The sequence below is a fragment of the Candidatus Rokuibacteriota bacterium genome, assembly GCA_016188005.1.
Lineage (GTDB): Bacteria > Methylomirabilota > Methylomirabilia > Rokubacteriales > CSP1-6 > UBA12499.
This window is the reverse complement of sequence record JACPIQ010000044.1, coordinates 1-55,876: the sequence shown is the minus strand read 5'-3', so window position 1 is coordinate 55,876 and position 55,876 is coordinate 1. Positions and strand designations below refer to the sequence as shown.

General features: G+C 71.1%; 55 protein-coding genes. 34 read left to right on the top strand and 21 right to left on the bottom strand.

Annotated features, from left to right (window positions below):
* Positions 1-457 precede the first annotated feature (457 nt).
* Positions 458-1,096: a PEP-CTERM sorting domain-containing protein gene (locus tag HYV93_09030; protein ID MBI2526111.1), complete on the top strand. Its 639-nt coding sequence runs from the start codon at positions 458-460 to the stop codon at positions 1,094-1,096.
* A gap of 90 nt (positions 1,097-1,186) precedes the next feature.
* Here HYV93_09030 and HYV93_09025 read toward each other — a convergent pair whose 3' ends face one another.
* The gene (locus HYV93_09025; GenBank protein MBI2526110.1) at positions 1,187-2,458 is read right to left on the bottom strand and encodes an anaerobic sulfatase maturase; all 1,272 of its coding nucleotides are present in this window, start codon (positions 2,456-2,458) and stop codon (positions 1,187-1,189) included.
* Between the two features lie 136 nt (positions 2,459-2,594).
* Between HYV93_09025 and HYV93_09020 the strand changes: the two genes are divergently transcribed.
* Positions 2,595-3,419, top strand: coding sequence for a DUF2236 domain-containing protein (locus HYV93_09020; GenBank protein ID MBI2526109.1), 825 nt, complete (start codon positions 2,595-2,597; stop codon positions 3,417-3,419).
* Position 3,420: 1 nt separating this feature from the next.
* On the opposite strand, the gene HYV93_09015 is transcribed toward HYV93_09020, so the two are convergent.
* Positions 3,421-4,569: a CoA transferase gene (locus tag HYV93_09015; protein MBI2526108.1), complete on the bottom strand. Its 1,149-nt coding sequence runs from the start codon at positions 4,567-4,569 to the stop codon at positions 3,421-3,423.
* A gap of 171 nt (positions 4,570-4,740) precedes the next feature.
* On the opposite strand from HYV93_09015, the gene HYV93_09010 reads away from it, so the two are divergent.
* Positions 4,741-5,364 carry a nitroreductase family protein gene (locus HYV93_09010; GenBank protein MBI2526107.1) on the top strand — a complete coding sequence of 208 codons (624 nt, stop codon included), beginning with the start codon at positions 4,741-4,743 and terminating at the stop codon, positions 5,362-5,364.
* Positions 5,365-5,391: 27 nt separating this feature from the next.
* Here the strand turns inward: HYV93_09010 and HYV93_09005 are convergent, their stop codons facing one another.
* From HYV93_09005 to amrS, 3 genes are read right to left on the bottom strand one after another with little or no spacing between them, the layout of a single operon-like run.
* Positions 5,392-6,063, bottom strand: coding sequence for a dienelactone hydrolase family protein (locus tag HYV93_09005; protein ID MBI2526106.1), 672 nt, complete (start codon positions 6,061-6,063; stop codon positions 5,392-5,394).
* A 31-nt stretch (positions 6,064-6,094) separates the two neighbouring features.
* A complete protein-coding gene (locus tag HYV93_09000; protein MBI2526105.1) occupies positions 6,095-6,385 on the bottom strand; it encodes a PilZ domain-containing protein in 291 nt (96 codons plus the stop codon).
* 31 nt (positions 6,386-6,416) lie between these two features.
* Positions 6,417-7,475, bottom strand: a complete 1,059-nt coding sequence (gene amrS, locus HYV93_08995) for an AmmeMemoRadiSam system radical SAM enzyme (protein ID MBI2526104.1) — start codon at positions 7,473-7,475, stop codon at positions 6,417-6,419.
* Positions 7,476-7,584: 109 nt separating this feature from the next.
* Here amrS and amrB point away from each other — a divergent pair, with 109 nt between their 5' ends.
* The 6 genes from amrB to HYV93_08965 all read left to right on the top strand — a co-directional run bounded on the left by amrB (position 7,585) and on the right by HYV93_08965 (position 12,350).
* Positions 7,585-8,433, top strand: a complete 849-nt coding sequence (gene amrB, locus HYV93_08990; GenBank protein ID MBI2526103.1) for an AmmeMemoRadiSam system protein B — start codon at positions 7,585-7,587, stop codon at positions 8,431-8,433.
* Positions 8,434-8,728: 295 nt separating this feature from the next.
* A complete protein-coding gene (locus HYV93_08985; GenBank protein ID MBI2526102.1) occupies positions 8,729-9,727 on the top strand; it encodes an SPFH domain-containing protein in 999 nt (332 codons plus the stop codon).
* 8 nt (positions 9,728-9,735) lie between these two features.
* Entirely contained in the window at positions 9,736-10,446 is a 711-nt protein-coding gene (locus HYV93_08980; protein ID MBI2526101.1) for a hypothetical protein, read from the top strand.
* A gap of 60 nt (positions 10,447-10,506) precedes the next feature.
* Positions 10,507-11,832, top strand: a complete 1,326-nt coding sequence (locus HYV93_08975) for an MFS transporter (GenBank protein ID MBI2526100.1) — start codon at positions 10,507-10,509, stop codon at positions 11,830-11,832.
* The gene (locus HYV93_08970) at positions 11,820-12,062 is read left to right on the top strand and encodes a carboxymuconolactone decarboxylase family protein (protein ID MBI2526099.1); all 243 of its coding nucleotides are present in this window, start codon (positions 11,820-11,822) and stop codon (positions 12,060-12,062) included. The genes HYV93_08975 and HYV93_08970 overlap by 13 nt, the downstream gene beginning before the upstream one ends.
* Before the next feature lie 129 nt (positions 12,063-12,191).
* Positions 12,192-12,350: a hypothetical protein gene (locus HYV93_08965; protein MBI2526098.1), complete on the top strand. Its 159-nt coding sequence runs from the start codon at positions 12,192-12,194 to the stop codon at positions 12,348-12,350.
* Positions 12,351-12,460: 110 nt separating this feature from the next.
* Here the strand turns inward: HYV93_08965 and HYV93_08960 are convergent, their stop codons facing one another.
* Complete coding sequence (locus tag HYV93_08960; GenBank protein MBI2526097.1) at positions 12,461-13,330, bottom strand: LLM class F420-dependent oxidoreductase; 870 nt, start codon at positions 13,328-13,330, stop codon at positions 12,461-12,463.
* Between the two features lie 126 nt (positions 13,331-13,456).
* Here HYV93_08960 and HYV93_08955 point away from each other — a divergent pair, with 126 nt between their 5' ends.
* Both HYV93_08955 and HYV93_08950 read left to right on the top strand, forming a co-directional pair.
* Entirely contained in the window at positions 13,457-13,885 is a 429-nt protein-coding gene (locus tag HYV93_08955) for a MaoC family dehydratase N-terminal domain-containing protein (protein MBI2526096.1), read from the top strand.
* A 20-nt stretch (positions 13,886-13,905) separates the two neighbouring features.
* Positions 13,906-14,346 carry a CoA transferase gene (locus tag HYV93_08950; GenBank protein ID MBI2526095.1) on the top strand — a complete coding sequence of 147 codons (441 nt, stop codon included), beginning with the start codon at positions 13,906-13,908 and terminating at the stop codon, positions 14,344-14,346.
* Positions 14,347-14,387: 41 nt separating this feature from the next.
* Here the strand turns inward: HYV93_08950 and HYV93_08945 are convergent, their stop codons facing one another.
* Both HYV93_08945 and HYV93_08940 read right to left on the bottom strand, forming a co-directional pair.
* Complete coding sequence (locus HYV93_08945; protein MBI2526094.1) at positions 14,388-15,296, bottom strand: lactate dehydrogenase; 909 nt, start codon at positions 15,294-15,296, stop codon at positions 14,388-14,390.
* 89 nt (positions 15,297-15,385) lie between these two features.
* The gene (locus tag HYV93_08940) at positions 15,386-15,814 is read right to left on the bottom strand and encodes a PaaI family thioesterase (protein ID MBI2526093.1); all 429 of its coding nucleotides are present in this window, start codon (positions 15,812-15,814) and stop codon (positions 15,386-15,388) included.
* Positions 15,815-15,905: 91 nt separating this feature from the next.
* On the opposite strand from HYV93_08940, the gene HYV93_08935 reads away from it, so the two are divergent.
* From HYV93_08935 to HYV93_08870, 14 genes are all read left to right on the top strand, one after another.
* Positions 15,906-16,961, top strand: a complete 1,056-nt coding sequence (locus HYV93_08935; GenBank protein MBI2526092.1) for a potassium channel protein — start codon at positions 15,906-15,908, stop codon at positions 16,959-16,961.
* Positions 16,958-18,145, top strand: coding sequence for an acyl-CoA/acyl-ACP dehydrogenase (locus tag HYV93_08930; GenBank protein MBI2526091.1), 1,188 nt, complete (start codon positions 16,958-16,960; stop codon positions 18,143-18,145). Before HYV93_08935 ends, HYV93_08930 begins: the two co-directional genes overlap by 4 nt.
* A 299-nt stretch (positions 18,146-18,444) precedes the next feature.
* A complete protein-coding gene (locus tag HYV93_08925; GenBank protein MBI2526090.1) occupies positions 18,445-18,804 on the top strand; it encodes a hypothetical protein in 360 nt (119 codons plus the stop codon).
* A gap of 2 nt (positions 18,805-18,806) precedes the next feature.
* The gene (locus tag HYV93_08920) at positions 18,807-19,025 is read left to right on the top strand and encodes a hypothetical protein (protein MBI2526089.1); all 219 of its coding nucleotides are present in this window, start codon (positions 18,807-18,809) and stop codon (positions 19,023-19,025) included.
* Between the two features lie 186 nt (positions 19,026-19,211).
* On the top strand, positions 19,212-19,865 hold the full coding sequence (locus tag HYV93_08915) for an MBL fold metallo-hydrolase (protein ID MBI2526088.1): 654 nt from the start codon (positions 19,212-19,214) through the stop codon (positions 19,863-19,865).
* Positions 19,866-20,137: 272 nt separating this feature from the next.
* Positions 20,138-20,905 (top strand): IclR family transcriptional regulator, encoded by a 768-nt coding sequence (locus tag HYV93_08910; GenBank protein MBI2526087.1) that lies wholly within the window; start codon positions 20,138-20,140, stop codon positions 20,903-20,905.
* 146 nt (positions 20,906-21,051) lie between these two features.
* Positions 21,052-22,035 carry a hypothetical protein gene (locus HYV93_08905; protein ID MBI2526086.1) on the top strand — a complete coding sequence of 328 codons (984 nt, stop codon included), beginning with the start codon at positions 21,052-21,054 and terminating at the stop codon, positions 22,033-22,035.
* A gap of 37 nt (positions 22,036-22,072) precedes the next feature.
* Positions 22,073-22,957 carry a branched-chain-amino-acid transaminase gene (gene ilvE, locus HYV93_08900; protein MBI2526085.1) on the top strand — a complete coding sequence of 295 codons (885 nt, stop codon included), beginning with the start codon at positions 22,073-22,075 and terminating at the stop codon, positions 22,955-22,957.
* Positions 22,958-23,029: 72 nt separating this feature from the next.
* Positions 23,030-24,691, top strand: a complete 1,662-nt coding sequence (locus HYV93_08895; protein MBI2526084.1) for a hydantoinase B/oxoprolinase family protein — start codon at positions 23,030-23,032, stop codon at positions 24,689-24,691.
* A complete protein-coding gene (locus tag HYV93_08890) occupies positions 24,688-26,817 on the top strand; it encodes a hydantoinase/oxoprolinase family protein (GenBank protein MBI2526083.1) in 2,130 nt (709 codons plus the stop codon). The genes HYV93_08895 and HYV93_08890 overlap by 4 nt, the downstream gene beginning before the upstream one ends.
* A 13-nt stretch (positions 26,818-26,830) precedes the next feature.
* On the top strand, positions 26,831-28,117 hold the full coding sequence (locus tag HYV93_08885) for an aspartate aminotransferase family protein (GenBank protein MBI2526082.1): 1,287 nt from the start codon (positions 26,831-26,833) through the stop codon (positions 28,115-28,117).
* A gap of 30 nt (positions 28,118-28,147) precedes the next feature.
* Positions 28,148-29,089 carry an ABC transporter permease gene (locus HYV93_08880; GenBank protein MBI2526081.1) on the top strand — a complete coding sequence of 314 codons (942 nt, stop codon included), beginning with the start codon at positions 28,148-28,150 and terminating at the stop codon, positions 29,087-29,089.
* Positions 29,090-29,124: 35 nt separating this feature from the next.
* Positions 29,125-29,946, top strand: coding sequence for an ABC transporter permease (locus tag HYV93_08875; GenBank protein ID MBI2526080.1), 822 nt, complete (start codon positions 29,125-29,127; stop codon positions 29,944-29,946).
* 214 nt (positions 29,947-30,160) lie between these two features.
* A complete protein-coding gene (locus tag HYV93_08870; GenBank protein ID MBI2526079.1) occupies positions 30,161-31,558 on the top strand; it encodes a polyamine ABC transporter substrate-binding protein in 1,398 nt (465 codons plus the stop codon).
* Positions 31,559-31,633: 75 nt separating this feature from the next.
* On the opposite strand, the gene HYV93_08865 is transcribed toward HYV93_08870, so the two are convergent.
* Positions 31,634-34,108, bottom strand: a complete 2,475-nt coding sequence (locus tag HYV93_08865; protein ID MBI2526078.1) for a CHAT domain-containing protein — start codon at positions 34,106-34,108, stop codon at positions 31,634-31,636.
* Positions 34,105-34,878, bottom strand: a complete 774-nt coding sequence (locus HYV93_08860; GenBank protein ID MBI2526077.1) for an enoyl-CoA hydratase — start codon at positions 34,876-34,878, stop codon at positions 34,105-34,107. Before HYV93_08860 ends, HYV93_08865 begins: the two co-directional genes overlap by 4 nt.
* Positions 34,879-35,011: 133 nt before the next feature.
* Between HYV93_08860 and HYV93_08855 the strand changes: the two genes are divergently transcribed.
* Both HYV93_08855 and HYV93_08850 read left to right on the top strand, forming a co-directional pair.
* Positions 35,012-36,985, top strand: a complete 1,974-nt coding sequence (locus HYV93_08855) for a hypothetical protein (GenBank protein ID MBI2526076.1) — start codon at positions 35,012-35,014, stop codon at positions 36,983-36,985.
* A 78-nt stretch (positions 36,986-37,063) separates the two neighbouring features.
* On the top strand, positions 37,064-38,167 hold the full coding sequence (locus tag HYV93_08850; GenBank protein ID MBI2526075.1) for a Gfo/Idh/MocA family oxidoreductase: 1,104 nt from the start codon (positions 37,064-37,066) through the stop codon (positions 38,165-38,167).
* A 24-nt stretch (positions 38,168-38,191) separates the two neighbouring features.
* Here the strand turns inward: HYV93_08850 and HYV93_08845 are convergent, their stop codons facing one another.
* The 5 genes from HYV93_08845 to HYV93_08825 all read right to left on the bottom strand — a co-directional run bounded on the left by HYV93_08845 (position 38,192) and on the right by HYV93_08825 (position 43,857).
* On the bottom strand, positions 38,192-38,995 hold the full coding sequence (locus HYV93_08845) for a crotonase/enoyl-CoA hydratase family protein (GenBank protein ID MBI2526074.1): 804 nt from the start codon (positions 38,993-38,995) through the stop codon (positions 38,192-38,194).
* Between the two features lie 27 nt (positions 38,996-39,022).
* The gene (locus HYV93_08840) at positions 39,023-39,595 is read right to left on the bottom strand and encodes a YbhB/YbcL family Raf kinase inhibitor-like protein (protein ID MBI2526073.1); all 573 of its coding nucleotides are present in this window, start codon (positions 39,593-39,595) and stop codon (positions 39,023-39,025) included.
* Between the two features lie 118 nt (positions 39,596-39,713).
* Positions 39,714-40,874 (bottom strand): MFS transporter, encoded by a 1,161-nt coding sequence (locus HYV93_08835; GenBank protein ID MBI2526072.1) that lies wholly within the window; start codon positions 40,872-40,874, stop codon positions 39,714-39,716.
* Positions 40,875-40,938: 64 nt separating this feature from the next.
* On the bottom strand, positions 40,939-42,570 hold the full coding sequence (locus tag HYV93_08830) for a thiamine pyrophosphate-binding protein (protein ID MBI2526071.1): 1,632 nt from the start codon (positions 42,568-42,570) through the stop codon (positions 40,939-40,941).
* 78 nt (positions 42,571-42,648) lie between these two features.
* Positions 42,649-43,857, bottom strand: coding sequence for a CoA transferase (locus tag HYV93_08825; GenBank protein MBI2526070.1), 1,209 nt, complete (start codon positions 43,855-43,857; stop codon positions 42,649-42,651).
* 101 nt (positions 43,858-43,958) lie between these two features.
* Here HYV93_08825 and HYV93_08820 point away from each other — a divergent pair, with 101 nt between their 5' ends.
* From HYV93_08820 to HYV93_08805, 4 genes are all read left to right on the top strand, one after another.
* Complete coding sequence (locus HYV93_08820) at positions 43,959-44,201, top strand: sulfurtransferase TusA family protein (GenBank protein ID MBI2526069.1); 243 nt, start codon at positions 43,959-43,961, stop codon at positions 44,199-44,201.
* Positions 44,202-44,230: 29 nt separating this feature from the next.
* On the top strand, positions 44,231-44,728 hold the full coding sequence (locus HYV93_08815) for a DsrE/DsrF/DrsH-like family protein (protein MBI2526068.1): 498 nt from the start codon (positions 44,231-44,233) through the stop codon (positions 44,726-44,728).
* A 329-nt stretch (positions 44,729-45,057) separates the two neighbouring features.
* Entirely contained in the window at positions 45,058-45,315 is a 258-nt protein-coding gene (locus HYV93_08810) for a hypothetical protein (protein ID MBI2526067.1), read from the top strand.
* A 156-nt stretch (positions 45,316-45,471) separates the two neighbouring features.
* Positions 45,472-46,266 (top strand): enoyl-CoA hydratase, encoded by a 795-nt coding sequence (locus tag HYV93_08805; GenBank protein MBI2526066.1) that lies wholly within the window; start codon positions 45,472-45,474, stop codon positions 46,264-46,266.
* Positions 46,267-46,357: 91 nt separating this feature from the next.
* Here HYV93_08805 and HYV93_08800 read toward each other — a convergent pair whose 3' ends face one another.
* On the bottom strand, positions 46,358-46,870 hold the full coding sequence (locus HYV93_08800) for a xanthine dehydrogenase family protein molybdopterin-binding subunit (GenBank protein MBI2526065.1): 513 nt from the start codon (positions 46,868-46,870) through the stop codon (positions 46,358-46,360).
* A 65-nt stretch (positions 46,871-46,935) separates the two neighbouring features.
* Between HYV93_08800 and HYV93_08795 the strand changes: the two genes are divergently transcribed.
* Positions 46,936-48,066, top strand: a complete 1,131-nt coding sequence (locus HYV93_08795) for an NADP-dependent oxidoreductase (GenBank protein MBI2526064.1) — start codon at positions 46,936-46,938, stop codon at positions 48,064-48,066.
* Between the two features lie 117 nt (positions 48,067-48,183).
* Here the strand turns inward: HYV93_08795 and HYV93_08790 are convergent, their stop codons facing one another.
* The 5 genes from HYV93_08790 to HYV93_08770 all read right to left on the bottom strand — a co-directional run bounded on the left by HYV93_08790 (position 48,184) and on the right by HYV93_08770 (position 52,332).
* Positions 48,184-48,513 (bottom strand): aminotransferase class III-fold pyridoxal phosphate-dependent enzyme, encoded by a 330-nt coding sequence (locus tag HYV93_08790; protein MBI2526063.1) that lies wholly within the window; start codon positions 48,511-48,513, stop codon positions 48,184-48,186.
* A 90-nt stretch (positions 48,514-48,603) separates the two neighbouring features.
* On the bottom strand, positions 48,604-49,074 hold the full coding sequence (locus HYV93_08785; GenBank protein MBI2526062.1) for a GNAT family N-acetyltransferase: 471 nt from the start codon (positions 49,072-49,074) through the stop codon (positions 48,604-48,606).
* Between the two features lie 30 nt (positions 49,075-49,104).
* Positions 49,105-49,605 carry a hypothetical protein gene (locus tag HYV93_08780; protein MBI2526061.1) on the bottom strand — a complete coding sequence of 167 codons (501 nt, stop codon included), beginning with the start codon at positions 49,603-49,605 and terminating at the stop codon, positions 49,105-49,107.
* Between the two features lie 259 nt (positions 49,606-49,864).
* Complete coding sequence (locus HYV93_08775; protein ID MBI2526060.1) at positions 49,865-50,971, bottom strand: PQQ-dependent sugar dehydrogenase; 1,107 nt, start codon at positions 50,969-50,971, stop codon at positions 49,865-49,867.
* A gap of 71 nt (positions 50,972-51,042) precedes the next feature.
* Complete coding sequence (locus tag HYV93_08770; GenBank protein MBI2526059.1) at positions 51,043-52,332, bottom strand: DEAD/DEAH box helicase; 1,290 nt, start codon at positions 52,330-52,332, stop codon at positions 51,043-51,045.
* A gap of 278 nt (positions 52,333-52,610) precedes the next feature.
* On the opposite strand from HYV93_08770, the gene pruA reads away from it, so the two are divergent.
* Together pruA and HYV93_08760 are read left to right on the top strand one after the other, a co-directional pair.
* Positions 52,611-54,284 carry an L-glutamate gamma-semialdehyde dehydrogenase gene (pruA, locus tag HYV93_08765; protein MBI2526058.1) on the top strand — a complete coding sequence of 558 codons (1,674 nt, stop codon included), beginning with the start codon at positions 52,611-52,613 and terminating at the stop codon, positions 54,282-54,284.
* Positions 54,285-54,289: 5 nt separating this feature from the next.
* Positions 54,290-55,876: AMP-binding protein (locus HYV93_08760; protein ID MBI2526057.1), on the top strand; the 1,587-nt coding region annotated here is incomplete at its 3' end.

The following is a 55,876-nucleotide window of genomic DNA, read 5'->3' as shown; positions in this document are numbered from 1 at the left end:
CCGGCTTCCCCGGATGTCGCGAGGTGTCGGGGATGCTTACGATCGAGCGCCGCGTCGAGGAGGCTGGCCATGACGATGGGCTCCTGTCGGTCCCTGACACGGCTCCCCGGGGCGCACCTCCTGGGTCCTTTGGCCTATCACCCGACCTCTCATTGGCAGGGCGCCCTCCTCGCGGGCCTCGAGAAGGTCCCCACGGCGGGCCCGAGGACATCAGCTGAGCCGCCGGCCGGCACGCTCAGCCGATCGAGGCTTCAGGCGCTTGGGAGGGGGTGTCCGGGATCTTTACGATCTTCGAATGAGGGCCCGCCGGCGAATCGACGCGACTCCCGGGGAGTTGCACTGTGACAGGGACTTGGGCGGCAGGCTCCCGGCCGGGCATCCGTCTTGCTCCACTTGACCTGGACTTGGGTGGAGCAGTTCCCAAGGTTCGAACCGCCTTTTCGATGGAGGATCGATCATGGACCGACGTCGAGCGGTGCTCGTGCTGGGGATGGCCGCGCTCCTGTTCGGCAGCGTCCCGGCGGCCAGCGCGAGCCTGATCACCAACGGGACCTTCGACACCGCTGTCCCGAGCAATGGCACCGGCGGCGGCTGGACCTCGGTGCACATCGACGGCGCCGGCGGGCATCGAACCACTGGCGGGAACCCCGATGCCATGTTCATCCTCAACGACGGCGGGGCGTCCGCGACGGACCCGACCATCAGCCAGCTGGTGTCGGGCCTCACCGTCGGCGCCGTCTATCTCGTCGCGGGGGACTACGCGAACGAGTACGGCTGCTGCGGCAGCATCACACATCTCTCCTTCGGGGTCTTGCTCGACGGAGTGGCTATCCTGGAGCTGACTGGCGCGCCGACCGACACCTTCGTGCCCTTCTCGACGACCTTCACGGCGACGAGCACGAGTCACACGATCGGCCTGGCGGCGGAGCGGAATGGCTCCGACTACGAAGCCAAGATCGACAACATCGCGCTGACGCTCCAGGCGCCCCCGCCACCACCGCCCCCCAGCGGCATCCCGGAGCCCGCCTCGGCTCTCCTCCTCGGCGCGGGCCTGCTCCTCCTCGCGGGTGCCGTCCGGAGGCGCTCCCGGAAGTAGGCCCGACTCTTCGCGGCCCCGGCCAGCCGCATGCAGCCCCGAGGCTGCTGAGCGGGGAGCTCGACGGCACGCCGGTGTCGCGCTGAGCCGTCAGCGCGCCGGCTTCCCCAGACAGCAGCGCTTGTACTTCTTCCCGCTGCCGCAGGGGCAGAGGTCGTTGCGCCCGGCTTGCTGCGCCGCGCTCCGGTCCGCCGCCCGCATCTCCTGCATCAGCCGCTCCATGGGCTGTCCGGCCCGCCAGACGGCGGCGAGGCGTTCGAGGGCCGGCCGGCTGTGGGTGAAGAAGCGCTTGAAGCCGGCGCAGAGGTAGTTGAGGCCGGGCTCGCCGTCGGGGGTGCGGATGAAGCGGTCCTTGGGGCAGCCGCCATTGCACATGGCCAGCACCGCGCACTCCCGGCAGTAGCGGGGCAGGCTCTCCCGCTTGGCCTGCCCGAACCGGCGCTGGGGCTCGCCGTCCACGAGCGCCGCCAGGGGCGTCTCCCTGATGTTGCCGAGGCGGTGGGCCGGGTCCACGAAGTGGTCGCAGGCGTAGAAGTCGCCGTTGTGCTCGACCACGGGGACGTCCCCGCACTCCTCCCGGAAGTGGCAGAGCGCGTGCGGCAGCCCGCAGGCCGGGCGCGCCGCCTCGTCGAAGATCTGCACCGTGAGGCGGCCCACGTCCTGGCGCACCCACTCGTCGAAGATCGCGCAGAGGAACTCCCCGTAGGCCAGCGGCGGCACCGAGTGCGGGGTCACCCCGCCCGAGCCGTCGCGCAGCGGCTCCACGAAGGGGAGGAACTGCAGATGGCGGGCGCCGATCTCCTTGAAGAAGCGGTACACCGCCATGGGCGAGCCCGCGTTGTCGGCATGGACCACGCAGAGGATGTCCGTGGCCACCCGGTGCTGCTGGAGCAGACGCCAGGCGCGCATGACGGCCTTGTGGGTGGGCTTCTGCCCCTTGGTCACGCGGTGCCGGTCGTGGAGCTCCTGCGGGCCGTCGAGGGAGAGCCCCACGAAGAAGCCCTCGGCGGCGAGGAAACGGCCCCACTCCTCGTCGAGCGTGGTCCCGTTGGTCTGGAGCCCGTTGGTGATCCGCCGCCCCGCCGGCTGATGCTTGCGCTGGAGCGCCACGATCTTCCGGAAGTAGTCGAGCCCGAGCAACGTGGCCTCGCCGCCATGCCACTGGAAGTTGATCAGGGGGCGTGGCGCGGCGGCGATGTGCTGGACGATGTAGGCCTCCAGCAGGTCGTCGGGCATCCGCGGCGCGGCGGTGGCGGGGTAGAGCTGCTGCTTGTCGAGGTAATAGCAGTAGTCGCAGTCCAGGTTGCAGAGGGCCCCGATGGGCTTGACCATCACCTGGAACTCCCGCGAGGCGGCCGCCATCACCTGTCTCTCCCGTCCGCGGTCACCATATGCCCCGATACCGCCAGATGGACGCCCGCCCTGTCAAGCCTCGCCGCCCGCGGGATAATGACGGTGAGGGAGGACCGGCGTGACGGAAGGACGGGGGCCTGACAGCATGTCGTGGCGGCTCCACCGCGAGGTCGTGCTGCTTGCCGGCTGGGGACGGGCGATCCTCCTCCAGATCGCCCACCCGCTGGTGGCGCGCGGCGTGGCCGAGCACAGCACCTTCCTGCGGGAGCCGCGGGAGAGGTGGCAGAGGCTCGCCCGCACCCTCCGCGCCATGCTGGCGCTCACCTTCGGCACGGAGGAGGAGCGGCAGCAGGCCGCAGCGGGCATCCGTCACATCCACGCGCGCGTGAATGGCCTTCTCCCCGAAGCGGCCGGGCGCTTCTCGCCGGGCACCGCGTACACGGCCGAGGATCCGGCGCTGCTCGGCTGGGTACATGCCACGCTGGTGGACTCCTTCCTGCTCACCTACGAGCTCTTCGTCGGCCCGCTCGGGCGCGCCGACAGGGACCGCTACTGCGTGGAGGCCGCCGGCATCGAGCCGCTGCTGGGCATCCCCCCAGGCGTCCTGCCCAGGAGCATGCCCGCGCTCCGGACGTCCATGGAGGAGATGCTCGCGAGCGGTGCCATCGCCGTGACGCCGACGGCGCGGGAACTGGCCTCGGCCATCGTGACGCCGCCCGTGCCGCTGATCGCGCGCCCGCTCCTGCCGCTGCTCCGGCTGCCCACGGTGGGGCTCCTCCCGTCGGCGATCCGCGCCGCCTACGGCTTTCCCTGGGACGCTCGCCGCGACCGGGCGCTCCGTCTCTCGGCGGCAATCGTGCGGCGACTGCTGCCGCTCTGCCCTTCGCTGATCAGGCACTGGCCGGCCGCCCGCGCGGCCTATGCTCGCGCGCGGCGCGGGCCAGCGCCCGGCGAGGCGGGCGCGGCCTGACTCAGCCGAGCGCGCCCGCCGCCCTGAGCGCCGCGATGTCGGCCGCCGAGAAGCCCCAGTCCCCGAGCGCCTCCTCCGTGTGCTCGCCGGGACGGGCGGGAGGGCGCTGGATGGCCGCCGGCGTGCGCGAGAAGCGCGGCGCCGGCGCCGGCTGCTCGATGCCGTCCACCTCCACGAAGGTGCCGCGCGCGCGGTTGTGCGGGTGCTGGAGCGCCTCGGAGTAGGAGAGCACGGGGGCGAAGCAGACGTCGCTGCCCTCCATGATGGCGCGCCACTCCTCGCGCGTCTTGCTCTTGAACGTCGCCGCCAGCCGCGCGCGCAGCTCGGGCCACTGCGTCCGGTCCCACTGCTTCGGGGGGGTGTCGGCGGCCAGCCCGGTGAGGCGCATCAGCTCACCATAGAACCGTTTCTCCAGCGAGCCGATGGCCACGTACCTGCCGTCCTTCGTCTCGTACACGTCGTACCAGGGCGCGCCCGAGTCGAGGACGTTGTCGCCGCGCTCCTCGCTCCAGATCCCCATGGCGCGGAGCCCGAAGACAGCCGTGGAGAGCGAGGCCGAGCCGTCCACCATGGAGACGTCCACCACCTGGCCGCGGCCGGACCGGGCCGCCTCCAGCAGCGCGCAGACCACGCCGAAGGCCAGGTACATGCCGCCACCGCCGAAATCGCCCACCAGGTTGAGTGGCGGCACCGGCGGCCCGCCATGGCGGCCGATGGCGTGGAGCACGCCCGACAGCGCGATGTAGTTGATGTCGTGGCCGGCGGCATGCGCCATGGGCCCGTCCTGCCCCCAGCCCGTCATCCGCCCGTAGACGAGCCGCGGATTCGCGGCCAGGCACTCGTCGGGCCCCAGCCCGAGCCGCTCCATCACGCCGGGGCGGAAGCCCTCGATCAGCGCATCCGCGCCCGCGACGAGGCGCTTGACGGCGCCGATGCCCGCCGCGCGCTTGAGATCGATGGCCACCGAGCGGCGGCCGCGATTGAGGAGGCTCTTGCGCGGATCGCCGGCGAAGCCGATGTCGGCCTCGGCGGTGCGGTCCACGCGGAGCACCTCCGCTCCCATGTCCGCCAGCATCATCGCGCAGAACGGCCCCGGCCCGATCCCGGCGATCTCGACGACCTTGATCCCTGCCAGCGGTCCCGTGCTCATCGCGCCTCCTCACTCCCGGGGTCAGGTCTTGCAATCCAGCACGCGGGCCCGGCCCCGCCGCTGCTGCGCTGCCGGCGATACAAGTTGACCAACGCCCTGACCCATATCACAGTGCAAGACCGTACCCATAGCGATGTCGGAATGCAAGACCTGACCCCAGGAGGAGGCGTCATGGACCATCACCGGCTTGCGATGCCCGTCGGCGAGGCGATGTTCACCCAGCGCTCCATCCGGCGCTTCCGGCCGGACCCGATCCCGATGGAGGACCTCCGGCTCATCCTGGAGGCGGCGGCCAAGGCGCCCAACGGCGGCAACCGCCAGATCGCGCGCTTCCTGGCCGTCACGGACCGCGCGCTCATCAGGCAGTTCGGCGCGCTCTACCGGGAGGCGTGGTGGGCCAAGCGCTGGGACGATCACCGCTGGACGAAGCCGGAGGACATTCCCGTGGAGGACCGCACTCACCGCTCCGCGATGGGGCTCGCGGACGAGATGAAGGACGTCCCCTGCGTCGTCTTCGCGCTCGCGGAGCCGCCCGGGGCGGCCAACTCGGTGATCCCCGCCTGCCAGAACCTCATGCTGGCCGCCCGCGCGCTCGGCATCGGCTCGGTCCCGACCACGCTCCACGCCAAGGTCATGGACCGTTTCCGCGCCATGTTCGGCATCCCGGAGCCGGTCGCGTTCCACTTCTGCATCCCGCTGGGCTATCCGCGCGGGTCGTTCGGCCCGAACACGCGGCGCCCGACGTCGGAGACGACGTCGCTCGACCGCTGGGGCGCGCCCGTGCCCTGGGCGTAGCCGCCGGCGCTCGCCGGGGCGCGCCCGCTACCCGACGTGGCGGCGCAGGAACTCCAGCGTGCGCGTGCGGGCCAGCGTCGCGCTGGGCGCGTGGTACGAGGCGCGCTCGTCGCAGTTGAAGCCGTGCCCCGCGGGATAGATGTGCACGGGGATGGCCGGGTGCGCGGCCATCACGCGCTGGTACTGCTCCGCGGGGATCGAGGCATCCGTCTCGCCGAAGTGGAGCAGCACGGGGCAGCGCGGCCGCTCCTCCACCGCCGCGGCGATGCCGCCGCCGTAGTAGCCCACCGCGGCGGCCACGCCCTCGATGCGCGTGGCGGCCAGCCACGCGAGCGTCCCGCCCATGCAGTAGCCCACCACGCCCACCTGGAGGCCGGCCGCCGCCAGGGCGCGCACGGCGGCGCGCACGTCCTTGACCATGTCGCCCATGTCGACCTTGCCGCGGATGCTGCGCCCGCGCTCGAGGTCGTCCTGGCTGTAGCCGAGCATGATCCCGCGCTCCACGCGGTCGAAGAGCGCTGGCGCCAGCGCGACGTAGCCGTCGGCGGCGAAGCCGTCGCAGACCTTCTGGATGTGGGGGTTGACGCCGAAGATCTCCTGGACGATGACGAGGCCGCCGCGGGGCTGGCCCGCGGGCGCCACGCGGTAGGCGGAGAGGCGGTGGCCGTCCTCGGCGGTGAGCGTCAGGGACTCGCGCATGATCGAGGCTCCTTTCCCGGACGTGACGATCTCAGACCGGCAGGCGGACCGTCATCTTCAGGCCCGCGCCCTTGCCGCTGACGTGGCGGACCTCGCCGAGCGCCACGAGCGTGTTGCCCTTGCCGGCCACGAGCTCCACCCAGTAGGAGTGGCCGACCTTGAGCGTCACCGTGGGCGCCGTGACCACGAGGATGCCGTACGCGCTCACGTCCACCGTGCGGCCGACCAGGGTCTCCTCGTCCACCTGCACGCGGACGGCCCAGGCCGCAGGGACGCGGGGGTGACGCCGGCGCTCGACTGTGGCCTGCCTCGCTGAGCCCATATGAGCGTCTAAGGAAAGCACGCCGGCGCGCTCAGCGCAAGTCAAAGCGCGCCTCCCAGACCCCGGCGATGGCGGTGGCGCAGCCCGGACACCGGCCATCCGCCAGCGCGCTGGCGACCACCGCGAAGCCGCGCCGGCGGATGAGCTCCCGCCCGCAGCCCGGGCAGCGGGTGCTCTCGAAGGGATCGCCCGGGACATTGCCCGTGTACACGTAGCGGAGGCCCGCGTCCTGGCCGATCCGCGCCGCCCGGTGGAGCGCGGCGGTGGAGGTGGGCGGCACGTCCCGCATCCTGTAGGCGGGGGAGAAGGCCGAGACGTGCCAGGGCATGTCACGGTCCACGGAGGCGAGCCAGGCGGCGAGCGCCCGCAGCTCCTCGTCCCCGTCGTTGTGCCCGGGCACCAGGAGGGTCGTCACCTCGACCCAGATGGCGCGCTCACGCAGGCCGCGGATCGTGTCGAGGACGGGCGCAAGGGTGGCGCCGCAGACCTTCCGGTAGTAGCGGTCGGAGAAGCTTTTGAGGTCCACGTTGGCGCCGTGGAGCACCGGGGCGACGAGGGCCAGCGCCTCCGCCGTCATGTAGCCATTGGTGACGAACACGTTCCCGAGGCCCGCCGCCGCGGCGAGCCGGCTCGTCGCCAGCGCCAGCTCGAGGAAGACGGTGGGCTCGGTGTAGGTGTAGGCGATGGAGGCGCAGCCGGCCGCGCGCGCGGCCCGCACCACCTCGGCCGGGGAGGTCCGCTCCCCCGGGATCCGCCCGGCATGCGCGCGGGGCCACTGGGAGATGGACCAGTTCTGGCAGAAGAGGCAGTGGAAGTTGCAGCCGACGGTGGCGATGGAATAGGCACGCGTACCGGGCAGGAAGTGGAAGAACGGCTTCTTCTCGATCGGGTCCACCTCGGCGCTGACGCTGCGATCCGCCACGAGGGTGACCAGCATGCCGTCCCGGTTCTCCCTCACGCCGCAGATCCCGCTGAGCCCCGGGCGGATGCGGCAGCGGTGTGCGCAGAGATGACACACGACGCTCCCGTCGGGCTGGCGGCTCCAGAGCAGCGCCTCCGACGGGGTGGCGGGCGGGGCTTCGAGGCTCATCGGCTCCTCTCCGCCACACTATCCCATATCCGCTCTCTCCGGGCGCGGCGGCCCCTCCCCCCGGCTGAGCGTCTTGCGCTAGAGTCGAGGTCAGAGGAGCCCCGGCACCATGGAGGTCCCGGCGGATGTCCGCCCGTCGCCCATTGCCGGCTCGTGGTACCCCGGCGACCCGCGGCGGCTCGCCCGGAGCGTGGACGACCACCTCGCGGCCGCGCGGCTGCCGGAGCTCATGGGCGCCGTGGTGGCGGTGGTGGCGCCCCATGCCGGGCACAGGTACTCCGGGCCCGTGGCCGGGTATGCCTTCGCCGCGCTGCGCGGGCTCGCGCCCGAGCTGGTGGCCGTGGTCGGCCCGCTCCACGACCTGCACCCCCACTGGCTCCTCACCTCCGGCCACACCGCCTACGAGACGCCGCTCGGCACGGTCCAGGTGGACCGGGACGCCGTCGGGCGCCTGGAGGCGCATCTCGGCCAGGACGGGGACACGGGGCTGGCGCGGATCAGGAACGATCGCGAGCACTCCCTCGAGATCGAGCTTCCCTTCCTTCAGCGCGTGCTCGCTGCGCCCTTCCGTCTCCTGCCGCTGATGGTGCGCACCCTCCGCCCCGATGCGCTGCGGGCCCTGGGACGCGCACTGGCCCGAGCCCTCGAGGGGCGGCCGACACTGCTCGTGGCGAGCACCGATCTCTCGCACTTCCACTCGCAGGCTGAGGCGACGCGGCTGGACGGGGAGATGCTCAGGCGGGTGGAGGCCCTCGATCCAGCCGCCGTGCTCAGCGCCGAGGCGGAGGGCAGGGGCGAGGCCTGCGGCGCGGGCGCCCTCGCCGCGGTGCTGTGGGCGGCGCGCGACCTCGGCGCGGACCGCGCCCGCGTGCTGCGACAGGCGACCTCGGGGGACGTGACAGGCGACCTCGACGAGGTGGTCGGCTACGGGGCCGCGGTGGTGACCCGCAGCGTGTAGGCGGAACTCCCCGGTGGCGCGCCGGCGACACCGACCGGCCGCGCACTGCGGGCGCCCGGCAGTGGCCGATCCTGGCACCCTCACGCGGCACCACGTGCCGGACGTCCCGCGGCAAGGGTTGACGCAGACCGTCAGCGCCGGTGCCCGGTCCTGAAGGGCCGCGCTCCATCGAGTCAGCGACTTGGCGGATATCTGCCCTCTGGCATCCGGGTTGCTGGGTAGGTCGTGAAGAGGAAGACGGGCGGGGTATGCCCGGTGGCCGTCGTGTCTGCCACACAGAGCGGAGGAGCCTGCCATGGGCCTGATGGACTTCGTCAAGAAGCAGTTCGTCGACATCATCCAGTGGACGGAGCCCGGCGACGATGTCCTGGCCTGGCGCTTCCCCACGGCGGACATGGAGATCCAGCAGGGCGCGCAGCTCGTCGTGCGCGAGACCCAGATGGCCCTCTTCGTCCACGAGGGGCGGGTGGCCGATCTGTTCGGGCCCGGCCAGCACGCGATCCGCACCCGGAACCTGCCGCTCCTCACCGATCTCCGGCACTGGGACAAGCTCTTCGAGTCTCCGTTCAAGAGCGAGGTCTACTTCTTCTCGACGCGCCTGCGCCTGAACCAGACCTGGGGCACCGCGCACCCGATCACGGTGCGCGACCCGGAGTTCGGCGCCGTGCGCCTGCGCGCCTACGGCATCTACAGCTACCGCATCGCCGCGCCCGGGACCTTCTACCAGCGCGTGTCGGGCACGCGGGAGAGCTATCTCTCGGCAGACCTCGAGGGGCAGCTCCGCAGCACCCTGGTCACCACCCTGGCCGATCATTTCGGGGAGAGCCATGTGCCCTTCCTCGACATGGCGGCCAACCAGGTGGAGCTGGCGGCCGCCGTGCGCGACCGGGGCGCATCGCTCTTCGCCGAGCTGGGACTGGCGCTCGAGGGTTTCCAGATCCAGAACATCTCCCTCCCCGAGGAACTGCAGGGGCGCCTCGATGAGCGCATCGGCATGGGGATCGTCGGAGATCTCGGCCGCTACACCCAGTTCCAGGTGGCGCAGTCGATTCCCCTGGCCGCCGAGCAGGGCGGAGGCGCCGCCGGCGCGGGCGTCGGCGTCGGCGCGGGCATCGCCATGGGGCAGGCCATGGCCCAGGCCATTGGCGCGACCCGGCCCGCAGAACCGGCCGTGCGGGACGCCACCGCCGCCGCCCCACCCGGCGGTGCCGCCACCCTGGTCTGCGGGCGCTGCACGGCGCGGCTCGACCGGCCAAGCAAGTTCTGCCCGGAGTGCGGGGCCCCGCTCGGCTGACGCCGTCCATGCAGTGCCCGGGCTGCAGCCACGAGATGGCCTCCGAGACCCTGGAGGGCCACTACGGCCGTCCCGCGGGGCTCGACTGGTGCGTCGGGTGCGGCGCCTTCTGGTTCGACACCCATGAGAGCATCGTGCTCACGCCCGGCTCGGTCCTGCGCCTCTTCACCATGATCCACGACAAGGGGGCGGAGCCGCGCCCGCCCTTGCCCGACACGCTGGCCTGTCCGCGGTGCCGGGTGCGCCTGGCGCAGACCGCCGATCTGCAGCGCGGCACGCGCTTCCACTACTGGCGATGCCCGGCGGAACATGGGCGCTTCATCACCTTCGCCGAGTTCCTCAGGGAGAAGGACTTCGTCCGTCCGCTCGGGCCCGCCGAGCTGGTCGAGCTCCGGCGGCACGTGCAGATGATCCGGTGCTCCAGCTGCGGGGCGCCGGTGGATCTTGCCACGGGCTCCGTCTGCGGCCACTGCCGCGCGCCCGTCTCGATGCTCGATCCCGACCAGGTCGAGGTCACGGTCCGCGCGCTCAAGCAGGCGGAGATCCGTCGGACCACCGAGGATCCGGCGCTGGCCGCGCGGCTCCTCACGGACCGGCTCGACGTCCAGCGCCTGCTCCGGGACCGAGAGGGGAACCGGCTCGACCTCTCAGGCCCTGTCGGTCTCGTCGAGGCCGGGATCAGTGCGGTGGCCAGCCTGCTCGCCACCCTCGACTGGTGAGGGGCCGCCTCCGCGCTTTCCATCGGCGCGGCGGCGTGGCAGGATACCGCGGGAACCGACATGCGCGTGCCCTTCTTCTACGGCTGGGTGGTGGTGGCCGTGGCCTTCGTCACCATGGCCATCGGCGTCAACTCCCGCACGGCCTTCTCGCTGCTCTTCCCGCCCATCCTCGACGAGTTCGGCTGGGAGCGCGGGGTCACCGCGGCGACGATCTCCGTGGGCTTCCTGCTCTCCATGCTCTTCACGCCGTTCCTGGGCCGGCTCATGGACCGGTGGGGCCCGCGCCGCGTGATCCCCCTGGGCGTGGGGTGCATCTGCGCCGGCCTCACCCTGGGCACGCTGGCCCGGGAGCCCTGGCACCTCTACCTCACGCTCGGCGTGCTGGTGGTGGGCGGCAGCGTCTGCGTGGGCTACACGGGGCACGCCCTGTTCCTGCCCCACTGGTTCATCCGGCGGCGCGGGGTGGCCATGGGACTGGCCTTCGCGGGAGTGGGGATCGGCTCCATCATCCTGTTCCCGTGGCTGCAGGCGCTCATTCTCCGTTCCGGCTGGCGCCAGGCGTGCTGGGCGATGGCCGCCCTCCTCGCCGTGACGCTCGTGCCGCTCAACGCCATCTTCCAGCGGCGCCACCCCGAGGAGCTGCACCTCGTCGCGGACGGCGATCTCGCCCCCGCCTCCATCGCGGCTGGCCGCTCGCACCCGGACAACGTGGTGGATCAGGCCTGGGCCTCGGTGGAGTGGACGCTGGGCCGGGCCCTGGGGACGGCGCGCTTCTGGTGGGTCTTCCTCGGCTTCTTCGCCGGGCTCTTCGCCTGGTACGCCGTCCAGGTGCATCAGACGAAGTACCTGATCGAGGTCGGCTTCGCACCCGCGGTGGCGGCCTACGCTCTCGGCTTCGTGGGGCTGGGTGGCATCGTGGGCCAGATCGGTCTCGGCCACCTCTCGGATCGCGTGGGCCGCGAGTGGGTGTGGACGCTGGCCAGCGCGGGCTTCATCCTCTGCTACGTCCTGCTGCTCCTGATGCGGCAGCATCCCACGCCGGCCCTGCTCTACCTCATGGTGGCCTCCCAGGGCATGCTCGGCTATGGCCTGGCCTCGGTCTTCGGCGCCATCCCGGCCGAGCTGTTCCAGGGCAAGCACTACGGCACGGTGTTCGGCACTCTCGGCCTCGGCGCGGGGGCGGGCTCAGGGACCGGCCCCTGGGTGGCGGGCGTCATCTACGACCGCACCGGCTCCTACGCCCCCGCATTCTGGCTGGCCATGGCCGCCAGCCTCGTCTCCATCGTCGCGATCTGGCTGGCGGCGCCTCGCAAGGTCCGCGCCGTCGCGGGCCGGATCCCGCACACCCCGCGCTCGGGGGAAGGAGGTCTTCCGTGGCGACCGTGAACCCGCTTCCCAGGCCGCAGGCGGCGGAGGAGGCACAGCCGATCTACGACGCGCTCACCAAGGCTTACGGCAAGATGCCGAACATGTTTGGCGTGATGGCCCATCGGCCCTCGGTGCTCAAGCACTTCATGCCGTTCTATGCCGCCGTCATGCGCGCGGGGACGGTGGAGCCCCGCTACAAGGAGCTCGCCTACCTCGAGGCCTCGACGCTCAACGGGTGCGAGTACTGAACCCGCGCCCACACCGCTTCGTCGAAGCGGGTCGGGATCACCGACGAGCACATCGCGGCGCTGACGTTCTACCGGCGGAGCCCGCTCTTCGACGCCAAGGACAGGGCCACGCTGCTCTACGCGGAGCGAGTGACGCGAGGGGCCGCGGCCCTCCGCGACGAGGCCCTGGCGGGCCTCAGGGAACACTTCACCGAGGACCAGATCGTCGAGCTGACCCTCGTGATCTGCGCGGCCAACTTCACCAACCGGTTCAACGACGCGCTCCAGATCGACCCCGACCTCGGCTAGGGGTCAGGTCTTGCATTCCGACATCGGGCGGGGGCGGTCTTGCATTGGGATACGGGTCGGGGCACCGGGCACCGGGTGCCGCTGGGAACAAGACAGCGGTGGCCCCGTGGTCACGTGTCGGATTGCAAGACCTGACCCCCGAACCGGGCCGCCAGGGGGGCCCAGCGGTCCAGCAGCGCAAGCACCGTGTCGCGGCCTTCCGACGGCACGCGGAGGATCGAGCGGGTGATGCCGGCGGCGGCGTAGCGGTCGAGCAGCGCCGCGTCGGGCGCCGTGCCGAACACGGACACCGAGATCGTCTGCATATCGCGCCCGGCGCGCGCGGCGCGCGCCCGCAGGTCCGCCAGCCCCTCCAGCACGCGCGCGGCGGTGCGCGCCCGCGGGAACCAGCCGTCGCAGAAGTCCACCACGCGCTGCAGCGTGTGGCCGCTCTCGCCGCCAAGCAGGATGGGTGGGTGCGGCTTCTGCGCGGGCTTGGGCCACGCCCAGATGGGGTCGAAGCGCACGATCTCCCCGTGGAACTCGGCCGCCTCCTTCGTCCAGATCTCCTTCATGGCGAGCACCTGCTCGGTGAGCCGCTTGAAGCGCGTCTTCGCGCCGGTGCCGTGGTTCTCCATCTCCTCGACGTTCCAGCCGCCGCCGATCCCGAAGAGGAAGCGCCCGCCCGAGAGGAGGTCGAGGCTCGCCACCTCCTTGGCCGTCGTGATGGTGTCCCGCTCGATGAGCAGGCAGATGCCCGTCCCGACGAGGAGCCGACGGGTGGCCGCCGCGGCGGCCATGAGCGCCACGAAGGGATCCAGCGTGTGGGAGTACTCGCGCGGCAGCTCGCCCCCGGCGGGGAAGGGGGTGCGGCGGCTGGTGGGGATGTGGGTGTGCTCGGTGAGGAAGAGCGACTCGAAGCCGCGCTCCTCGGCGGCGCGCGCGAGCTCATCCGGGCGGATCGAGTAGTCCGTGGCGAAGATGCAGAGGCCGATGTGCATGGGCTCCTCCCGGGACCGCGGGTTGACGTCCGCGCCCGAGCGTAGACGTCCGGAAGGTGTCCGTCAAGCGCCGGGTGTCTGTCCCCTTGCGTTCCGACCCCCGAGTCTGGTAACTGGGGAGAGGCCATGGAAGAGAACGCAGCCTTCGCGGCCCTCCCCGTGGGGCGGACGGTGACGGTGCGGCGCACCGTCTCCGAGTCCGACGTCTACCTCTTCGCCGGCCTCACCGGGGATCACTCACCGAACCACACGGACGAGGAGTACATGCGCCGCACGCGCTACGGCCGGCGCATCGCGCACGGGGCACTTTGCATCGGGCTCATGTCGGCCGCCTCCACGAAGATCATCGACGGGCTGCCGGGCACCATCATCTCCTACGGGTACGACCGCGTGCGCTTCCCGGCACCTTTGTTCTTCGGCGACACGGTCGCCGTGACCTACGAGATCGTGGAGCGCGACGAGGCGGCGCTCAAGACCTTCGCGCGCGTGACCTGCACCACGCAGAGGGGCGACGTGGTGGCCGCGGCCACCCACATCCTCAAGATCGTCGAGTGACCGCCGACCCGCGCCCGCCGCTGTCCGTCCTGGCGGGTATCCGCGTGCTCTCCTTCACCCAGTTCCTGCTGGGCCCCTCGGCCGTGCAGTTCCTGGCCGACCTCGGCGCCCACGCGGTCAAGATCGAGCCGCCCGGGGGCACGCTCTGGGAGCGCAACTGGGCCGGCTGCGATCTCTACCTGAACGGCGTGAGCGCCTTCTTCCTCCTCGCGCACCGCAACCAGCGCAGCCTCACCCTCGACCTCAAGCGAGCCGAGGGGCAAGCCGTCGCCCGCCGGCTCGTCGAGGGGGCGGACGTGCTGGTCCAGAACTTCAGGCCGGGGGTGCTGGAGCGCTGGGGCCTCGGCTGGGAGAGCGTGAGCGTCCTCAACCCGCGGCTCATCTACGTGTCCGCCATCCTGCGTGAGGCGGGCTACACCGAGGCCGATGTCGCCCGCTTGCGCGCGGACGGCGTCATCTGACCGAGGGGTTCTCCCGCGAGGCCGCCGCGGGGGCCGCGGGGCTACCGCAGCTCGGGGATCACCCACTCGGGCGGCCGGCCGGCCGCGACGCGCTGGATGTTGTCGAAGCCGTTGCGGAAGGCCTTGGCCCAGTTCTCCCAGGTGGGGCCGGCCGTGTGGGGCGTGAGGATCACGTTGTCCAGCGCGAAGAGCGGATGATCCGCCCCCGGCGGCTCCTGTACCATCACGTCGAGCCCCGCCCCCGCGATCTGCCCCGAGGTCAGCGCCTTGTGGAGCGCCGCCTCGTCCACCACCGGCCCCCGGCAGGTGTTGATCAGGATGGCCGTGTCCTTCATGGCGTTGAACTCGGCCGTGCTCATCAGGTTGCGCGTCTCGGCGTTCAGCGGCACGTGCAGGCTCACCACGTCCGAGGTGCGGAGCAGCTCGGGGAAGAGCACGAAGCGCGCCCCGAGGGCGTCCTCCTGGTCCTCGCTCAGCCGCACGATGTCGTGGTACTGCACGTCCATGTCGAAGGCGCGCGCCCGCCGCGCCACCCGCTTGCCGATGCGCCCGAGCCCCACGATGCCGAGCCGCTTGCCCTCGAGCTCGTAGAGCCGCGTGTGCGAGAAGTCGCCGACCCGCCACTTCCCCGCCACCACGTTCCGATGCTGCCAGACGAGCCGCTTGTAGACGGCCAGGATCAGCATCAGCGTGTGCTCGGCCACGGCCACCGAGTTGGCCCCACCGTTGTTGGCGACCGGCACCTGCGCGCGGCGCGCGGCCTCGAGGTCGAGGCGGTCGTAGCCGGCGCTGATGAGCTGCACCAGCTTGAGACGGGGCGCCGCCCCGTAGAAGTCCCGGTTCAGCGCCTCCCGGGCGAAGCCCAGGAAGAACTCGGCGTCCCGGAGCGAGGGCAGGAACTCCGGCGAGGTCTGCTCGACCACGTGGAGCTCGAAACCCGCGGGCACCATGGCGCGGGCAATGTTCATGATGGGGGCCGGGAGCGCGGGCGCGAAGACGATCTTGATGGCCACGGGGGTTCTCCTCCTCGGGGCGCCGCTCACGCGGGCGGTGCGATGATCATGTAGGTGGCGCGGCCGACGGCCACGAGCCGGCCGGCCGGGTCGGTGATGGTCGCCTCGCCGAAGGCGATGGTCCGGCCCCGGCGCAGGATGCGCCCCTCGGCGAAGACCTCGCCCTCGCCAGCGGCGGCGAGGAAGCTCACGTTGAGGTCCAGAGTCGTCTGCCCCACCCCTCCTGCCGAGGCCGCGTGCAGCGTGCCCAGCGCCGCGCCCACGGCCGCGTCCACCAGCGTGCTCAGGACGCCGCCGTGAAGGGGGGCGCCCGGGGCGTTGCGGAGCGCGTCGCGGATCGGGACGCGCAGGCGTACCCAGCCCTCGCGGGCCTCGTCCACCTCGATGCCGAGGTGGCGCCAGAAGGAGTTGGCCTGGGCTCGCAGGCGGGCGGCGGTCAGGAGATCCTCGGGCATGGGTCGGGGCGCGGCGCGCGCGCCTCCCGCATCATGGGCGCGGCGGCGGCTCTCGTCAACCCTGCGCCCGCGCTGCTATGATGCGGGCCTCATGTGGAAGCCGCTGGCCCGACGGGAGACGCGCTACCTGCGGCCCCGGGTGCTCCTGTCCCTCTCGCTCGTGACCGGGGTCGTGGGGGCGGGGACGGTGGGCTACGCCTGGCTCTGGCGGGGCATCGGAGGCAGCTGGCTCGACGCCCTCTTCATGACCGTCATCACCATCACGACCGTGGGCTACGGCGAGGTCAAGCCCCTCGACGGGACGGGGCGCATCTTCACCATGGCCCTCGCCGTCGTCGGGGTGGGGAGCCTCTTCTACGCCCTCGGTGTCCTCATGGAGTATCTCGTCACGGTCCGGCTGGCCGATCCCGGGGGGAGGCGCAGGATGGAGAAGCAGATCGCGAAGGTGGCGGGGCACGTGATCCTGGCGGGGCTCGGGCGTGTGGGGGGCCAGGCGGCGCTGGAGCTGAAGGAGGCGGGTGTCGCGTTCGTCGTCGTGGACCCCAGTCCAGCCGCCGCGCGGAGGACCGAGGAGCGCGGCTACCTCTGGGTCCAGGGGGATGCGACGGAGGACGAGGTGCTCGATCGCGCCGGCATCCGCAGAGCGCGCGGCCTCATCGTCACGACGGCCAACGACGCCACCAACATGTACATCGTGCTCTCGGCGCGCGTCCTCAACCCGGCTCTCCACATCGTCTCCCGGGCCGTGGACGAGGCCAGCGTGGCCAAGCTCATCCGCGCCGGCGCCAACCGCGCGATCAGCCCCTACGCCATCGGCGGCCACCGCCTGGCCCACCTCATCCTGAGCCCGACCGTCGTGGACTTCTTCGAGACCGCGCTCCGCAAGGGGAACGAGGCGCTCAACATCGAGGACCTGGCCATCTCCGCCGACAGCCGCATTCTCGGGCGCAGCCTCGGCGACGTCGACATCCGCCACGCCACCGGCGCCACGGTGCTGGCCATCCTGCGGGAGGACGCGCCGCTGGTGAACCCGGGGCGTGACCTGGTGCTGGGCTCGGGCGATCGCCTCCTGGCCCTCGGCACAAGCGGTCAGCTGGAGCAGCTCGAGAAGCTGATCGGCAACGGCGCGGCCCGCGGCCGGCCGTGATCCCTCTGGCCCCGGAGGCGCTGCCCGCCGAGCTCGAAGCTCTCCGCGAGCGGACGGGCGCCTTCCTTCGCGACGAGCTCCTGCCCGCCGAGCGGGCACAGGGCGTGCGGGACGAGGCGGACGCGCCGCCGGCCCTCAGACGCTGGGTGCGCACCCGCTCGGAGGCCCGCGGCCTCTTCCGCCTGCTCCAGCCTGCGGAGGTCGGCGGGGGCGGCCTCGGCCCCGTGGGCCAGGCCGCGCTCCACGAGGAGATCGCGGCTTCCAACTGCGTTCTGGGCCGCTTCGTGCTGGGCGGCGACGGCGGACTCCTGCGCCACGGGACGGCCGATCAGCGTCGCCGCCTCCTCGCCCCGGTGCTCGCAGGGGAGCTCAGCGCGGCCTTCGCCTTCACCGACACCCCCGAGGGACCGCGGACCACCGCCGTGCGGCGCGGCGAGGCCTTCTGCCTCACCGGCGTCAAGGCTTTCGTCACCGACGGGCCCCATGCCGATCTCCTGCTCACGGTGGCCCGCGTCACCGAGAACGAGGGCGGGCCGACGGGGACGGCGCTCTTCGTGCTCCGGCGCGCGGCTCCGGGAGTGGTGCTGCGCCGCGAGCTGCGCACGCTGGACGGAGGGCTGCACGGCGAGTTCGAGCTGCGGGAGGCTCCCGTGCCGCCCGAGGATGTGCTGGGGGAGATCGGCCAGGGGCTGCCGCGCGCGCTCGAGAGCATCACGGCGCTCAGGCGGCGGGCGGCCGCTCAGGCCTGCGGCACGGGGCGCTGGGTGCTCGGCTACACCCTGAGCCAGACGGCGCGCCCCCACCGGAGCGGCACCCCGCCCGCAGCGCGGGAGCAGGTACAAGCCATGATCGCCGACAGCGCGATGGATCTCTTCGCCGCGCGCTCGGCGCTGGGGGCCTGCGCCCGCCTCGCCGAGGGCGGCGGAGCCGTCGACACCGAGACGGCGATGGCCAAGGCGCTCGCCACCGAGGCCGTGGCGCGCATCGTGGACCGCGCCATGCAGCTCACGGGCGGCGCCGCCGTCGTCGAGGGCCATCCGCTGGCGCGGCTCTACCGGCTGGTCCGCGGCTGGCGCATCGGCGAGGGCACGACGGAGGCGCTGAGGCTGGTGATCGCGCGGGGGCTCCTGGAGCGGCAGCGACAGGGCGGGGGAGGGGAGGGCAAGTCGGCCGGGAGCGGCTGAGCCCGTACGCGGCTGTGGAGCGCGCTGGGGCGGGCGAGCCTCACCTGAGACAGCCGGGGACCACTTCGGAGCGGGCGGCTCCCGCACCCCGTTGCCAACCTGCCGAGATTGAGTCATTCTGGGGCGACACACCCCGGCACTCGGCTTGCACACGTAATCGGCAAAGTCGGCTGCAGGCAGGTGTCGCCGCGGGAGGGTGGGGGCATGGAGTGGCCCGTCGAGTGGTCGGGCCCAGGCGTCTCCGACGCGCTGGTCCAGAGCGTCACGGGCGCGCTTGGCCGCTCAGGGAGGTGGCGATCATGGAATGGGGTGGCGCGGTGGTGGCGAGCCTCGTGGTCCTGGTCCTGCTGGGTCCCCTGGTCGTGATGGTGGCTGGGGCGCTGCTGCTGACGGTCTTCGCCCAGTTCCTGCCGGCCAGCCCCTCGGTGGCTCGGACGTCGTTCGACTGCCCGTTCTCCCATCGGCGGGTGGACGCGGCGTTCCTCTCCTGGCCGGGCGCCGAGTATCCGGCCGACGTCGTCTCGTGCTCGGCCTTCCTGGAACCCGCGCGCATCCGCTGCAAGAAGGGCTGCCTTGCCCTGGCGCACACCGCCTCCGTCGGCACGCCGGTAGTCCCGCGCTTCTCGCTGGTCGCTGACGGCGTGGCGTACCGGACATAGCCATGGAGAAGAGTGCCCGGCCCGCGCCACCGGAGACGTGTCCGTTTCTCGTGCCTGTCACGGCCGATCGCCTGTGCGTGTATCCCGTGAGCGCGTTCTGTCGCCGGCCCGGGCTCGGCATGCGCTTCCCCGCCCCGGCGACCCTGGCCTCGACCTGCACCACCCCGGCCCATCGGGCCTGCGCGGGCTACCGCGCGGGCAAGGAGGGGCCGCTCCGATAAGCGCCGACGATCGCTCGGTTCTGATCATTCGACTTGCCGGCCGCCCTGGGGGCCCCTAGGGTCGTTTGTGACCGATCCCACGCCCAAGAAGGGGGCCCTCCGATGATCTTCCGGCAGATCCTCGCGCCCGGTACCGGCTGCGCCAGCTATCTCCTCGGCTGACCGCGTGCAGCCAGCTGCGCTGTGGTGGATCCACAGCAGGACATCGCCCCGTATCTCGAGGCGGCCGCGCAGGCCTCCCTGCGCATCACCCACATCGTCGAGACCCACGCCCACGGCGATCACCGCTCCGGCGCTCGCCTGCTCGCCTCCGTGACGCGCGCCCCTGTCTTCTTCCACGAGTCGGCCGAGGTGGCCTTCCCCCACGCGGGCCTCGCCGACGAGGAGGAGCACGAGCTGGGGAATGTCCGCCTGACCGCGCTGCACACCCCGGGCCACACCCCCGAGGGGCTCTCCCTCCTGGTGACGGACCGGAGCCGGGCGACCGAGCCCTGGAGCGTGCTCACGGGCGACACCCTCCTGCCGGGCCGGGTGGGACGTCCCGAGGTCGAGGAGGCCGGCGCGGCGGGCGCCCTGGCCGAGCGTCTGTACGACAGCCTCCACGGCACCCTGCTCAAGCTGCCCGACCCCGTGGAGGTCTATCCGGCTCATGTGAGCGTCAGCGCACCGAGCTCGGCCCTGGCCGGGCCCCTGGGCTCGACCATCGGCCGTGAGCGCCGCGAGAATCCCGCCCTCCAGTACCGCTCCCGGGCGGAGTTCGTCCGCTTCGTCCTGTCCGACCTGCCGCCCGTTCCTCCGGAGTTCGCCCGGACCCGGCGCTGGAACCTCGGCCTGGAGTGACGAGGCGGCGGCCTTCCGTGCCCGCGAGACCGAGCTGGCCATCCGGCTGATTTGGCATCGGCGCCTCTCACGGCAAGAAGGGCATTGACAATGTGTGCCCCGCCGCCGTAATAGGGAGGGGGGCCATTTTGAACCACCGGTTCGTATTGTGAACCAGCTGGCGGCGTGATCCGCCGGGAGGGAAAGCGACGCGACGCGCGACCGGAGTAGCGCTTCCTCCTCCGGCACGGACACGCGGCCGGCCGGGGCGCGTGCAGGCGATCGATCGCGCGATGGTCATTCTGGCGTCGTTCACTGAGGATCGCGCCGCCTTTGGCCTGTCCGAGCTGAGTCGCGCGCTGCGGATGAGCAAGGCAACCTTGCTTCGGATCCTGTGGACGCTCTCGCACCACGGCATCGTCCGGCAACGCGAGGAGGATCGTGCGTTCGTGCTTGGCCCGGAGCTCGTTCGCCTCGGCACGCTGGCGCTCAATCACTCCGGCCTCCTGGAGGTGTGCCGGCGACACCTCCGGCGGCTCCAGGCGCTGACGGAGGAGACGGTCTGTCTCTTCGTTCGGACTGGTCGCGATCGGCTCTGCGTGGACGTGGCCCCGAGCCAGCACGAGCTGCGCATCACGATCAACGTCGGCGCAACCCGGCCGCTTCACGCAGGCGCGGCGGGGAAGGTGTTGCTCGCCTTCATGCCGGAGGACGAGGCTCGCCGGATCGTGTGCGGTCGCCCGCTGGAGGCGATCACCGAGCGGACCCTCACGGATGGGATGCAGCTGCTGCGGCAGCTCAAGGACATCCGGGCGCGGCGCGTCGCGGTCTCGGAGGGCGAGGCAGTCCGCGGCGCGGCCGCGATCGCAACCCCGATCCTCGACAAGGACGGAGGGGTCGTGGCAGCCGTGAATGTTCTCGGACCCCGGCTGCACCTGACGCCGGCTCGCATCCACCGGCTCATCCCGGCTGTCGTCGCGGCGGCCGAGACGATGTCGGAGGAATTGGGGCACATCTCGAGGCCGATGCGGAAGACGGCTCGGCGCTCATCGGAGACGTGACGGTGGGTGACCGGGTCGAGGGAACGGGTCGACGTCAGCCGAGACCTCAGGAGCGATGAATCGGCAAAGCGAAGGAGACTCGCATGCTGCGTCCCGCAGAGGCCGTTCCGACCCGCTGCATCGAGATGCTCCGATACATCCGGCCAGTGTTCGAGGTCAATGCGCAGGCCGGTCAACACGTCGTGATCGTCACCGACACGGCGCATGATCCCCTAGTCTGGCAGGCCGTCGCGACGTGCGTCCACGAGCTCGGCGCCACACCGAGCGTCATGCTGTTCCCGCCCCGGCCCGCCGACTACCTGGACCCTCCCGAGCCGGTCGTCGAGGCCATGACGAGGGCGGATCTGGTCGTGCTGGTCGCGACGACGGGCATGTTCCACAGCCCTGCCGGTCATCGGACGATGGGAGCCGGCGTCCCCACCATCGTGATGGACGGCGGCATCACGGCCGACATGTTAACGCGGGGCGGAGTGACGGCAGACTATCAGCAGATGCTGCGCACGCGGTACGCACTGGGGAAGCGGCTCGAAGGCGCCCGGATGGCGCGGCTTCGTTCTTCGCTGGGCACCGATGTAACGTATAGCGTCGAGGGCCGCATCTTCGTGCCGAAGGAGCCGGACGGCAGTCGGCATCCCCTGAAGGTCTTCCGGCGCGCCGAGGAAGGGCGCAAGGGGAGTCCGCTGTACGGAGTGGTGTTCCCTGGTCTGGAGTTCAACATCCCGCCGGTGGAGGGTACGGCAAACGGCGTGATCGTGGTCGACACCACGCTGCACCAGATCGGGCTCCTGCAGCAGCCGATTCGTTTCGCCGTGCACCAGGGGCGCATCAAGTCGATCGAGGGCGGGTATCAGGCCCGCGAGCTGGAGGAGTACATTCGCCGCTTCGGCGACGAGAATGCCTGGCACATGCCCGTGGAGGCGTCGATTGGCTTGAACCCAGAGGCGCGCATCACGGGCGTGCAGCGTGAGGACAAGAACATCCTCGGGGCGATCCACGTCGCTCTCGGACGTAACGACGATATCGGCGGCACCATCTACAGCAAGCTCCATCTCGATGGGGTGATCCTCCGGCCCACGCTGGAAGTTGACGGCCGGCTCATCATCGAAGACGGCCGGCTCATCGGCGTCTAGGGATCCGGCGCGGTCCAGCACCGGTGGAGGAGTCATCGTGAGCGCAGACCTTCTCGCATATATCAACGGGGATTGGATGCCACTGTCCCAGGCGACCGTGTCCGTCACCGATCATGGCATGCAGTACGGCGACGGCGTCTTCGAAGGCTTGGGGATCAGCAATCGCCGGGTCTACTCGCTGCAGGAACACGTCGACCGCCTGTGGTTCTCGGCGCGCTACTGCCGGATCGACATCGGCATGACGAAAGACAGCATGGTCGACGCCGTGCTGGAGACGGTGCGGCGCAACCACCTCGAGTCCGGCTACATGCGGCTGCTCGTCACGCGCGGCGCTGGTCCGCTCGGTCTGGAGTACAGCAGGGACATCGAGCGACCGACGATCGTCGTCATTCCGCAGCTCCGCAGCAAGCACAGCGAAGACATCCGCCAGAACAAGGGCATTCGCACGATCATAGCCCGCACGCGTCGCGTCCCGCCGGAGGTCTTCGATCCTCGGGTCAAGTCCTGCAACTACCTGAACAACCTGATGGCGAAATTCGAACAGTGGGATGCAGGCGTCGATGCGGCGATCATGCTCGATATGCGAGGCTTCGTGGCTGAAGGGGCAGGCGAGAACATCTTCTGCCTGCAGCAGGGCCGGCTGCTGACGCCTCGGCGCACGAACATTCTCGACGGGATCACGCGGCAAACGGTCATCCGGCTCGCGAGGGCAAGCGGCGTCGACGTGGAGGAGGCCGATCTCACTCCGTATGACCTCTACATGGCCGAGGAGGTGTTTTTCACCTCGACGCTGACGCAGATCTGCCCGATCACCGAGATTGATCGGCACAGCATCGGCAGCGGCGTCCCCGGACCGGTTGCCAAGGACATGCTTCGGCGACTGCGCGAGCTCATGGCCGAGTCTCGTCACGTGGCATTCTGAAGGACCATGGCCCCTTCTGAGCGCGGTACGCGACCGGCCGAGGACCCAGCGAGCGAGCGCCGCTGGGATCCCGTGGAGCTGGAGATCTTTTGGAGCCGGTTGATCCAGATCGTCGACGAAGGAGCCGTGACGCTGCGCCGCACAGCATTCTCGCCCGTGGCGCGTGAGGCCCTCGACTTCGCGGTCGTGCTGCTGGACCGCGATGGCGGCTCCGTCGCCCAGAGCAACATCACCGTCCCGGGGTTCATCGGCACGCTGCCTCGAACCGTCCGGCACTTCCTGGCGAAGTACCGGGCGGAGGAGATGGCGCCGGGGGACATCATCATCACGAACGATCCGTGGATGGGGACCGGCCACCTACCCGACCTCAACATGGCGATGCCGATCTTCCACCGGGACCGGATCATCGGCTTCGCCGCCTGCTCGTCGCACCTCAGCGATGTCGGTGGCCGCATCTGGTCTGGCGACAGCCGCGAGGTGTTCGAGGAGGGGCTGAGAATTCCGCCGACCAAGCTCGTGAATCACGGCCGGTGGAATGAGACGCTGCTCGACGTGATCTCGGCCAACGTGCGTGTCCCGAACCAGGTCCTGGGCGACATGCACGCGCAGGTGGCCGCGATGGAAGCGTGCCGACAGCGGTTGCTCACGACCTGTCTGGAGTACGACGTCGACGATCCGACATCGGTGTTCCACGAAATCCAGTCGCGCTCCGAAGCCGCCATGGAACGAGTGATTCGGGCGCTGCCGGAGGGTGAGTACGCGTCGGCGCTCGAGCTCGACAGCCTCGACGAACCGCTTCACGTGAATCTGCGTCTGACCGTGCGCGGCGGACGCATCGTCGTCGACTACGCGGGCTCGTCGCCGCAGACACAGGAGGCGGCGATCAATTGCCCATACACGTACACGTTTGCGCTCACCATGTTCCCGCTGAAATGCCTGCTCCACCCGACGCTGCCGAACAACGAGGGGGTGTTTCGACGCTTCGAGGTCCGTGCCTCGGAGGGCTCGCTGGTGAATGCGACGTTTCCGGCGGCGGTGAACAGCCGGCACGCGACCGGCCAGTACCTGGTGGCCGGGCTCTTCGCCGCGATGGAGCAGGTCGCGCCGGATCTCGTCGTCGGCGACCCGGGGGCCCCGGCGAGCCGCTGTGTCTTCAGCGGCCAGCGGCCGGATGGTGGTCGCTTTTCGGAGGTGCTGCTCGCCTCCGGTGGCATGGGGGCGGCGCGGTTCAAGGACGGGTTGTCGTGCACGGCGTTTCCGAGCAACTGCGGCATCTCGTCCATCGAGATGATCGAGCAGCACAGCCCCTTGCTCTTCCACTGCAAGGAACTCGTGCCGGATTCCGGAGGGGCGGGCCGCTTCCGGGGGGGGCTCGGCGCGCGCGTGGTCATTGAGCTTCTGTCGGAGCGACCGGCGATGTACGCCTCGCACATGGTGCGGCTCCGACTTCCCGCCCTTGGGCGCGTCGGCGGGCTCGCCGGCGGGCTTGCCGGGCTCCGGCTCAACAGCAACGGCAGGCTCCCCCCGCTCGGGAGGGTCATGATCGCGCCGGGGGACAGGGTGTCCATCGGCACGCCCGGCGGCGGTGGCTACGGACGCGCCACGGAGCGCGATGTGGAGCGGGTGATGCATGACTTGGAGGGCGGCATCATCTCGCCCATGGCGTGCCGCGCGATCTACGGGGTCGATCCGACGACCGGCTCGAGGGTGTCCGACCAGGGGTCGACCGAATGACGGCGAACGGCCTTGCGGCCGGCGGCGCCGGGGTGCGGGGGATCGGTATCGGTATCGATGTCGGCGGCACGTTCACGGACTTCGTGCTCATCGATCCCGAACGCTCCGTCATCATGTTCGGCAAGTCGCTCACCACGCCGAAGGATCCCAGCGACGGGATCCTGTCGGGCCTCGCGCAGCTTCTCGCGGAGTACGGCGCCAGCTTCGAAGATGTCGGTCGCCTGTCTCATGCCACGACCCTGGTCCCGAACGCGCTCATCGAGCGCAAGGGCATCAGGACAGGGCTCATCACGACCGCAGGCTACCGCGACACGCTCGAAATCGGCAACGAGTACAAGTACGACATCTACGATGTCTACCATGAGAAGCCGGAGCCACTGGTCCCACGCGCGTTGCGGCGAGAGATCAGGGGACGGATCGGGGCGACGGGCGCTGAGCGCGAGCCGCTGGCGACTGAGGACCTTGCCGGAATCGTGCGTGATTTCCGGGACGCGGGTGTTGCGTCCGTCGCGGTGTGCCTCATTCATGCCTACGCGAACCCGGCGCACGAGCGGGCGGTGCGTGACGTCGTGAGCCGCCTGGCTCCCGACCTCGAGGTGTCGCTCTCCGGGGAGCTCTCGCCGGTCATTCGCGAGTACCCTCGGACGTCGACCGTGGTCGCCAACGCCTACGTGAAACCGCTCGTGCAGCGCTATCTGACCCGGTTGGATGGCCGTATCCGGAGCCTCGGCTACAAGGGGCCGTTGCACGTCATGATGTCCGAGGGCGGCATCGGAGAGGTGGATCGGGTGGTCGAGATGCCGATCCGCCTGGTGGAATCCGGGCCAGCGGCTGGCACCATTGCGGCCGCGTTCGTCGGGCGACACATCGGTCTCTCGAACGTCCTCGCCTTCGACATGGGCGGCACGACCGCCAAGCTCAGTGTCGTCGATGGAGGCCGGCCCACATTCGTGAACGAACTGGAGGTCGCTCGGATCCGACGCTTCAAGAAGGGCAGCGGGTTGCCGCTTCAAGTGCCGTCCGTCGAGTTGCTCGAGATCGGCGCCGGGGGAGGGACGATCGCATGGGTTGACGATCTCGGCCTCCTGAAGGTCGGGCCTCAGAGTGCGGGCGCGGCGCCGGGGCCCGCATGCTACGGCAACGGTGGGAGCGACGCCACCGTGACGGACGCCAACCTGCTGCTCGGCTATCTGGACGCCCGCTACTTCCTCGGGGGCGAGATGCGGCTCGCCGAGGAGGCGGCCCACGAGGCTGTTGCTCGTCTCGCAACCTCGCTCGGGCTGGCTCCGCTGGACACCGGCGTCGGCATCCGGGCGATCGTCAATGAGAACATGGCCGCGGCGGCTCGTGTGGCGCTCACGGAGAAGGGACGGGACCCGCGTCGCTACACGCTCGTCGCCTTCGGTGGCGCGGGGCCCGCGCACGCGTGCGAGGTTGCGCGGCTGCTCGGCATCGGAACGGTCGTCGTGCCCTATGGCGCCGGCGTCACCGCGGCGCTCGGGCTCCTCGAGGCTCCACTCTCGGCGCGGCAAGCACGAAGCTACGTGAGCGATCTGGAGGCCATCGACTGGGTGCGGGTGCGCTCGTTCATCACCGAGATGCGACAGGAGGGTGTCGAGATCCTGCGACGGGCCGGCGTCGCGGAGCGCGAGATGACGATCGAAGGCCAGGTCGACATGCGCTACGCCGGTCAGGGCTACGAGATCACGGTCTCTCTCGATGACGTTGCAGTCGGGCCTGCGTCGGCCCTTCAGCTCCAGCAGACGTTCGAGACCGTGTACCGACAGACGTTCGGGATCGCGCTCGATCGGACCACTGCGCTCGAGGTGGTCACATGGCGGATCGTCGTGGAGGCGCCGTCGCCAGTCGCCTCGTTGGTGCTCGACAATCGAGGACAGTCCCGGCCGAGCGGCGAGGTGAAGAAAGGCCGGCGAAACGTGTACCTGGGCAAAGCGGTCTTCGCAGACTGCGTGGTGCTCGACCGTCAAGCGATGCCGGCGGGGTACAGCGTCGACGGCCCTGCATTGGTGGAGGAACGCGAATCGACGAGCTTCGTCCCGACGGGGGGCCGGCTGGAGGTGGACGAGCTCCGCAACCTGATCATTCGACTCGGGGCCGAGCAGTGACAGGGAGAGGGAGATGGTGAAAGCTACGCGGTTCGACTACGGGCGGGCGGCGCGCGCGATCTCGGGCGGACAGCTGAGCCGGCTCGGTTTCCCCCCGGACCTGACCCCCGTCATCGAACGGGGGGAGGGGGCGTACGTCTTCGATGACGCCGGACGCCGCTACATCGACCTGGTCATGGGAAACGGCCCCTTGCTTGTCGGGCACGCGCATCCACTGGTCGTGGAGCGCGTCACGGAGCAGGCGACGAGGGGCAGTCACTTCTCCTGCTTGAACCCTCACGCGATCGAGCTCGCAGAGGAAGTGATCCAGGCCGTGCGGAGCATCGAGCTCGTGAAATTCGCGAGCACGGGCAGTGAGGCGGCGTCCCATGTGATGCGCCTCGCCCGCGCCTTCACCGGCAAGGAGAAGATTCTGAAGTTCGAGGGCGGGTACCACGGCCACTCCGACTACGCCCTGGTCAGCCAGTTCGCGCCCCGCCTCGCGCAGTATCCCCGCGGCGTCGTGGAGTCGCGAGGCGTGCCATCCGGCGCCAGCGACACCGTCCTCGTCGCGCCCTTCAACGATGCGCCGATGGCGGCCCGGCTGATCGCGGAGCACGCCTCCGAGCTCGCGGCGGTGATCGTGGAACCCGTCCAGCGCGTGATCGCTCCCGAGCCTGGCTTCCTTGAAACGGTTCGCGACGTCACTCGACAATGCGGGGTCCTCTTGCTGTTCGACGAGATCGTCACGGGCTTTCGCCTTGCCTATGGCGGGGCTCAGCAGTTCTACAATGTCACGCCGGACCTGACGATCCTCGGCAAGGCAGTGGGGGGCGGCTATCCGATCGGAATCATCGGTGGCCGGAAGGACATCATGGACCTGGTGGGCGACGGCACTCACCCGGGGTCGATCCACTACTCCGGGACCTTGAACGGCAACCCGATCAGCACCAGCGCCGGGCTTGCTGCCCTCGCCGTGCTTCGCGCGCCGGGCACGTACGAACGCCTGCACGAGATGGGGGATTACATGCGGGCCGGTCTCAACCGCCTGTTCCAGAAGCATGGCGTCCAGGCGCAGGCGGTGGGAGTCGGTCCCTGGTACCAGATCCTGTTCACCACGGGGCCCGTGCGGAATTACGCGGACTACCTGCGACACGACAAGAGACGGGCGAGGGCCCTGGGGCTTCGTGTGCTGCGCGAGGGCGTCCTCGTGAACCCGGCCAGCAAGAGTTACCTCTCCCTGGCGCACACCCGGACCGAGCTCGATCACGTGCTCGCTGTATACGATCACGCGCTGTCCGATCCGATCGCCGGTGACTGACCGGCGGATGCGGGGCGAGGCAATGGCGCGGTGCTGACGTATCTTGGCCGCGGCCTCGTATTCGTGCCCGTGAACGCGCTGCTGATTCTCACCATTGTGTTCTTCGTCCTCAGAGTGCTCCCCGGCGATCCGGCGTATGCAATCCTGGGGAGCGACGCGACGGCCGAGTCCCTTGAGCAAGTCCGGACGAGTCTCGGGCTCAACCGGCCCATCGGCGTCCAGTACGTCAGCTTTCTCCGGGACATGCTGTCCGGTCGGTTCGGGCAGTCGTTTCGCTCGGACCAGTCCGCACTGGCGCTCATCGGACAAACCGTGCCGTACACCGTCGACCTGGCGGTGGCCGGCACACTCATCGGGAGCTGCCTCGGCATCCTGGCCGGCGTTCTCGCCGCCGTTCGGCGGAACACGAGCGGCGATCTCGTGGTTCGGATGCTCAGCCAGGTGGGCCAGTCGATGCCCGCGTTCGTCCTGGGCGTTCTGCTGGTCGTCCCGTTCGGGGTGAAGTGGACGTTGTTCCCGGTGATCGGGGGCGGCGATCTGGCCGTGTTTTCCCAGCGGATACACCACCTGCTGCTACCAGCGGTGACCGTCGGAATGATCCAGACGGCCTTCGTGATGCGACTCACGCGCTCGGCCATGCTCGACGTGCTTGGCATGGACTATATCCGTACGGCGCGCGCGAAGGGGCTGACGGGCCTTGTCGTCGTGCTTCGCCACGCGCTCCGCAACGCGCTCGTGACGGTCATCACCTTCAGCGGGCTTCTGTTCGCCGAGTTGCTCGCGGGCGCCATCGTCGTGGAGGCGGTGTTCGCGCGTCCCGGAATCGGAACGCTCCTGGTCGAATCGATCGTGGCCAGGGACTACCCCGTCGTTCAGGGATTGCTGGCCCTGATCGGCGGCAGCCTCATTCTCGTGAACCTCCTGACGGACTGGTTGTGCGGAGCCGTCGACCCACGGATCCGGTTCGAGTGAGCGGGGCGGGACCGGTAAGTCCCTCGGTGATGAGGGTGACACGGCGGACGGCGCAGGCGCTGCCACTCATCCTGCCGGCCATCGTTCTCGTGTCGCTGTTCCTGGCGGCGATCGCGCCCAGAGCCCTGGCACGCTACGACTACAGACAGCTGGTCGCGAGCGCAACGCGCTTCGAAGCCCCGTCGCAGGCGCACTGGCTCGGGGTGGATGGCCTCAGGCGCGACGTGCTCTCCCGCATGGTGTGGGCGGCTCGAGCGACGCTCGGGATCGCCGTACTATCCGTCCTCGCGGGTCTTGCAGGCGGGAGCCTCCTCGGGCTCCCGGCTGGGTTTCTCAAGGGCCGGAGCGCCTTCGCCCTTCAGCGCCTGATCGACCTCCTGCTCACATTTCCACCGCTCCTGTTCGGGCTGATGGTCGTCGCGGCGCTCGGCTCGAGCTATCCGAACCTGGTGCTCGCCATTGGCATCGGCCTGGCGGCTCGGTTTGCGCGCGTCATCCGGAATCTGGTCGTGACCGTCGCATCACTCGAGTACATCGAAGGGGCGCGCGCCCTCGGGGCCAGCGACGTACGGGTGGTTCTGGCGCACATTGTTCCCAACATCGCGGGCACCGTGGGTATCGTGGCGACGCTCTACCTGGGCAACGCGATCCGGGTCGAGGCGGCGCTCAGCTTCCTCGGCCTCGGCATCCGGCCTCCGATGCCCAGCTGGGGGTCGATGGTCCGCGAGGGGATGGACTACCTGTGGCAGGCGGCCTGGCTGGTCGTGTTCCCAGGGCTCGCGATCATGCTGGCGGTCATGTGCTTCAATCTCCTGGGCGATACGCTTCGAGACTATCTGGATCCGCGGCTCAAGTGATGGCCGCTCTGTGGAGGGACGACCGATGAGGACACGATCGACATTGCGCACGTGGCTCGCGGTGATGACGGCGCTGGCCGTATTGGCCGTGACGGGACCCGCTGACGTCGCAAGCGCGGCGGAGCCGCTGCAGTGGATCCGCGCCCACATCAATGCGAAGCCATCGGCTGGGTGGGATCCACAGAACGGTAGTCTTCTCTGGAACGATGCCCAGGTGAAGTCGCAGATCTACAACGGGCTGGTACGCTTCCGGCCGGGCAGCGCGGACCTGACGCATTTCCTTCCCGACCTGGCCGAGGAGTGGGGCGTGTCTCCGGACGGCCTCACGTGGACCTTCAAGCTGAGGCGAGGGGTGCAGTTTCACCACGGCTACGGGGAGTTTAGCGCGGAGGACGTCAAGTTCGTGCTCGACCGGTTGAAGGGGCCCGAGTCGAAACTGGCGGCGGGCTACGCTCACGTTCGTGAGGTTCGGAGCAAGGGACCGCATGAGGTGACGATCCATCTCTCACGGCCGGATCCGCTCTTCCTGCTTCTCGTGGCGAACTATCAGGGAGGCTGGATGGTGTCGAAGAGGGCCGTGGAGGAACGCGGCAAGGACTTCACCTTCAAGCCCGTGGGGACCGGGGCGTTCGCCTTCACGGAGTACGTCGCCGGGCAGAAGGTGGTGCTGGCCAGGAACGAGAAGTATTTCCGGGGAGCGCCTGCCGTCGCGGGCATCGAGTTCCGGATCATCTCGGACCAGGGAGCCGCCGAGCGCGCGTTCATGGCCGGGGAGCTGCAGGTCGTGACCGGGCTGAGCGAACAGCAGTGGATCGACCGTTTTCAGAGTCGGGGGGACCGGGTCTGGGCACTGGCACCGGGCGTGCACGTCATCCTGTACTTCAACATGAATCACGAGCCGCTGAAGGATCGCCGGGTCCGGCAGGCGATCGCCCATGCGATCAACCGCAAGGAGATCGTCGACACGCTCTACGGCGCGGCCGCGCAGGTCATCGACGCTTCGATTGTCCCGCCCGCCTATTTCGGGCACATCACTCAGGGTGTCGCGCGCTACGAGTACAACCCCGACAAAGCCCGCCAGCTCCTTCGCGAGGCCGGTCGGACGGATCTGCGGTTGAGGATGATCCAGAGCAATCTCAAGGTGCAGCTCGATCACGTGCTGCTGATTCAAGAGCAGCTCCGGCGCGTGGGGATCGGGCTCCAGGTCGAGCCCGTCGAGCACCCCGTCTATCACGAGCGGATCCGGAAAGACCTGAACGATCTGATCGCGTACAGCACCCTGCGGGCGCCGGACGGTGCCCTGCTGCTCCGGTGGCAGATCCACTCGACATCGGCTCCGCCCCCGACCGGGCAGATGAAAGGGATGAACTTCGGCCACTACACCGGCAGCGACGAGCTCATCGAGAAGGCCGAGAAGGGGCGCTCCCTCGACGAGCGACGGCGGTACGTCGAGGAGGTGCAGCGGGCGGTCGCGCGGGACGTTGCGGCCGTCCCCCTCTACATCTGGAAGTACGTCTTTGCGACGAGCCCGAAGCTCGACCTTGGCTACGACGCGAAGGAGAGCCTCACGTTCTACCTCCCCGTGTTCGAGACGGCGCGGTTCGTCAAGTAGAGGGAACCCACATGGCCGCGAGCGGCTCGGCGCCCGCCCGGCCGTGCGCGCGAGGTGGAGAGGCCTGCCCCGGCGTCAGTCGGGGACGCCGGTGAGGACGAAGGCGGCCCAGGCGAAGGGGTGCGGGTGCTCGGCGAGTGTCGCCCGCCCGGCCTGACGGAGGGCCTGCGCGGGCCCGACGCGCTCCAGGGCGTGGTAGAAGTGCTCCATCAGCGCGAAGCTCGCCCGGTCGTCTATCTTCCAGAGCGTGGTGATCACCGCCGGCGTGCCCGCGTAGAGGAAGGCGCGCTGCAGGCCCACCAGCTCGTCGCCGCGGGAGAGCCGGCCGAGCCCGGTCTCGCAGGCCGAGAGCACCACGAGCCGCGCCCCGAGGTCGAGCCCGAAGACCTCCCGCACCTCGAGCCGGCCGTCCTCAGCGCCCTCCGGCGCCAGGAGGAGGGCCGAGGCCAGCGGATCCTGCTCGTCCAGGGCGCCGTGGGTGGCGAAGTGCAGGAGCGTGCCCCCGCCCGCGAGCGTCTTGACCCGCGCCTCCGTGGCCTCCGCGCGGACCAGGATGCTTGCGCCGGGGAAGTGCGCGCCCACCGCGCGCGCCTCCCGCTCCGCATAGCGGAGCGAGAGGGCGGGGCCGAGATCGGGATTGCCCACGGCGATTGTGCGCGCCTCCCTGCCACCGCCCTTGCCCTCGAGGTACTTGAGCACGCTGGCGCTGGGCAGGGTGGCCAGCGTGTAGTCCTCGATCAGCCAGCGCCCCCGAGGGCTCCTGAGCGCCGCAAAGGGCAGGTAGTGGAGCACGTCGTGCGGGACGATCAGAAGGCGCTCCCCGGCGATGCGAGGGCGGGCGGCCGAGAGCAGCGCGTCGTGGAGCCGCCGGCTGCGGCCCTGGACCTCGGCGAGCGTGGCGTTGTCCGCGATAGCGGTGCGGAGATCGCGCACCACGGCGACCAGGAAGCGCCGGGTCACCGGGAGCCGCAGCGACTCCACCGCCGTCCGCGTGACGATCCAGAGCAGCGTCTCGGGCTCGGTCACCAGGTACTCGAGGAGCACCGTCCCCTCGGGCAGCAGGCGCTGGAGTTCCGCCAAGTTCACCGGCTCCACGCTCATGAGCGAGGCCTGCTCCCGGCTCTCCCCGCGCACCCGGTCGAGGAAGGCGCGGTAGCTCGCCTCCGCGGCCGCGAGGCGCCCCCGCGCCCACGTCGGGTCGGTCGCCGCCTCGTCCTCCTCGTCGCCCCCCTCGCTGTCGGCCGCGGCCGCGCGCGCCTCGGCGAGCTGCGCCCGGAGGCGCAGCTCCTCCTCCACCAGGGCCCGCGTCTTCCCCTTGGAGAGGGTGGTGTGGGTGCCCAGGAGATCGAGGAAGGCCCGCGCCCTGGCCCGCTCGGCGAAGCCGAAGGCCTCCTCGCTCCGGCCCAGCGCCAACGCCGCACGAGCGGCCCCGTGATAGATCCCGAGCTTGTCCTCGAGATACCCGCTCCTGTAGGCGGACTCCTCCAGCTCGCTCCTCACGTCCTCCACCAACCGCATCGCCCCGCTGTACTCCCGCAGCGCCTCCTCCCAGCGCCGGTCCGCCAGGTGGATCCGTCCCATCTCGGAGTGGAGCGAGACCAGCAGCCCCACCCGGCCCAGCCGCTGCGCCTCGGGTAGCGCCCTGGCGAAATGCTCGAGGGCGCCCGCCCTGTCTCCCCGCGCCCGGGCCAGCTGGCCGAGGGCGCCGACCACCTGCGCCTTCACCTCGGGCGCATCCGAGACCTGCTGTGCCCTCCGGAGCGTGGCCTCCGCTTCGGCATGCCGCCCCAGATGGCGCTTGGCGTTGCCGACCAGGAGGAGCGCCTTCGCCAGGTGGAGCCGCGCGGCCCGTCTCGGGCGTACGGCCTTCTCGCTCCGGACGCGTTGCTCGAGGAGCGCGACGGCACGAGCGCCCTGCTCCACCGCGGTGGCGTGGTCTCCCTGGGAGGCGGCGACGCTGGCGAGTCCCCGCGACAGGCTGCCAATCCAGAACCTGGCGCGCCGCTTGAAGGGCGAGGCCTGGACCAGCTCGAGGGCGGATTCGAAGGTCTGCCGCGCGCGCGGGAGATCGCCCACCTGGCGGTACGAGTTGCCCAGCGAGTTGGAGGCGCTGACCAGGGCTGCGGTGACCTCCACCGTCCGGGGCGCGTCCCGGAGCAGCTCCAGCGCGCGCGTCCCCGCGCGGATGCCGTGCTGGTACTCGCCCAGTCGCGGAGCGGTGAAGGACACCGCCGTGTGCGCGAGAGCCGCCTCCAGCCGCTGCCCCGCGCCCTCGAGACGCTCCGCCTCGCGCTCGTAGAAGGCCAGCGCCTCGCGTCCAGCGCCGCTCTCGATCGCCGCGAGGGCATCGGTGCGGCTGAGCCCGAAGCGCCCTTCCTCGCGGCCCGGCGGGGTGGGCGGCCCGGCGCGGGCGGGCCCGCCGGCCGGGCTCTGCCTCACGCCGACGCTGGCCCCGGCGTCCGGGGTCGCCGCCGGGGCGCAGCCGCCGGCCGCCAGGGCGAGCGCGAGCCCCGATGCGAGGAGACGCCCCTGGAGGCGGCGCGCCGTCACCGCCCCTTGAAGCGGGGCTCCCGCTTCTCGAGGAAGGCCGTGATCGCCTCCCGCGTGTCCTCGGTGCCGAGGTTCACGCTCTGCGCCATTCCCTCATGCTCCAGCGCCTCGTCGAGCGTCACCGAGAAGGCGTTGGTGAGCAGGCGCTTGGTCAGCCCCAGCGCGATGGGGGGCCCCGCGGCCAGCCTGTCGGCCCAGCCGCTCACGAAGGCGTCAAGCTCGGTGGCCGGCACGACGCGGTTCACGAGGCCGATCTCGGCGGCCTCCTTCGCCGAGATGACGTCGGCGAAGAAGCAGAGCTCCTTCGCCCGGTGCATGCCGATGAGCCGCGGCAGGAGCCACGTGCCGCCGACATCCACGCTGAGCCCCCGGCGGGCGAAGATCTCCGAGAAGCGCGCGGTGTCGGCGGCGACGATCAGGTCGCAGCCTAGCGCCAGGTTGCACCCGCCGCCCGCCGCCACCCCGTTGACCTTGGCGATGACGGGCTTGGGGATGTGGTGCAGCGCCAGCGCGACCTCGGCCACGTGCCGCATGGCGACCATCGGATGCCCCTCCGCGGGTCGGCCCGCCGAGAGGTCGGCGCCCGAGCAGAAGGCATCGCCGGCCCCGGTGATGACGAGCACGCGGTCGCTGGGGCTCGCCGCCACCTCGCGGAAGACGGCGAGCAGCTCGTTCCACATGGCGCCGTTCATGGCGTTCTTCTTCTCCGGCCGGTTGAGCGTGAGCGTCACCACGCCGCTGGGCGTGCGATCGAGCAGGAGGGTTTCCATGGATGCCCTTTCTACCGGTCGTTCGCTGCTTTCCGTTTGATCGATCTCTGCCGCGCCGGTAGCATACCCGCCTGGGCAGTGGCAGGACAAGGGCGCAGCAGGCGCGAGCGGCACGGAACCAGGGGGGCGGCGCATGGCGGTGACAGGCCTCGAGATCACGAGGCGGGAGAGACTCCTCGGCGGCCATGGCTTCGGCGCGGCGGGCGCCTACGAGAAGTGCGCCGGCATCATCCGCTTCGCCGTGGATCCCGCGCATCCGCTCCACCGGCGCATCACCGACCTGGAGCTGGCACCGCGGAACGCTCGGGGGCTCGTCGAGTGCTCGGCGGACTTCTACCTGCTCCAGCCGCTCCATCCCGCGCGGGGCAACGGCCGGCTGCTCCTCGATGTCCCGAACCGGGGCCGCAAGGTCGCGCTGGGCATGTTCAACAGCGGCGTCCGCGTCCCCGACCCGAGTGCCCCCGAGGACTTCGGCAATGGCTTCCTCATGCGCCACGGCTGGACCGTCGCCTGGTGCGGCTGGCAGCCCGATGTCCCGCGCCAGGACGGGCTCATGGCCCTCGGGGCGCCCCGGGCCGCGGGCGCGGGGGGCCGGCTCCGCTGTCAGTGGCGGCCCAATGCCCGCGCCGACGTGCTGCCGCTGGCCGACCGCTGCCACATTCCCCATCCGAGCCTGGATCTCCACGATCCGGAGGCGGCACTGACCGTGCGCGAGCACGCCGGCGCTGCGGCCGTGGTCGTGCCGCGGAGCGCCTGGGGCTTCCGGCGGCGCGAGCAGTACCGCCTGGTGCCCGACGCCTCGCATATCCACCTGGGCGGTGGCTTCGAGCCGGGGAAGATCTACGATCTGGTCTACCGCTCCCAGGATCCGCCGGTGGTGGGGCTGGGGCTGCTGGCCGTGCGCGACGCCGCGGCGTTTCTCCGCGGTGGCGCCGCCGCCGCCGGCAACCCCTGCGCGGGCCGGATCGAGCGCGCCTACGCCTTCGGCGTCTCCCAGAGCGGGCGCTTCCTGCGCCATCTCCTCTACCTCGGGCTCAACGAGGACGAGGCGGGAAGGCAGGTCTTCGACGCGGTGATCCCGCATGTGGCGGGCGCCCGGCGCGGCGAGTTCAACATGCGCTTCGGCCAGCCCTCGCTCAACGCCACGGAGGGCGTGGGCAGCCTCTTCCCCTTCGCGGACGAGGAGGCGACCGATCCCGTGACGGGCGAGCGCGACGGCCTCCTCCTGCGGCTCAGGGCCCGGCGAAAGGTGCCGAGGATCTTCACCATCAACACCTCCGCGGAGTACTGGCGGGGAGATGCCTCGCTGGTCCACACCGACGCCGTGGGGGGCCGGGACGTGGAGCCACCGGCGGAGGTGCGCATCTATCTCCTCGCCGGGACACAGCACACGCCGGGCGCCCTGCCGCCGCCCTCGGCGGATCCCAACACGGGCGGGCGGGGGCTCCATGCCTTCAACGTCGTGGACTATGCGCCGCTCCTGCGCGCGGCCCTCGTGAATCTCGACCGGTGGGTGACGGCGGGCGTGGAGCCACCCCCCAGCGCCGTCCCGCGCCTCGCCGACGGCACGGCGGTGCCTGCCGAATCCACGCGGCCGGCCTTCGCCGCCATCCCCGGCCTGCGCTTTCCCGACCGGCTCGCCCGTCCCGCGCGGCTGGATCTTGGCGCCTCCTTCGGGGAGGGCGTGGTGACGGAGCTGCCCCCCAAGGTCGGCGCGCCCTTCGTGACCTTCGTCTCCGCAGTGGATGGCGACGGCAACGAGGTCGCGGGCATCCGCCCCGTGGAGCTCGCGGTCCCGCTGGGGACCTTCACAGGCTGGAACCCCCGCCATCCCGCCCAGGGGGCGCCGGGGGATCTCATGAGCATGATGGGCTCGACGCTGCCGTTCGCGCGCACGGCGGCGGAGCGCGCGGCCTCGGGCGATCCGCGTCCCTCCATCGCCGAGCGCTACGCCTCGCGCGCCGAGTACCTGCGCCGTGTGCGCGCGATCGCCGAGTCGCTCGTGGCGGCCCGTCACGCCCTCGCCGAGGATGTGGAGGCGATGGTCGAACGCGCGGGCCAGCAATGGGACCTCTTCCACCACGGGCTGACCGGCGCCTCCGTCTGATTCGGACCACGCAGGTCGTCCCGGGGCGGGCGCATCCACGCGTGAGGCCGGCGTAGGACCGGCGAGGGGAGACACGACATGGCGAAGCGGCGGCACACGGTAGGCGTCATCGGGCTCGGCTTCGGCCGCGCTCATATCCCGGCCTTCCAGTCCCAGGGGTGCGAGGTGGTCGCCGTCTGCCAGCGCGACGAGGCCAAGGCGCGCGAGGTCGCGCAGCGCTACGGCGTCCCGCGCACCTTCGACCGCTGGGAGGCCATGCTCGAGCAGGCGCGCCCCGACATCGTGGTCATCGCCGCCCCGCCCGCCCTCCATCGCGTGATCGCCGTCGAGGCGCTCTCCGCGGGGGCGCATGTGCTGTGCGAGAAGCCGCTGGCGCTGAACGCCGCCGAGGCGCGCGCCATGAGCGAGGCGGCCACCCGCGCCGGGCGCGTGGCCATGACGTGCTTCAACTGGCGCTTTCCCGCCGCCATGCAGCGGCTGCACGCCATGGTGGACGAGGGCTTCCTCGGCCGGCTCTTCCACGTGAGCGGGCGCTACCTGGTTCCACGCTGGGCGGATGAGTCGGTCCAGCCCACATGGCGCATGGACAGGGCGCAGGCCGGGCACGGGGTCATGGGCGATCTGGGCGTCCACCTGGTGGACCTCATCCGGTGGAATTTCGGCGAGCCGGTGCGCGTGTCGGCGAGCGCCGGTATCGCCTATCCCTCGCGCACGGTGCCGGGTGGCGAGAAGGCGGCGGACACCGAGGACTTCTGCACGGCGATGGTCGAGATCGCCTCCGGAGCGCAGGCCACCTTGCAGGTGAGCCGCGTGGCGCGCGCCGCCAACGACCAGACCCTGGAGGCCTATGGCAGCCTCGGCGCGCTCCGCTACAGCATCGGGCGGGGCCGGGCGGGACGCTGGTACCGCGGCGAGCTTCTGGCCGCCTCCGGCACGAAGGGGCTCGAGCCCGTGCAGGTCAGGGCGGGGCTTCCCCGCTCGGTGGGCGACGGCGATCCGATCGAGGTCACGGGCAAGGCGACCATCGGCCCGCTCGTGAAGCGCTTCCTCGCAGCGATCGCAAAGGGGCAGAGCGCCTCCCCCTCGTTCGAGGACGGCATGCGCGCCCAGGCGGTGCTCGACGCCGTGGCGGCCTCCGCGCGCGGCGGCGGCTGGGTCAGCGTCGAGGACGCGCCACGCTGACCGGGAGGCGTGGGCGCGGCGCCGTCAGGCGGGATCGACGAAGCGCGGCGGCCGCTTCTCGATGTTGGCGCGGACGGCCTCGATCTGGTTCGGCGAACGGATCAGCGAGAGCTGGAGGGACTCCTCGAGCCTGAGCCCCTCCTCGACCGTCACGAGCCCTGCGCGGTCGAGGAGGCGCTTGGCGGCGCGCACGGCATCTGGCGAGCGGGTCGCGATCTCCCGCGCCAGCGCGAGCGCCGCCCCGCGTGGATCGTCGCTCACATGGGTGGCCAGCCCCAGCGCCACCGCCTCTCTGCCCGACACGATGCGTCCGGTGAAGGTGAGCTCCTTCGCGACGTCCAGGCGCACGAGGCGTCTCAGCGTCTGGCTCCCGGTCATGTCGGGAATGAGCCCCCACTTGACCTCCATCACCGAGAGCTGCGCCTCGGGCGTGACGAAGCGGATGTCGGCGCCGAGCGCGATCTGCAGTCCCCCGCCGAAGGCCACGCCGTGCACGGCGGCGATCACCGGAACGGGCAGGTCCATCCACACCGACGCGGCCTGCTGGGCGTGGTTCGCCGTGCCTCCCGGCTCGCGCCGGAGGAGCCGGCCGGCCCCATCGCTGCCCTCGGCCAGCGCCATGAAGCTCGCGAAATCGAGGCCCGCCGAGAAGGCGCGCCCCTCGCCCGAGAGCACCACCGCGCGGAGCGAGGCCTCCCCCGCGAGCGCCCGCCCCGTCTCCACGAGCGCCTCGAACATGCCGAGGTCCAGCGCGTTCATCTTGTCCGGTCGGTTGAGCCGAACCTCGGCCACCCCGTCCTGCGTCGAGACGATCACCCGGGCTGTCATGGGCAGGATGAAGGCATCGGGGCGCTGCTACTTCTTCCGGCCGTACTTGCCGGTCAGCGTGGCCTTACCGATCGAGTTGGCGTTGACCATGAAGCCGGCGAGCGAGGCGGTCGCCCCCTTGGGCAGATCGAGCTTCTCCACTTTCAGCGCGTGGAGCGTGAAGTTGTAGCGGTGCGGCCGGTCGCCCGCCGGTGGGCAGGGGCCACCCCAGCCAGGGCCGCCGAAGTCGGTGCTGATGTGTTCCGCGCCCTGCGGCAGGGTGGTGCCGTCGGCCTTGCCGGCGTCCTTCTGGAGCTCGGTGACGCTCGCCGGGATGTTGACCACGAGCCAATGCCACCAGCCGGCGCCGCCCGTGGGCGCGTCCGGATCGTGCACCAGCAGGGCGAAGCTCTTCGCTCCCTTGGGGGCACCAGCCCAGGACAGCGCGGGCGAGACATTCTTGCCCGAGCAGCCGAAGCCATTGAACACCTGCTCCTCGGCGATCACGCCGTTCGGCTTGATGTCGGGGCTTGTCAGCTTGAACTGCTGGGCCTCGCTCACGCTGGCAACCGCGAGACCGACCATGAGGAGAAGGCTTCCGACGAGCATCGTCTGGGCCATGGGATCCTCCTTACGTTGAGAAGGGGCCGGGCGTCATCTTACCTCACATCGTTCCTGCGCCGATCGCAACATGGAAGGTCACCCAATCCGCCTCGGATGATGTGACGGGCCACGGCTGTCAGCCGCGGGGGCGGGTCATGTGGGGAGAGGCGATGAGCGCGCCCGCCCCGGCCAGGCCCGCGGCGGTCCACCACATGGCCGTGTAGCCGAGAGAGGCCACCAGCACGCCCGCGAGCATGGCGCCGGCGGAAATGCCCAGCTCCCACGCCGTGAAGAAGGTTCCCATGGCGCGGCCGCGCTCCTCGGGGGGCACCCGGTCGGTGATCATGGCCATGAGGGCGGTCTGCGCGCCGCCGAAGCCAAGGCCGTAGACGATGGCCGACAGGACCATCGTCGAGCGCGTGCCGGTCGCCGCCAGCACCACGAGCCCGAGGCCTGCGCTGACGAGCCCCGGCACGAGCACGAGCCGCCGCCCGAAGCGGTCGGTCAGGGGGCCGGCCTGGGTGCGGCCCACGAGGGCGGCCAGGGCGAACACGGTGAAGAAGAGGCCCGGGTTGCCGAGTCCCTCGCGCCGGGCGAAGAGCGGCACGAAGGAGAGGAGGCCGCCGTAGCCGAAGAAGAGCGTCAGCAGCAGGGCCGACGGGTAGAGGGCACCGCGGCTGAAGAGCCCCCGCACGGAGAGGCGCCCCGGCGGCCGGAGCCCCGCGGGGCGCGTCTCGGGGAGCACGAGGGCCAGCGCCAGCGCCGCGGCGGCCACGGCCGCCGAGGTGACGAAGGCCGCGTGGATGCCCCAGCGCTCCGAGATCTCGACGCCGAGATACGGCCCGATGGCGAGCCCCGTCGTCGTGGTCAAGGCGAAAATGCCCATCGCCTCGCCGCGCCTGTCCTGCGGCGCGACGTCGGCCACCACGACGCTGCCCGCCGTGGGGCCGACGCCCATCCCGATGCCGTGGAAGAAGCGCAGCGCCAGGAGGCTCGCCGCGCCGGCCGCCGCCGAGTACCCGAGGGAGGAGAGCGCGAAGATCACCGGGCCCAGCACCACGAGCGGCCGTCGGCCGATGGCGTCGGCCCAGCGGCCGGCCAGCGGACGCCAGAGCATGGCCGAGAAGGCGAAGAAGCCGTGGAGGAGTCCCACGTGCGCCTCTCTCAGCCCTAGCTCGATGGCGTAGAGCGGGATCAGGGGCAAGAGCAGGTTGAAGGAGAGGTAGAAGAGAAAGACCGAGAGGCAGAGGCAGATGAAGGGCCAGCGGTAGAGCCGCCCCGAGCGGGCGTGGCTCACGGGCCCGGCGGCCGGTCGCGTGCGTCCCGGGCCATGGAGATCGCCCCGGCGCCGGGGTCGCCCCTCACCGCGGGTCCCTGGCGGGAGTGCGCCGGGGCGTGAAGAACACCGGGCGCGGCATGCGCCCCACGGCCACCTCGATGAGGACGGGGCGATCCAGCTGGACGGCAGCGCGGACGAGCGCGCCCACCTCCGTGGGCTCCTTGGTGCGCATGCCGTGGACGCCGAAGGCCTCGGCGAGCTTCATGAAGTCGGGGTTCGAGAGGTCCGCGCCAATGGCCCCGCCCCAGGCCTCGTCGAGGTCCCGGGCCACATTGCCGTAGGCGTGGTCGTTGAACACGACGGCGACCACGTTGATCTTGTGGCGCACCGCCGTCGCCAGCTCCTGGGCGTTGAAGAGGAAACCGCCGTCGCCCGACGCGGAGACGACCGGCCGGTCCGGGCGGGCGACCTTGGCCCCGAGCGCCACGGGGTAGGCATAGCCCAGGTTGCCGGAGTAGGAGGAGGTGAGGTAGGTGCGCGGCTGGTAGACGGGCCAGAACGGGCGCGAGTAGTAGCCGATCTGGGTCATCCCCGCGACGAGGATGGCATCCTCCGGCGTCCCCGCGCGCAGGCTCTTGAGGATTCCGGCCTGGGGCTCCTGGGTGGCCAGCGCCGCGATCCCGGCGCGTAGCGCCTCGCGCTCGGCCTTGCGGGAGGCGCGCGGCGGGGCTGCAGCGCGGAGGCGCTCGAGGAGGGCCAGGAGCGTGGCCCGGCAGTCGCCCACCAGCCCGAGGGTCTTCTTGTGGTTGCGCCCGATCTCCTCCACATCGGCGTCGAGCTGGATCACCTGCTGCCCCGGGGAGAAGGACACCACCGCGAGCCGGCTCCCCACGGCCAGCACGAGGTCGGCCGCGTGCAGATGCCTCCGCAGCGGCGACTCGCGCCAGAAGGCGGCGCCCAGCGAGAGATCGCTGCCATCGCTCACCGCGCCCTTGCCCTCCGCGGATGTGGCGACGCCCGCCTGGAGGTACTCGGCCACCGCGGCCAGCGCCTCATGGGCGCCCGAGAGGTGGACGCCCCCGCCGGCATAGATCACGGGACTCGTGGCCGCCAGCAGCATCTCGGCGGCGCGATCCACATCCGAGGCGGGCGCGCAGGCCCGGGGCGGACGCACGGGCTCGCAGAGCTCCACCTCGCCCTCGTCCTCCATCGTCTCGGGCGACATCTCGATCTCCACTGGGCGCGGCCTGCCGCTGCGCAGGTGGTACACCGCTTCGCGCACCGCGCCCGGGATGTCGGCGATCTCCAGCACCCGGCGGCGCCACTTGGTGACGGGGGCGATGGCGTCCTGCTGGTCGTTGACCTCGTGGAGCAGCCCGATGTTCTTGCCGAGGCTCCCCTTCGGGATCTGGCCGGCGATCATGAGCACTGGCGAGGAGGCCGCGTAGGCCGTGCTGAGTCCCGCCGCGGCGTTGAGCAGGCCGGGCCCCGGCACCACCAGCGCCGTCCCGAAGTCCCCGCCGGCGCGCGCATAGCCGTCGGCCATGTAGGAGGTCGCCTGCTCGTGGCGGGTGGAGATGAAGCGGATCCCGGGCTCGTCGCGCAGCGCCGCGAGCACACCGTAGAGCTGCACGCCCGGCAGCCCGAACACCACGCGGACCCCTTCGCGCGCGAGGGACTTGACGAGAGCTTCGCCGCCGGTCATCCGGGCCATGGTGCGCTCTCCTCCTCTTGCATCCGCCTGGGGGCGGGTCCGGGTGAAGGGGGCATGGCTGTCACGAGTGTTCGATCGTCACGGGGCACCGACGGCGCCGGCCGCGGCCAGGGCGGCGACGCGGTCCGGGGCGTAGCCGAGAAGCCCTTCCAGCACGGCGCGCGTGTGCTCGCCCACGCGGTAGGGGGCGGGACCTGCGGGGCCAACGGGCCGGCGGTCGAGGTGGAAGGGCGAGGCCGTCACGCGCACGCTTCCCGCTCCCGGGTGCGGCACGGACGGGAAGAACTGGCGCTCGGCCAGGTGCGGGTGGGCGATCACCTCTGCGGGATCGAGGACGGGGGCGCAGGGCACGCGCGCCCGGGTCAGCACCGCCAGAGCCTCGTCGGCGGTGGCGAAGCGCCCGATCCAGTCGCCGATGACGTCGCGCAGCGCCGGCCAGTTCTCGCGTCGTGCCGCGGGAGTGGCGAAGTGCGGGTCCGTGGCGAGATCGGGCCGGCCCATGGCCGCCGCCAGGCGTTCCCAGAGTGCCGCGGCGCCCACGATCTGCAGCGCCAGGTGCCGCCCGCCGACGGCATACACCGCCATGCCGGGGCGCGGGGCCCCGAGCGGCTCGCCGCCGTTGAGCACGGCGGCATAGGAGATGTCGTCGGCCGCCACGAGGGACTCGAGCATCGAGACGTCGATGTGCGCTCCCTGCCCGGTGCGGGCGCGGCGCCAGAGAGCCGCCATGATGGCGCCCACGGCGTGGGTGGCGGCCAGCACATCCGCCGCCTGGATGTTCGCGGCGCGCGGAGCCTCCCGCCCGACCCGCTCGAGGGCCATCATCCCCGAGGCGGCGTTGACCACGTGCGCGAAGGCTGGCTGCTGGCGCCATGGGCCCGTCTGGCCATAGCCCGAGATCGAGCAGTAGACGAGGTCGGGGCGCGCGGCGCAGAGCGTGTCGTAGTCGCAACCGAGCCGCGCGACGACGCCGGGGAGGAAGTTCTCGACGACCACGTCCGCGGCGCGGGCCAGGTCCACGACGACGGCCTTCGTCTCCGGGTGGCCAAGGTCCAGCGCGACGCTCTCCTTGCCCACGTTGACGCGAATGAAGTACGTGCTCTGGTCCGCGCGCCCCGGCTCCACCTGGAACACGGCGGGGCGCATCTCGTCGCCCGCCCCGGGCCGCTCGACCTTGATGACCCGGGCGCCGAGATCCGCGAGGAGCCGCGTGCAGTAGGGGCCCGCGAGGACCCGCGTGAAATCCAGCACCACGAGGCCGGTGAGGGGAAGCGAGGCGTCGGACACGCGGGGAAGTATAGCAGAGCGCCTTGCCAAGCCCGTGGGGTCGTGGTACCCGTGGAGTCGTCCGCGCGGGGTGTCCACCGGGACGGAAAGGGACGCTCGACATGACCACCGCACCGAAGGTCGTTCAGACGCTGGACTGCAAGGGGCTGCTCTGTCCCGTGCCGATCATCAAGCTCTCAAAGGCCGTCAAGGGGGTCCAGGTGGGTGAGGTGATCGAGATGCTCGCCACGGACCCGGGCTCGGTGCCCGACCTGGAAGCCTTTCAGCGGCAGACGGGGCACGAGATCGTGAGCCGCGAGCGGCAGGGTGAGGTGTTCCGCTTTCTCGTCCGGAAGACCAAGTAGCCCGTCTCGAGGGGGCAGGAGGACGCGTCATGGGTGACCGCACGAAGCGCCTGGCGATGGTGGCTTCCAAGGGAACTCTCGACATGGCCTACCCGCCGCTGATCCTCGCCACGACCGCCGCCAGCATGGGCTGGGAGACGGGGATCTTCTTCACCTTCTACGGGCTCGACATCCTGCACAAGAAGCGGGTCAAGCATCTGCAGGTGAGCCCCATCGGCAACCCCGCCATGCCGCCCCCGCTCGCCGCCCTGCCCGGGCTGAAGGTGCCGAATTTCCTCGGGGCGCTGCCTGGCATGACCGCCATGGCCACCATGATGATGCACGGGTGGATGGCCAAGGCGAAGATGCCCACGGTGACGGACATGCTCGATCTCTGCGTCGAAGCGGACGTCAAGCTCTTCGCCTGCGCGACCACCATGGGGGTGATGGGGATCAAGCAGGAGGACCTCATTGCCGCCGCCCAGTGCGCGGGGGCCACGACCTTCCTCGACTTCGCGGGGGACGCCAACGTCTCCCTCTTCATCTAGCTCCCCGGTTCCCGGTTGCCCGAGATCCCCGAGTTCCAGGCGGGCCGGGGCGAGCCCCGACGCGCCCTGGTGGTCCGTGGCGCGACGGCCCTCTTGTCCACGCTGCGGGCCCCCTTTCCGGGTCACTCGTTCTCCACTGCGTCGAGAAACTTTACGGATGCCCCGCCGGGACCCCTCGATGCGGGGTGATCACGCCGGAAAGGCTAAAGTTTTGCTTCCGGCAGGGAACTTGCTATGCTGGCCCTGAAAGCGAGCTGGGCATGAGCAATCGATCAGAGTGCGTCAGGAGTGCAGGCTAGATGCGCCGCGTCTGGGAGATGAGGGGCGACATGCGCCGATTCCTCTTCGTGGTGTCGAAGGACAAGCCCGAGCTCTGCGAGTACCTCTCCAGCCACTTCGCCGACGAGACCGATGTGCTGGTCACGCTGGATCGCAGGCGCGGGGAGCGGCGCCGGGGCGACGGGCCCGCGGACCTGGACCGGCGCCAGTCCCACCGCCGCTGGCGCCCGGATAACGATGAGACCCTGACAGCCCTGGGGGCCTTCCTGGTGCCCGTGGACGGGGCGAACCGGCTCGTTCGAGACTAAGCGCCCGGACGTCCCGGCGGGGGTAGCCCCACCCCCTGTCGGCGCTCCTGACAGTTGCCCTCCGCTTTGCCCTTGCGCCCCTCCCCACGGGCCGGCGATCATCCGGGCATCTGAGGCCCCGCCGCCACCCCAGGACCCGTCCCCGGAGGGACCACGATGAGCCAGGACCTGATCGAGACCGTCACGGACCGCGTCGCCGTGCTCACCCTCAATCGCCCGGAGCGACTCAACGCCTTGTCCCGCGCCATGATGGACGGCATGCTGGAGGCCCTGCCCCGGCTTGCCGGGGATCCCGCAGTGGGCGCGCTCGTCCTCACGGGGGCCGGGCGTGGCTTCTGCTCCGGTGGGGACGTCAAGGCCATGGCCGAGGGGATGGAGTCCGGTACCCTGGGGCTCGAGGACAGGGCCCAGGCTCTCCGGGCCAAGATGGAGGTTTCGCGCTGGCTCCACGAGATGCCCAAGCCGACCATCGCCATGGTGCGGGGCGCGGCGGCTGGGGCGGGGCTGTCCCTGGCGCTGGCCTGCGACCTGCGAGTCGCTGCCGACAGCGCGCGCTTCGGGACGGCCTTCGCCCGGGTGGGCTACTCGGGCGACTTCGGGGGCTCCTACTTCCTGACCCAGCTCGTGGGGACGGCCAAGGCCCGGGAGCTGTACTTCACAGCCGACCTCCTCGACGCCCCGCAGGCGCTGGCGCTGGGGCTCGTCAACCGCGTGGTCCCCGACAGCCAGCTCGAGGAGCAGACGCTGGCGCTGGCCAGGCGGCTCGCCCGGGGGCCGTCCGTGGCCTACCGCTACATGAAGCGCAACTTCAACGCCGCCGAGAGCGGGACGCTCGAGGACCTGCTCGACCTCGAGGCCTGGCACCACACCCGCTGCGGGATGACCGAGGACCACCAGGAAGCCACGCGCGCCTTCGTGGACAAGCGCGAGCCCGTCTTCAAGGGGCGGTAGCGCCGGCTGTCCACGCGCGGTCACCCGCCCGGTCGCCCCGTCGTCCCGCGTGGGTGACGCGCGCGCCCAGTGTGAGCGTCCGGCGCCGACCTCAGCGCGCCGCTGCCGCCAGCGCGCGGTGGAGCGCCTCGCTCGTGATCGGCAGCTCCGTCAGCCGGCATCCCGTCGCGTGCGCGATGGCGTTGGCGATGGCCGCCGGGGCGGCGACGACGGGCGGCTCGCCCACGCCCTTGGCGCCGAACGGCCCGGCCTCCGACGGCACCTCCACAAGCGCGATCTCCACCGGCGGGACCTGGTCGCTCTGGGGCAGGGCATGGTCCATCAGGGTTGCCGTCAAGAGCTGACCCCCTCCGTCGTACACCATCCGCTCCAGCAGCGCCCAGCCCACTCCCTGGGCCACCGCCCCCTGGATCTGCCCGTGGATGGCGGCCGGGTTGAGGGCGCGTCCGACGTCCTGGACGACCAGGTGACGCGTCACACGCGTCTGGCCGGTCTCCGCGTCCACCTCGACCTCCGCCAGATGCGCCGCGAAGGCCGGCGCCCGGGCAATGGTCGCGGTCGAGCCGCGGCCCAGGACGGGCTCGTAGCGTGCGCCGAACTGCATGGACAGCCTGGCCAGCTCCGCGATCGTGACGGGGCAGGGAACGGCCGGTGACCGAGAGCGACGACATGGGGGTGGGGCCTCCGCGTTCGCGTGGTCGAAGCCGATATGTTGTACTCTGTACCGGCGCCCGGGGGGTCCCGGTGCCGCGCGTCTTCACCTCCGAGGAGGCTGCCGTGAACCCGACCGTGAATCGTCAGATCGTGCTCGCCTCTCGCCCGCCGGCCATGCCCACGGCGGACAACTTCAGGCTCGAGGAGAAGCCCGTGCCCGAGCCGGGGCCGGGCGAGGTGCTCGTCCGCAACATCTACATGTCGGTGGACCCCTACATGCGGGGCCGGATGAGGGATGCCAAGTCCTATGCGACCCCCTGGGCGGTGGGCAAGCCCTGCGACGGGCGCGCTGTGGGCCGCATCATCCGCTCGAAGCATCCGACGTTCGCGACCGGCGACTATGTCAGCAGCATGCTGGGCTGGCGCGAGCACTTCGTCTCCTCGGGCGAGGGACTGGTGCGGCTCGATCTCTCGCTGGCGCCGCTTCCGGCCTATCTCGGCGTGCTGGGCATCCCGGGCTTCACCGGCTGGTACGGGCTCACGGAGATCGGGCGGCCCAAGGCCGGCGAGACGCTGGTGGTGTCGGGGGCCGCCGGGGCCACGGGCTCTCTGGTGGGCCAGATGGGGAAGATCCTCGGCTGCCGCGTCGTGGGCACGGCGGGCACGGACGACAAGTGCGCGCATCTGACGCGCGACCTCGGCTTCGACGCGGCCGTCAACTACCGGACGGCCGGGGACCTGTACGGGGCGCTCCGTCAGGCGTGCCCCGACGGCGTCGACGTCTACTTCGAGAACGTGGGCGGCGCCGTGCTCGAGGCGGTGCTGCGCTGCCTGAACCCCTTCGCGCGCATCCCGCTCTGCGGGATGATCTCGCAATACAACCAGGATCCGCCCGAGCCGGGCCCGCGCTATCTCTTCTCGCTCGTGGGCAACCGGGTCCTCGTGCAGGGCTTCATCATCAGCGACCACTTCGAGCGCTATCCGGAGTTCCTGCGCCAGGCCGGCGGCTGGCTCGAGGCCGGCAGGCTCAAGCACCAGGAGACCATCGTCGAGGGCCTGGAGAACGCCCCGCGCGCCTTCCTGGGCCTCTTCAAGGGGGAGAACCTCGGCAAGATGCTGGTCCGCCTGGCGCCGGAAGAGGGCTGACGCGGATCGCACGGCGCGCGCGAGAGGCGCGGGCTGGCGAGAGCGGGCGCGCCGGGCAGCCCCACCGCGGCGCGGGCGCTCTCCTGGGCCGATCGAGCTGGAGCCCTCCTTGCGCGACTACGCCGGGGTGAGGCTCGCGCGGAGCAGCTCGACCATCTGGTCGATCTCGTCGCGGGACACGGTGAGCGACGGCATGAAGCGAAGCGTGGCCGGTCGGGGCGCGTTGACGAGGAGGCCGCGGTCGAACGCGGCCCGGGCGACTGTCGCGGCGTCGCGCTCGTTCAACTCGAGGGCGACGAGCAAGCCGCGGCCGCGGACCTCGCCATGGCCGAGCTCGGCGGAGAGCGTCCTCAGCCGCTCCATCAGGTAATGACCCGTCGCGGTGACGGCGCCGAGGAATCGCGGGTCACGAACGGTCTCGACGACGGCGCAGCCGGCCGCCGCCATGAGCGGGGTCCCGTTGAACGTCCCTCCCTGGTCCGACCATCACGACCGGGGGGCGGTCGGCCACGTTCATGACGTGCCGCACGTCGTCGTTCATGCCGCGGGTCCCCCGCGTTGTGGAGCCGGCGCCGCCGTGTACGGGTCGGTCAGGATCTCCATGAGCCGGTCCGGATAGCGGGCCTCGCCGAATCCGTACTGCCGGTAGAGGCCGTGCGCGTCCCGCGTGAACAGGGTCCAGCGCCGAAGGCCCTGGAGATCCGGGTGGGACATGATGGCCGCCATCAGCTGCTTGCCCACGCCCCGCCCCCGCGACGCCTCGACGACGAAGACGTCGCTGACGTAGGCGAAGGTCGCGAAGTCGGAGATGACGCGGGCGAAGCCCACCTGGCGTTCCCCGTCGAAGGCGCCGAAGCACATCGAGTGGCGGATCGCACGCGCCACGACCTCGCGCGGGATCCCGGCGGCCCAGTACGATCGGGACAGGAAGTCGTGGATCACGTCGAGGTCGAGCCGGGACGCGTCCGTGGTGATCGAGAGCTCTCCGTGGCGGCATTCGTGGAGCATCGGACCGGACTCCTCGTGCAATCGGATCGGTCACACCCGCGCGCGCCGGGCCGGGCGCGCGGCGGTCAGCGGGGCGAGTAGCCGGCGCGCCGTGCGGTGCGCGGCCGTCGGGCTGGGCGTGGCGACGAAGACCGTATCGTCCCCGGCGATGGTCCCGACGACGCCCGGCAGGGCAGCCTCGTCGAGGGCACGGGCCACCGGCTGCGCTTCCCCCGGCGGCGTCTTGATGACCACGAGGGCCCCCGCCGCCTCGACGTCCAGGACGGAGTGCCTCAGCGCGCCGTCGAGGGCTTCCGTGCGGTGCGCGGGGGGCACGAAGGGGGACGGCGCCGGCGGGGCGGCGTAGCCCGTCGGGGTCCGGGCCAGACCCAGGCCCTTGAGGTCCCGGGAGAGGGTCGGCTGGGCCACCGTGAAGCCCCGCTGGCTGAGGAGTCGCTGGAGTGCCTCCTGCGAGCGCACGGCCCGGGTCTGGACCAGCTTGAGAATCTCGACCCGCCGCCGGCGGGCGCGTCCAACAGAATATGTATTCATCTTGTAGCATGAACATCTACCATGGGCGGCGTCAGCCGTCAAGCGCGGCTTCGAGCCGGGCGGGCGGAGGGCCTGGAGAACGCCCCGCGCGCCTTCCTGCAGCGGTGCAGCGGGGTCAGGTCTTGCATTTCAACATCGGCAGGGGAGTGGTCCTGCGAGCCGGTACCGGTCGGGGCCCTGGTTGTCGTGTACCGCAGGGGCACGGCAGCGGTGCCGGGGCCGAGTGTAGGATTGCAAGACCTGACCCCCCGGCGGCCGGTCAGGGGCGGTGGGTGATGCGGTAGACGCGCCCGGCGGACTGGTCGGAGAGGTAGAGGGCGCCGTCGGCGCCGACGGCCAGGTCGATGGGGCGGCCGTGGACCCGGCCGTCGGCGAGCCAGCCCGTCGCGAAGTCCTCCACGGTGCCGGGTTTGCCGTCCCGGAAGGGCACGCGCACCACCTTGTAGCCCGTGGGCACCGAGCGGTTCCACGAGCCCTGATAGGCGACGAAGAGGCTCCCGCGGTACTCCGGCGGGAAGAGCCGGCCAGTGTAGAAGGCCAGCCCCAGCGGGGCCGAGTGAGCCTGGATCTCGATGGTGGGCAGGGCCATCGGCGGGCAGCTCGCGCTCCTGGAGAAGCGATCGTCGGGGACGGCCCGCCCGCCGGCGGCGAAGCAGTCCGGCCAACCGTGGAAGCCGCCTGCCTTCACCTCCGTGATCTGGTCAGGCGGCAGGTCATCGCCCCGCCAGTCGCGCTCGTTGACCGTCGCCCAGAGCGCGCCGCTTCCCGGGTGGAAGGCGATGCCCACCGCGTTCCTGAGCCCGCGGGCGAAGAGCTGCTCCCTCGAGCCGTCGGCCTCGTAGCGGAGGATGGCGGCCCGACGCGGATCCTGCTCGCGGCAGACATTGCACGAGGAGCCCACCGAGACGTAGAGCCGCCCGTCGGGGCCGAAGGCGATGGTGCGCGTCCAGTGGCCGCCGCCGGGCGGCAGGCCCGGCACGACGACGACGGGCGAGGTCGCCCTGAGCGCGGCCGGGTCGTAGCGGAAGCGGAGGACCCGCCCGGTCTCGGCCACGAAGAGCGCCCCGTCCTTGAAGGCGAGCCCGTGAGGACGATCGAGTCCGTCGGCCACGGTGACGCTGTCGTCCGCCCGGCCGTCACCGTTGCGGTCGGGCAGCGCGACGACACGCCCGTCGCGGGGGATGGAGACGAGGAGCGTGCCGGCCGGGTCCACGGCCATGAAGCGCGGGGCGCCGAGGCCACCGGCGAACACCTCGACCCTGAAGCCCGGCGGGAGCCGGAAGGGCAGGTCCTGGGCGCGCGCCGGCGGCGCGGCGAGGCAGAGGCCCGCGAGGAAGACGATCAGGGCCAGGCGCACCGGGTACATGCTGGCCCCGATCGTACTACGTCTGCCTCTGTGCCGCCCCGCAGGCGCCCGCTACGAGCGGAGGTCGCCCGTCACGGGTGGCGGTTGAAGCTGACCCGGCGCTGCACCGCGGCGAGGTTCTGATGCTGGCCGCGGCGCGCGGCATTGTCCCTGGCGCGGGCGCGCTCCTGCGTCTTCCGCGCCCGGATCGCGGCGATGCGCTCGGCCAGCGGGATCTCCAGCCGCTCGGTCGTCCGGGCGGTGTAGTCGAACCCGGGCACCGTCACGCGCGGGATCGGCCGGCCGAGCGCCCGCTCGATGGCGCGGAAGTCGCCTTCCTCGTCCGGCGAGACGAAGGTGAAGGCATCGCCGGTGGCCTCGGCGCGGGCCGTCCGGCCCGACCGGTGGATGTAGTCGTCCGGCACCGCCGGCACGTCGAAGTTCACCACGTGGCTCAGCTCGTCGATGTCGATGCCGCGCGCGGCGATGTCGGTCGCCACCAGCACCTGGTGCTTCCCGTTCTTGAAGCTCGCGAGGGCATGCGTGCGCTGGGCCTGGCTGCGATTGCCGTGGATCTTGTCGACGGTCACGCCCTGCCGCGCCAGGGCTTCGGCCAGACGATTGGCGCGGTGCTTGGTGCGGGTGAAGACGAGCACGCTCCGCATGCCCTCGTCCTTGAGCAGCGTGAGGAGCAGCGCGGACTTGAGCTCGCGGGCGACGGGATAGGCCGCATGCGTGATCCCCACGGCCGGGGCCGCCTTGCGCTCCTGATTGATCAGGGCCGGCGCCGACAGCATCTCGCGCGCCAGCTGGCCGATCTCCTGCGGCATGGTCGCCGAGAAGAAGAGCGTCTGGCGCTTCGCCGGCAGGTGCTTGAGGATCCGCCGGATGTCGGGAAGAAAACCCATGTCGAGCATCCGATCGGCCTCGTCGAGGACGAGGATCTCCAGCTGCGGCAGCCGGGCGTACGGGTACTGGAAGTGGTCGAGCAGCCGGCCGGGCGTGGCCACGATCACGTCCACGCCGCGCCGGAAGGCCTGCTCCTGCGGACCCATCGCGACGCCGCCGTAGACCGCGGCGCCCCGCACGGGGGTGAAGCGCGCCAGCTGCTTGAGGTCCTCGTCGATCTGGGCGGCCAGCTCGCGGGTCGGCGTCAGGATCAGCGCGCGGGTCGTGCCGCGCGGCCTGTCCAGCAGCCGCTGGGCGATGGGCAGGACGAAGGCGGCAGTCTTGCCGCTGCCCGTCATGGCCGAGGCGAGCACATCACGGCCGCCGAGCCCAGGGGGAATCGCGTCGGCCTGGATCGGCGTGGGACGCGTGAACCCCAGCGCAGCGACGCCGCGCAGGAGATCGGGGTGAAGGCCAAGCGTGGAGAAGGGCATGGGGGAGGCGTCCTTGTCGAGGCGAGCACCTGCAACAGCAGGAACGTCGCGCCGCGGAAACATCCGGCGTGAAGTTGCGGGAACGGGGGGATTGCCGGGGAAACCGCCGTTCGGACTCCGGGAGTCGCTCTGTCGTCAGTGAGAGTGTCTCATGGCCGGCGGGGATTCCCAAGCGCTGATTCGCGGTACACTGACAGTGTCGGGCGGCGGGCGCCCGATCCGGCGCACTCGCCCCCCGACGGACTCCTGCAACGGTCGACGTGGAGGAGGCGCAAGCCATGGCCAACGCGATTCCGAGCGTCCCGAGCCCCCGCAACGAGCCCGTGCTCTCCTATGCCCCCGGCACCCCGGAGCGGCGCGCGCTCCGAGCCCAGTGCGAGCGGATGTCCAAGGAGATCGTCGAGATCGCCCCGCACATCGGCGGCCGCCGCGTCGAGACCGGTCGCCTCGGCGAGGCCGTCATGCCCCACAACCATCAGCATGTCCTGGCCCGCTGGCACCGAGGCGGGGCAGCCGAGGTCGCGCGCGCCATCGAGGCCGCACGCGAGGCCCAGGGGCCGTGGTCCCGCATGGCCTGGGAGCAGCGGGCGGCGATCTTCCTCAGGGCCGCCGATCTCCTGGCCGGACCCTGGCGCCAGGTGCTCAACGCCGCCACCATGCTGGGGCAGTCCAAGACGGCGCATCAGGCCGAGATCGACGCCGCCTGCGAGCTGATCGACTTCTGGCGCTACAACGTCCACTTCATGCAGGAGATCTACGGCCAGCAGCCGCTCTCGGCGCCGGGCACGTGGAACCGGCTCGAGCACCGCCCGCTGGAGGGCTTCGTCTTCGCGGTGAGCCCGTTCAACTTCACCAGCATCGCCGGCAACCTGCCGACGGCGCCCGCCCTCATGGGCAACACGGTGATCTGGAAGCCGGCCTCCGCCGCGGTCTATTCCGCCCACGTCATCATGGAGCTACTGGAGGAGGCGGGACTGCCGCCGGGCGTCATCAACATGGTGCCCGGCCCCGGCGCGGAGGTGGGCGATCCGGCCCTCGGCTCGCCGCATCTCGGCGGCATCCACTTCACCGGCTCCACGGCGACCTTCCAGGGCATGTGGGAGGCGGTGGGTCGGAACATCCGGCGCTACCGCGCCTATCCCCGCCTCGTCGGCGAGACGGGTGGCAAGGACTTCGTCTTCGCCCATCCCTCGGCCGAGGTGGCGGCGCTGGCGACGGCGCTCGTGCGCGGCGCCTTTGAGTACCAGGGGCAGAAGTGCTCGGCCGCCTCGCGGGCCTTCATCCCGGCCTCGCTGTGGCCGGGGCTCCGCACGACGCTGCTGGCCCAGGTGGCCGAGATCCGCATGGGGGATGTGGCCGACTTCACCAACTTCATGGGGGCGGTGATCGACCGCGCGGCGTTCGACAGCATCCGCGGCTACGTCGAGCACGCGCGCGGGTCCAGCGACGCCGAGCTGCTCAGCGGCGGCGGCTGCGACGACAGCACGGGGTACTTCGTCGAGCCCACCGTGGTGCTCGCGAAGACCGCCGACTTCCGGCTCATGCGCGAGGAGATCTTCGGCCCCGTGCTCACGGTCTATGTCTACGCGGACCAGGATCTCGACAAGGCGCTGGCCCTCTGCGACCAGGGGACGCCGTACGCGCTGACGGGCGCCATCTTCGCCCGGGACCGCGCGGCCATCGCGAGGATGACGGAAGCCCTCACCCATGCGGCCGGCAATTTCTACGTCAACGACAAGCCGACGGGGGCGGTGGTGGGGCAGCAGCCGTTCGGCGGCGCGCGGGCCTCCGGCACCAACGACAAGGCGGGGAGCGTGCTCAACCTGCTGCGCTGGGTGAGCCCGCGGGCGGTGAAGGAGACCTTCGTGCCGCCGACGCACTTCGCGTATCCTTTCATGCTATCCTTTCATGCAGCCCGGGGAATGAACCCGCAGCGACCCGAGAGGACCTGACCGGCATGGACGAGAGCGAGATCATCTGGCGACCCGATCCCGACGCGGCCGCGCGCACCCGCATCGCCCGGTTCATGAAGCAGCATGGCCTCCCCTCGCTGGCCGCGCTCCAGAAGCGCTCGGTCGAGGAGACCGGGTGGTACTGGGATGCGGTGGCGCGTGACCTCGGCTGGCTGTGGAGCGAGCCCTACCGGCGCGTGCTCGACACCGCCCGGGGGATCCAGTGGCCGCGCTGGTTCGAGGGCGGGCGCATGAACCTGGCCGCCAACTGCCTGGACAAGCACCTGGCGGCCGGGGGCGGGGAGCGGGCCGCCGTGATCTCCGAGGCCGAGGACGGCGATGTGCGCACGCTGACCTATGCCCAGCTCGGCCGGGAGGTCGCGCGGCTGGCCAACGGCCTCAAGCGGCTGGGCGTCGGCAAGGGCGATCGGGTCGGCATCTTCCTGCCCATGAGCCAGGAGACGGCCATCGCCGTCCTGGCGGTCTCCCGCATCGGCGCCGTCTACGTGCCGTGCTTCTCGGGCTACGGCGCCGGCGCCGTGGCCGCCCGTCTCGAGGGCTGCGAGGCCCGGGCCCTGATCACCGCCGACGCCTTCATGCGCCGGGGCAACGTGGTGGCGATGAAGCACACCGCCGACGAGGCGGTGGCCCATGCGCCGAGCGTCGAGCACGTGATCGTCCACCGCCGCACCGGCGCCGCCATCCCGTGGACGGCCGGCCGCGACCTCTGGTGGCATGACGTCATCGCCCGGGAGCCCGCCGAGTGCCCCGCCGAGCCCGTCGAGCACGACCACCCGGCCCTCATCATCTACACCTCGGGCACGACGGGCCGGCCCAAGGGCACCGTGCTGACGCAGGGTGGCTTCGGGATGAAGAACGCGCATGACTGGGCCTACTGCTTCGACATGGACGACGCGGCACGCATGTTCTGGGTCACCGACCTCGGCTGGCTCATGGGCCCCATGCTCATCACCGGCACGCTCCTCATGGGGGCCACGGTGGTGCTCTTCGAGGGCACGCCGGATTATCCGAAGCCCGACCGCCTCTGGGCGCTCTGCGAGCGCCACCGGGTCACCCATCTCGGCATCTCGCCCACGGCCGTGCGCGCGCTCATGCCGTACGGCACCGACTGGATCCGGAGCCACGACCTCTCGGCCCTCCGCCTCATCGGCACCACGGGCGAGCCCTGGAACCCCGAGCCCTTCCGCTGGCTCTTCGACCATGTGGGCGGCGGCCGCGTCCCCATCATCAACTACACGGGCGGCACCGAGATCTCGGGCGGGATCCTCTCGGGCTTCCCCATCGCGCCGATCAAGCCCTGCGGCTTCACGGGTCCCATCCCGGGCATCGCGGCAGAGGTCTTCGGCGACCACGGCAAGCCCGTGCGCGAGGAGGTGGGCGAGCTGGTGATCACACGGCCCTGGCCGGGCATGACCCAGGGCTTCTGGAAGGATTCCGACCGCTACATCGAGACCTACTGGTCACGCTGGAAGGACGTCTGGGTGCACGGCGACTGGGCCTACGTGGACAGGGACGGCACCTGGTTCATCCACGGCCGCTCCGACGACACGCTCAAGATCGCCGGCAAGCGG

Coding starts and splice junctions, on each gene's coding strand:
- HYV93_09030 (MBI2526111.1), top strand. CDS start 458: ATGGACCGACGTCGAGCGGTGCTCGTGCTGGGGATGGCCGCGCTCCTG.
- HYV93_09025 (MBI2526110.1), bottom strand. CDS start 2,458: ATGGCGGCCGCCTCGCGGGAGTTCCAGGTGATGGTCAAGCCCATCGGG.
- HYV93_09020 (MBI2526109.1), top strand. CDS start 2,595: ATGTCGTGGCGGCTCCACCGCGAGGTCGTGCTGCTTGCCGGCTGGGGA.
- HYV93_09015 (MBI2526108.1), bottom strand. CDS start 4,569: ATGAGCACGGGACCGCTGGCAGGGATCAAGGTCGTCGAGATCGCCGGG.
- HYV93_09010 (MBI2526107.1), top strand. CDS start 4,741: ATGGACCATCACCGGCTTGCGATGCCCGTCGGCGAGGCGATGTTCACC.
- HYV93_09005 (MBI2526106.1), bottom strand. CDS start 6,063: ATGCGCGAGTCCCTGACGCTCACCGCCGAGGACGGCCACCGCCTCTCC.
- HYV93_09000 (MBI2526105.1), bottom strand. CDS start 6,385: ATGGGCTCAGCGAGGCAGGCCACAGTCGAGCGCCGGCGTCACCCCCGC.
- amrS (MBI2526104.1), bottom strand. CDS start 7,475: ATGAGCCTCGAAGCCCCGCCCGCCACCCCGTCGGAGGCGCTGCTCTGG.
- amrB (MBI2526103.1), top strand. CDS start 7,585: ATGGAGGTCCCGGCGGATGTCCGCCCGTCGCCCATTGCCGGCTCGTGG.
- HYV93_08985 (MBI2526102.1), top strand. CDS start 8,729: ATGGGCCTGATGGACTTCGTCAAGAAGCAGTTCGTCGACATCATCCAG.
- HYV93_08980 (MBI2526101.1), top strand. CDS start 9,736: ATGCAGTGCCCGGGCTGCAGCCACGAGATGGCCTCCGAGACCCTGGAG.
- HYV93_08975 (MBI2526100.1), top strand. CDS start 10,507: ATGCGCGTGCCCTTCTTCTACGGCTGGGTGGTGGTGGCCGTGGCCTTC.
- HYV93_08960 (MBI2526097.1), bottom strand. CDS start 13,330: ATGCACATCGGCCTCTGCATCTTCGCCACGGACTACTCGATCCGCCCG.
- HYV93_08955 (MBI2526096.1), top strand. CDS start 13,457: ATGGAAGAGAACGCAGCCTTCGCGGCCCTCCCCGTGGGGCGGACGGTG.
- HYV93_08945 (MBI2526094.1), bottom strand. CDS start 15,296: ATGGTGCCCGCGGGTTTCGAGCTCCACGTGGTCGAGCAGACCTCGCCG.
- HYV93_08940 (MBI2526093.1), bottom strand. CDS start 15,814: ATGCCCGAGGATCTCCTGACCGCCGCCCGCCTGCGAGCCCAGGCCAAC.
- HYV93_08935 (MBI2526092.1), top strand. CDS start 15,906: ATGTGGAAGCCGCTGGCCCGACGGGAGACGCGCTACCTGCGGCCCCGG.
- HYV93_08925 (MBI2526090.1), top strand. CDS start 18,445: ATGGAATGGGGTGGCGCGGTGGTGGCGAGCCTCGTGGTCCTGGTCCTG.
- HYV93_08920 (MBI2526089.1), top strand. CDS start 18,807: ATGGAGAAGAGTGCCCGGCCCGCGCCACCGGAGACGTGTCCGTTTCTC.
- HYV93_08910 (MBI2526087.1), top strand. CDS start 20,138: ATGGTCATTCTGGCGTCGTTCACTGAGGATCGCGCCGCCTTTGGCCTG.
- HYV93_08890 (MBI2526083.1), top strand. CDS start 24,688: ATGACGGCGAACGGCCTTGCGGCCGGCGGCGCCGGGGTGCGGGGGATC.
- HYV93_08885 (MBI2526082.1), top strand. CDS start 26,831: ATGGTGAAAGCTACGCGGTTCGACTACGGGCGGGCGGCGCGCGCGATC.
- HYV93_08860 (MBI2526077.1), bottom strand. CDS start 34,878: ATGGAAACCCTCCTGCTCGATCGCACGCCCAGCGGCGTGGTGACGCTC.
- HYV93_08855 (MBI2526076.1), top strand. CDS start 35,012: ATGGCGGTGACAGGCCTCGAGATCACGAGGCGGGAGAGACTCCTCGGC.
- HYV93_08850 (MBI2526075.1), top strand. CDS start 37,064: ATGGCGAAGCGGCGGCACACGGTAGGCGTCATCGGGCTCGGCTTCGGC.
- HYV93_08845 (MBI2526074.1), bottom strand. CDS start 38,995: ATGACAGCCCGGGTGATCGTCTCGACGCAGGACGGGGTGGCCGAGGTT.
- HYV93_08840 (MBI2526073.1), bottom strand. CDS start 39,595: ATGGCCCAGACGATGCTCGTCGGAAGCCTTCTCCTCATGGTCGGTCTC.
- HYV93_08830 (MBI2526071.1), bottom strand. CDS start 42,570: ATGGCCCGGATGACCGGCGGCGAAGCTCTCGTCAAGTCCCTCGCGCGC.
- HYV93_08820 (MBI2526069.1), top strand. CDS start 43,959: ATGACCACCGCACCGAAGGTCGTTCAGACGCTGGACTGCAAGGGGCTG.
- HYV93_08815 (MBI2526068.1), top strand. CDS start 44,231: ATGGGTGACCGCACGAAGCGCCTGGCGATGGTGGCTTCCAAGGGAACT.
- HYV93_08810 (MBI2526067.1), top strand. CDS start 45,058: ATGCGCCGATTCCTCTTCGTGGTGTCGAAGGACAAGCCCGAGCTCTGC.
- HYV93_08805 (MBI2526066.1), top strand. CDS start 45,472: ATGAGCCAGGACCTGATCGAGACCGTCACGGACCGCGTCGCCGTGCTC.
- HYV93_08800 (MBI2526065.1), bottom strand. CDS start 46,870: ATGCAGTTCGGCGCACGCTACGAGCCCGTCCTGGGCCGCGGCTCGACC.
- HYV93_08795 (MBI2526064.1), top strand. CDS start 46,936: ATGGGGGTGGGGCCTCCGCGTTCGCGTGGTCGAAGCCGATATGTTGTA.
- HYV93_08790 (MBI2526063.1), bottom strand. CDS start 48,513: ATGGCGGCGGCCGGCTGCGCCGTCGTCGAGACCGTTCGTGACCCGCGA.
- HYV93_08785 (MBI2526062.1), bottom strand. CDS start 49,074: ATGCTCCACGAATGCCGCCACGGAGAGCTCTCGATCACCACGGACGCG.
- HYV93_08780 (MBI2526061.1), bottom strand. CDS start 49,605: ATGAATACATATTCTGTTGGACGCGCCCGCCGGCGGCGGGTCGAGATT.
- HYV93_08775 (MBI2526060.1), bottom strand. CDS start 50,971: ATGTACCCGGTGCGCCTGGCCCTGATCGTCTTCCTCGCGGGCCTCTGC.
- HYV93_08770 (MBI2526059.1), bottom strand. CDS start 52,332: ATGCCCTTCTCCACGCTTGGCCTTCACCCCGATCTCCTGCGCGGCGTC.
- pruA (MBI2526058.1), top strand. CDS start 52,611: ATGGCCAACGCGATTCCGAGCGTCCCGAGCCCCCGCAACGAGCCCGTG.